Below are 57513 nucleotides of genomic sequence, written 5' to 3' on the forward strand. Positions count from 1 at the left end.
TGATGGGTTATCACACCGCGCCCAGGTGGAGTTTCTGCTGCAGAGTCTGGAGGACAGTGAGCTGGCTCCCAGGACGCTGGATCAACTGATCAAAGCCTGGCGCAAGGGCGATCAACAGGCCCTGGAAGGCCTGGTTGCCGAGGCGTTCGGCACCGACACGACGCCCTTGTACGATAGGGTGTTCGTTCGTCGCAACGACCTGATGCAGGAACGGCTGCTTGCGGAGCTCCGTCGGGGAGAGCGCCTGTTCGTTGTGGTGGGCGCAGGTCATGTTGTTGGAGACGACGGCCTGGTAGCGCGTTTCCGGGCTCTGGGCTATACCGTTCAACGCCTGCAATAGCCTTGCTGGCCGGGCCTCGGTTGAATGCTGCAGGCGAGTGTGGCAAAATCTGCTGCCCTTGATAGAGCCAATGTCATTTTTCATCCAATATTTGCATGAAAATCAAAGTGTTGCAGACACTTCATGAGAGACGTTGTGAGCTTTATTGGGTAACGCGGACGTGGCGGAATTGGTAGACGCGCCAGGTTTAGGTTCTGGTATCGCAAGATGTGAGAGTTCAAGTCTCTCCGTCCGCACCACAATAGTTAAAGGTTTTTGAGGTGCTTGTTCCGCGGGACGGGCACTATAAATCGAACAGACACCGACTCAGGCTTATCCTGATTTTCACGAGGAACACCATGCAGGTTTCAATCGAGACAACCACCGGTCTGGAACGCCGTATGACCGTAGGCATCCCAGCCGAGCAAGTAGATACTGAAGTTAACAAGCGCCTGCAGCAAGCCGCTAAGACTGTCCGCCTCAATGGTTTCCGCAAGGGCAAGGTCCCGATGAAAGTGGTTAAGCAGCGTTTTGGCGCTGGTGTTCGCCAGGAAGTGCTGGGCGAAGTTATCAACCGCTCTTTCTATGAAGCCGTGCAGAAGGAGTCTGTTAAGCCGGCAGGTCAGCCTTCCATCGAGCCGAAAGAGATGGCCGAAGGCAAGGATTTCGAGTTTGTTGCTACTTTCGAGGTCTACCCCGAAGTGACTCTCGCTGACACCAGCGGCTTTGAAATCACCAAGTTGGTTGCCACCGTTGAAGATGCCGATATCGACAAGATGATCGACGTACTGCGCAAGCAGCAGGCAGAGTGGCAGGTGGCTGAGCGCGCTGCAGCCGATGGCGACCAGGTGGATATCGACTTTACCGGCACCAAAGACGGTGAAGAGTTTGCCGGTGGCAAAGGCGAAGGCCACAAACTGGTGCTGGGTTCCGGCAGCATGATTCCGGGCTTTGAAGACGGTATCGTTGGTATGAGCGCCGGTGAAGAGAAGGTTCTGGCCTTGTCCTTCCCTGAGGACTACCACGCCGAAGAGCTCAAGGGTGCAGCTGTAGAGTTCGCCGTTAAGGTGAATTCCGTTTCCGCACAGGAGCTGCCTGAACTGAACGCAGACTTCTTCTCCAAGTATGGCGTTGAAGGCGACGACCTGCAGGCGTTCCGCGACGAAGTTCGCAAGAACATGGAGCGTGAGCTGAAGAATGCTGCCAAGAGCAAGCTCAAGAACCAGGTCATGGACAAGCTTATCGAAGCCAACGAAGTAGAGCTGCCAAAAGCTCTGGTTGAGGGCGAAGTTGAAGCCCTGCGTAACCAGATGATGCAGCAGTTCGGTGGCCCCCAGCCGCAGCTGGACCTGAAGGCTCTGCTGCCCGACGAGATGTTCCGCGAGCAGGCCGAGCGTCGTGTGGCCCTGGGTCTGCTGGTTGGCGAGCTGGTCAAGTCCGCCGAGATCAAAGTGGACGGCGATCGTGTTCGTAGCATGGTGGAAGAAATGGCTGCCGCCTATCAGGATCCTGAAGAAGTGGTGAACTACTACTTCTCCAACCAGCAGCTGCTGAGTGGCGTTGAGTCCGTGGTTCTGGAAGACCAGGTGGTTGATCATATCCTGGCAACCGCTAAAGTTTCGGAAGAGCAAAGCTCCTACGAAGAGGCGGTAAAACCTGCCCAAAACGCTGAGTAAATCTCGGCTGAGTTGATTACAATCTGCTCAAAGATTGCCGCGAAAAACTCATTTCGCGGCAATCTCCCCCCAATTCCACACACATTAGTGGATTATCTTTTCCGCAAGGTTTAAGCTCGAAGCATAGGTAGCAGTGGAGAAATTCCCCTGTGGGTTTCCTGGAGCTTGTAGACTAAGGAACTGATAAATCCCATGGCAACATTCGACTTTACCCCTCCCAATCTCGACATTCGCGGCGCCGGCGGCCTTGTGCCAATGGTTATCGAACAGACCGCCCGCGGTGAACGCTCTTTTGATATTTACTCCCGCCTCCTGAAGGAGCGTGTTATTTTTCTGGTCGGCACTGTTGAAGATCACATGGCCAACCTGGTGGTTGCACAGCTGCTGTTCCTCGAAGCTGAAAACCCTGACAAAGACATCCATCTTTATATTAACTCCCCCGGCGGATCTGTAACTGCGGGTCTCTCTATTTACGACACCATGCAATTCATCAAGCCAGACGTCAGTACCATGTGTATTGGCCAGGCCTGCAGCATGGGCGCGTTTTTGCTCAGCGCCGGCGCCAAGGGCAAGCGCTACTGCCTGCCTAATGCCCGCACGATGATTCACCAACCAAGTGGTGGTGCCCAGGGCCAGGCTTCCGACATTCACATCCATGCCCAGGAAATCCTCAAGATGCGTCAGCGCCTGAACGAGATCATGGCCGGCCACTGCGGCAAGGACGTTGAACAGATCGCCCGCGATACCGAACGTGACAATTTCATGAGTGCTTACGAGTCCAGAGACTACGGCCTGGTGGACGAGGTACTGGAGAAGAGGGGAGGCTGAGAACCGCTCAAATAAGATCAGCACGGCCATGCAGATTTGGCTAAACTGACAGGGCCAGTTGATCGGCGGCAATAGCTGCCGGTTATAAACCTGCAAGGCTTTAAAGCTTTTAGCGATTATCACGGCGGCTAATGCGCCATTCACCATGGACTTTGGTCGCTACGACTTGAAATATGAAGCCATTGACAGCATTGTAAAAGCTGATGTGGTGCTGATAGTTGGTTTTACGGAGAGGTTTAATGACCGATAGCAAAGACACTGGGGAAGACAACGGCAAACTGCTGTATTGTTCATTCTGCGGCAAGAGCCAGCATGAAGTTCGCAAGCTGATAGCCGGCCCCTCGGTCTTTATCTGTGATGAGTGTGTGGATCTCTGCAACGACATCATCCGCGAAGAAATTCAGGAGAGCGCTGCAGAGGGTGCCAGTGAGCGCCTTCCTACACCTGCCGAGATAGCCAAAATCCTTGATGAGTATGTGATTGGGCAGCAACGTGCCAAGAAAGTGCTGGCAGTTGCGGTTTACAACCACTACAAACGTCTGCGTTTTGGCGAGCGTAAAAAGGACAAGGATGAGGTCGAGCTCGGCAAGAGCAACATCCTCATGGTTGGTCCAACCGGTAGTGGTAAGACACTGCTGGCAGAGACCCTTGCACGCTTGCTGAACGTGCCTTTCACCATTGCAGATGCCACCACCCTGACCGAAGCCGGTTACGTGGGTGAGGACGTCGAGAACATCATCCAGAAACTGCTGCAAAAGTGCGATTACGATGTGGAGAAAGCCCAGCAGGGCATCGTCTATATCGATGAAATCGACAAGATTTCCCGCAAATCCGACAACCCATCAATTACCCGGGATGTCAGTGGTGAGGGTGTGCAGCAGGCACTGCTGAAACTCATTGAGGGCACCGTTGCCTCGGTACCTCCTCAGGGTGGACGCAAGCATCCGCAGCAGGAATTCCTGCAAGTGGACACCTCCAACATTCTGTTCATTTGTGGCGGTGCATTTGCCGGGCTGGACAAAGTTATTCGTGATCGCTCCGAGAAAAGTGGCATCGGTTTCAGTGCTCAGGTTAAAAGCAAGCAGGCGGGCAAAGATGTCGGCGAGACCTTTAAAGAGCTCGAGCCTGAAGACCTGGTGAAGTATGGCCTGATTCCCGAGTTTGTCGGGCGTCTGCCGGTTATTGCCACTCTGGAGGAGCTGGACCTTGAGGCGCTGGTGCGCATCCTGACCGAACCGAAGAATGCGCTTACCAAGCAGTATGGCAAGCTGTTCGAGATGGAAGGCGTCGAAGTGGACTTCCGCAAAGATGCGCTGGAAGCCGTCGCCCGCAAGGCAATGGAGCGCAAGACCGGCGCGCGCGGACTGCGCTCCATCATGGAGTCTGTTTTGCTCGACACCATGTATCGCATTCCTTCGGAAGACAGCGTCTCCAAGGTTGTCGTGGACGAGTCTGTCATTAACGGTGAGTCCGAGCCATTACTGGTGTACGAAACCAGCGAGGCCGAGCTGGCTCCGCCCCAGCAAAAAGTGGCTCCGGAAGATTGATCGATCCGCTGGAACACCAGACAGATCGAACAGCATCTGAACAGGAAGGGGCTCATTGAGCCCCTTTTTTTGTGTATTTATCCTGGGGGTCGTTGTATTTCTGCAACATTGCCCCCATTGTGTAAGTGGGCCCTTGCGCGCCCACCTTCTGAGAATTTTGATTTGTGGAATCAGGAAAGGCAGACATGAGCAATTTTGATATCCCCTTGTTGCCGTTGCGCGATGTGGTTGTGTACCCCCACATGGTTATCCCACTGTTCGTCGGCCGTAAGAAATCCATAGAAGCACTCGAAAAGGCCATGGCAGCAGACAAGCAGGTGCTGCTGTTGGCGCAACGTAATGCCTCTGACGACGATCCCACTGAGAGTGATCTCTACGAGATCGGTACTGTCTCTACCATTTTGCAGTTGCTCAAGCTTCCCGACGGTACCGTTAAGGTGCTGGTTGAAGGTGGCGACCGGGCACGTGTGACAGCTGTCGAAGAAGAGGAAGGTTATTTCCGGGCCGAAATCGATGTGCTGGACAGTGCCGAAGTGCCAGCGTCAGAAGCGGAAGCTCTGGTTCGTTCCGCGATGTCGCAGTTCGAACAGTATGTGAATCTGAGCAAGAAAGTGCCCACCGAAGTGATGACGTCGCTCTCCGGCATTGATGAGCCGGGTCGGTTGGCCGATACCATTGCCGCGCACATGAGCCTCGACCTGGAGCAGAAGCAGGCAATTCTGGAGATGATCGATATCCGAGATCGTCTCGAACACCTGTTGGGCCTGATGGCTGCAGAAATCGACCTGTTCCAGGTTGAGAAGCGTATCCGCGGCCGCGTCAAAAAACAGATGGAAAAGAGCCAGCGCGAGTACTACCTGAATGAGCAGATGAAGGCCATTCAGAAAGAGCTGGGCGAAATCACCGAAGAGCCCAACGAGCTGGAAGAGCTCGAGCAGAAAATTGCCGGCGCCAAAATGCCGCAGGAAGCCGAGCGCAAGACACGCGCCGAACTCTCCAAGTTGAAAATGATGTCACCGATGTCGGCCGAAGCCTCCGTTGTGCGTGCCTACATCGACTGGATGGTCAGTGTGCCCTGGTCCAAGCGCAGTAAAGTGCGCCACGATTTGGCTCGCGCAGAATCTGTGCTCGAAGCCGATCATTACGGTCTTGAAGAGGTAAAAGAGCGGATTCTTGAATACCTTGCGGTGCAGAAACGGGTCAAGAAGCTCAAAGGTCCAGTCCTGTGCCTGGTAGGTCCTCCCGGTGTCGGTAAAACATCACTGGGCGAGTCCATTGCCCGTGCCACCAATCGGGAATTTATCCGTATGGCTCTGGGTGGCGTTCGGGACGAAGCGGAGATCCGTGGTCACCGTCGCACCTACATTGGCTCTCTGCCCGGCAAACTGATCCAGAAGATGTCCAAGGTGGGCGTGAAAAACCCGCTTTTCCTGCTGGATGAAATCGACAAAATGGGCATGGATAACCGTGGGGACCCGGCCTCGGCTCTGCTGGAAGTGCTCGACCCGGAGCAGAACAACACCTTTAACGACCACTATCTTGAGGTCGACTACGACCTCTCCGAGGTGATGTTTATCTGTACCTCCAACTCCATGAACATTCCCGGTCCGCTGCTGGATCGTATGGAAGTGATCCGTATCCCGGGTTATACGGAAGACGAGAAGCTTAATATTGCCCTGCGTTACCTGTTACCCAAGCAGATGAAGAACAACGGCCTCAAGAATCAGGAGTTGACCGTTGATCAGGACGCAATCCTGGGCATTATCCGTTACTACACCCGTGAAGCTGGAGTTCGTGGCCTTGACCGCGAAATTGCCAAGCTTTGCCGCAAAATTGTCACCCGGCATGTAAAAGATGCCAGTATCAAGGTGGACAGGGTAACCGCCGACCAGCTTGAAGATTATCTCGGCGTGCGCAAGTTTGATTACGGCGTCGCCGAAGAGGAGAACCAGGTAGGGCAGGTGACTGGCCTGGCCTGGACGCAGGTGGGTGGCGAGCTGCTGACCATTGAGTCCTCTGCTGTCAAAGGCAAGGGGCGAATCATCAAGACCGGCTCCCTGGGTGACGTCATGCAGGAGTCCATCCAGGCCGCGTTGACAGTGGTACGCTCACGGTCCCAGGGGCTGGGTATCGCACCGGACTTTATCGACAACCACGATATTCATATTCACGTTCCTGAAGGTGCCACACCAAAAGATGGGCCCAGTGCCGGTATTGCGATGTGTACTACATTGGTATCGGTGCTGACCAATATTCCGGTACGGGCGGACGTGGCTATGACCGGTGAAATCACCCTGCGTGGCCAGGTGTTGCGAATTGGTGGTCTCAAGGAGAAGCTGCTGGCGGCCCACCGGGGTGGAATTAAAACCGTATTGATCCCCTACGAAAACGAGCGTGACCTGAAGGACATTCCTGACAACATCAAGGCGGATCTGACCATCATACCGGTCAAATGGATTGATGAAGTTCTGGAGGTGGCTCTGCAGCATATGCCGACCCCATACTCCGATGAGGAGTACCGGGCGCTGGAGGCAAAGGCGCAGACCGAAGGCAGTTCCAACCCTCGTATCAGCACCCACTAAACGCCCCGGTTTTCCTGCACCAGTGCCTTGTGCTGGTGCGGAAAACCGGCACGTTGCCTGTAATTTAAACAGTGTGAAATGCCTTCTTTTAATTGCCGCAAACTTGCCTTGACCGCCCCAAACGCAGTTGGTATAAAACGTCTTTCCTTGCAGCGAGCGGGCGTAGAGGCAGCAAAAGAGATTGCCTCCTTTCGAAATATTTCCCTGAAGGAACAACTGAATTCATCCGAATAACAAGGGGTTTTTTGTGAATAAATCTGAACTGATTGAAGCGGTTGCCGCTTCTGCCGACATTCCTAAAGCAGCTGCAGGTCGTGCCGTTGATGCCATGGTTGATGCCATCACCGGTGCCCTGAAGTCTGACGATCAGGTAGTGTTGGTAGGTTTTGGTACCTTTTCTGTGAAAGAGCGCGCCGCTCGTACCGGCCGTAACCCACAGACTGGCCAGCCGATTGAAATTGCAGCAGCCAAGATTCCAAGCTTCAAGCCTGGTAAGGCTCTGAAGGACGCTGTTAACTGATCGGTTACCGATTCAGGTTCAGCGCATAAGCGCCCGCAACAAAAGGGCGCTTCTCCGAAAAAAGGCGTATCTTCACAGATGCGCCTTTTTACTAACACGATAACGCGTATTCAAACCAGCCAAAGGTAATCTATGCTGCAGGCACTCAGGGATAACCTCAAAGGCACCTTTGCGATCCTAATTGTCGGCCTTATGGCCATTCCGTTCGTTTTATTTGGTGTCGATTCTCTTTTCATGCAAGACAGCAGTACCGGTAACGCTGCTGAGGTCAATGACACCCAGATTTCCGAACTGCAACTGCTAAGGGCAGTGCGTTTGCAGAAACAGCAATTACTGGAGCGCTTCGGCGACCAGGCGCCACCGGAATTGCTCAGTGAAGAAGCGCTGCGCGAGCCGGTGCTTAACCGTCTGGTACAGCGGGAGCTGCTGCGACAGGCCGCGGAAAAGGGCGGTTTGACCATTTCCAATGCCGAACTGGACAAGAATATTGTCCAAACCGTCCCTTTTCAGGAGAACGGCAGCTTCAGCCCACAGCGTTTCACCCAGCTGCTTGGAGCCATGGGCTATACCCCGGCCTCATATAAGGCACAGCTGCGCGAAGACGTCATCGTTAGCCAGCTGGGTAGCGGTATTGTCAGCAGCAGCCTGGCAGCCGAAGCCGAGCTGTATCACCTGGCCGCCTTGACCCAACAACAGCGCAGCTTCTATACCATTACCTTGCCGTACGAACCTGCAGCAGAACATACTGAGGTCTCTGCCGGGGAGATCAACGACTATTACAGTGCAAACGGTGGCCGTTTTATGGCCCCCGAGCAGGTTTCTGTTGAGTATATCGAGCTGAGCCTGGATGACCTTGCCGCCAACACCCCGGTGGATCCGGCGGATGTCAAAGCCCAGTACGATGCGGAAGTGGCTAATTTTGAGAAGCAGGTTCAACGCCATGTTGCCCATATCCTGATCGAGCCCAGTGATGAAGCCTCAGACAAGATTGCCGCGGTGCAGAAACGTCTGGACGCCGGTGAGTCGTTCGAACAAGTGGTGAAAGAGCTTTCCGAAGATGCGGGTTCCCGCGACTTTGGTGGTGACCTGGGTATGACCGACGGCACCAGCTTTCCGGAGGCGTTCGAGACCGCCGCTGCCAACCTGGAGGTCGGACAGGTATCCGGTCCGGTCGAAACGGATGCCGGCACGCATTTCATTAAACTGCTGAACGTGCAAAGTAGCGAGCCGCCAACGTTTGAGGAGGCCGAGGAGCGCATTCGCGACACTCTGGCCAGGGCGGCTGCAGAATCGGTTTACGCCGAATTGCTCAATGAGCTGCCTGATGCCACCTACAACGCCGCCAGCCTGGTCGACGCAGCGGGTACACTCGGTGTGGAAGCCAAGGAGTCGGAGCTGTTTGATCGCCGCGGTGGTGAGGGTGTGCTCTCCAACAATCAGGTGCTTGGGGTGGTTTTCAGCGATGAAGTGCTGCAGGAAGGTGTTGCCAGTGATGTCATTGAGGTCGGTGACAGCCACGTTGTGGTGGTGAAACTGAAACAGCATATACCGGCACAGGTTAAGCCTCTGGAAGAGGTACAGACCGAGATTGCCGACCTGCTGACCCGCCAGAAGGTCGAAGTAGCCCATGCCGCTGAAGCTGCAGACCTGATCGCCAAACTGCAGCAGGGTTCCGGCGTACAAGACACTGCCGAAGCCCAGGGGTTGCAGTGGCAGGCTCACCCGGAAGTGGCTCGTAATTCAGTAGAGGCGGATCCCGGGCTGTTGCAGCACGTATTCGAGCTGCCAAAGCCAGCTACCGACTCGGCAGTCACCAGTCAGGTAACACTGGACAATGGCGACACTGTGGTAATCCAGCTGACCGTGGTCAAACCAGGGCAGTTACTGGATTTCACAGCCGAGGAGATGGTCGCCCTGCAGCAGCGGTTCGCGCAGGAGATGGGCAATGTCGATATGGTGTTGTTCCAGAATGCGCTGCAGTCCAGAGCCGATGTAGAGATCTACTGATAGCTACGGTTTGCAATGCCATAAAAAGCCCGGCCAGTGCCGGGCTTTTTTGTTCTCCTTCGTCTGGCGGCAGTCGCAGCCCACGCGCCCGGGCAGCATGGGTCAGGCAAAGCTCGCAGCCAACAGGGTGCGGGTGTACTCTTCTTGTGGTTCGGAGAGCACCTGTGCGGCGCTACCGGCCTCAACAATCTCGCCGTTTTTCATAACCAGGATCTGGTGACTGATGGCGCGCACGACTTTCAGGTCGTGACTGATAAACAGGTAACTGAGCTGCCGTTCACGCTGCAACGATTTCAGCAGATCGATCACCTGTGCCTGCACCGCCTTATCCAGTGCTGAAGTGGGCTCGTCCAGAACCAGTATCTCAGGGTTGAGAATAATGGCTCGGGCAATGGCGATTCGCTGGCGTTGCCCGCCGGAAAACTCGTGAGGGTAGCGATGGCGGTCTGAGGGGTTCATCCCGACCTCCTGCATGACCGATTTCACCGCCTCCACGCGCTCCTGTGGTGACATCTGGCTGTGAACCAGCAGCCCCTCCTGGATAATCTCTTCGACAGTCATGCGAGGTGAGAGGCTGGCAAACGGATCCTGAAAGACGATTTGCAGGCGTGCGCGTAACGGGCGCATAAGCGCGTTACTCATCAGCTGCAGTTGATTCTGGCCGTAGTGAATCTCGCCGTTGCTGTTTATCAGGCGCAGTATGGCCTGTGCCAGCGTGGATTTACCGGAACCGCTCTCACCAACAATCCCCAGGGTCTCGCCGCGCCGCAGCTGCAGGTTTGCGCCTCGCACTGCTTGTAACCAGCGACGGGTTTTGCCCCAAAAGTTCTTCTGCAGGGGAAAGTTCACGCTGAGGTCCCTGGTGTGCAGGATAACCTGGGAGTCAGGCGCAATTTCCACGGCGTGCCCTTTGGCGTCGCTGTTGATCAGCATGCGCGTGTATTCATGAGCGGGTGCCGCAAACAACCCGGCGCAATCGGCGGTTTCCAGCAGCTTTCCGTGGCGCATGACAGCCACGCGTTGGGCCATGTGGCGCACCACGCCGAGATCATGGGTAATCAGCAGCATAGCCAATTGGCGATCGGCCTGAATCTGGCGTAGCAGGTCCAGGATCTCCCGCTGCACGGTAACATCCAGTGCAGTGGTTGGTTCGTCGGCAATAAGCAGTTCCGGCTCGTTGGCCAGCGCCATGGCAATCATTACACGCTGCCGCTGTCCACCGGACAATTCATGGGGATAAGCGCTCAGTCGCGAAGCCGGCTCCTGTATCTGCACCTGCTCTAGTAGTGAGAGCACCAGTGGGCGGGCTGCTGAGCGGGAGATACCCCGGTGCTGCATGATGACTTCGCTGATCTGCTTTTCCACCGTGTGCAGCGGGTTAAGTGCTGTCATCGGTTCCTGGAAAATCATGCCAATGCGGGAACCTCGCAAGCGACGCATCTTCTCCTGGCTGAGGTTAAGCAATGCTTGCCCGTCGAAGTGCACTTCGCCGCTGGGGTGGAACGCCATGGGGTAGGGCAGCAGGCGCATGATAGCGTAGGCGGTGACCGATTTGCCGGAGCCTGATTCGCCCACCAGTGCCAGGGTTTCGCCCCTGTCGATGCTGAATGAGACCTTGTCCACCACCAGGTGAGTACTCTCTCCCTGACGAAACGCCACACTCAAATCGGTGACTTGCAGCAGTGCCTGTTGTTCATTCATGGGGATCAGCCTTGCACAAGTCGTGGGTCGAAAGCGTCGCGTATGCCTTCACCGATAAACACCAGCAGTGTCAGCATCAGTGACAGCACGGTGAAGGCGGTAAGGGCCAGCCAGGGGGCCTGCAGGTTACTCTTGCCCTGAGCAACAAGCTCACCCAGTGATGGTGATCCGGGGGGCATACCGAAGCCGAGAAAATCCAGTGAGGTGAGGGTGGTGATGGCGCCGGTAATGAGGAACGGCGTCAGGGTCATGGTGGCCACCATCGCATTGGGGAGAATGTGTCGCCACATGATGGTGGCGTTGCCAACCCCGAGGGCTTTGGCAGCGCGAACGTATTCGAGGTTACGGCCACGGAGGAATTCGGCCCGAACTACATCCACCAGTGAGGTCCAGCTGAACAGAAGCATAATGCCCAGCAGCCACCAGAAATTGGGGGTCACAATGTTGGCCATTATGATCAGCAGGAACAGCACCGGCAGCCCGCCCCAGATTTCCAGGAAACGCTGCCCCAGAAGGTCGATACGGCCGCCGAAATAACCCTGCACGGCGCCGACAGCGACGCCCATTACACAGCTGCCAGCGGTTAGCACCAACGCAAACAGTATGGAGAGGCGGAATCCGTAGAGAACGCGCGCAAACACATCCCGTGCCTGGTCGTCAGTACCCAGCCAGTTGCGGCTGTCCGGAGGGGAGGGCGCCGGCTGGGACAGATCGGCCACGTGGGTGTCGTAGCTGAAATGAACCATGGGCCATAGCATCCAGCCGCGGCTGTTAATCAGGTCTACCACATAGGGGTCGCTGTAGTCCGCTTCGGTATCGAAGTCACCGCCAAAGGTAGTTTCGGGATAGTGCTGCAATACCGGGAAATAGAAGTCGTCACTGAAATGCACCAACAGTGGCTTGTCATTGGCGATAAACTCGGCGATCAATGACACGCTGAACAATACCACGAACAGTATCAGGCTCCAGCGAGCCCGTCGGTTGCGAAGAAAGGTTTTCCAGCGGCGCTGGTTAACAGGGCTCAGGGTAAAATTGCTCATGCGGTGTTATTTCCCCTGCGCTTCGAAATGGATACGGGGATCCACCAGAACATAGACCACGTCGGACATTAACTTCACCAGCAAGCCGATCAACGTAAATATGTACAAGGTGCCGAAAATAACCGGGTAGTCCCGTGTCTGTACCGCCTGGAAGCCCAGCAGCCCGATGCCATCCAGTGAAAAGATCACCTCAATCAGCAGGGAGCCGGTAAAGAAGATACCCACAAATGCAGCAGGAAAACCGGAGATGATAATCAGCATGGCGTTACGGAAAACGTGGCCATAGAGCACCTGGGATTCGCTCAGGCCTTTAGCCCGCGCTGTCTGCACGTACTGGCGGTTAATCTCGTCGAGAAAGGAGTTCTTGGTCAGCATGGTGAGGGTGGCAAAACCGCCGATGGTGTAGGCCAGCAAGGGGAGCGCCAGGTGCCAGAAATAATCAGCGATCTTGCCTGCCAGACTTAGTTCCTGGAAGTTATCGGACGTGAGTCCGCGCAACGGAAACCAGTCGAAGTAACTGCCGCCGGCAAAGAACACAATCAGGATAATGGCGAACAGGAAGCCCGGGATCGCGTAGCCTGCAATGATGATGCTGCTGCTCCACACATCAAACGCCGAGCCATGGCGCACCGCTTTGCGAATCCCCAGGGGAATGGAGACCAGGTAGATGATGATGGTGCTCCATAAGCCCAATGAAACAGAGACCGGCATCTTGTCCAGGATTAGCTGCCAAACCGATTGGTTGCGGAAAAAGCTCTCGCCAAAATCAAATTGCGCGTAACGGGTTAGCATATCGGTAAAGCGCTCCAGGGGTGGCTTGTCAAAGCCGTAGAGTGCTTCAATTTTGGCGATCACCTCCGGGGGCAGCCCTTGGGCCCCACGGTAGGGTGAGCCTGAGCTGGCAGTTTCGCCGCCGGAGCCTCCCAGTCGCGTGTTGACGCCGGCGGTACCGTGTCCCTCCAGCTGGAAAATCATCTGTTCAACGGGGCCGCCGGGTGCTGACTGCACAATCAGAAAATTGATCACCATGATGCCCAGCAAGGTCGGGATTATCAGCAACAGGCGCCGCAGAATGTATGTGCCCATCTATTAATGATCCTTTGGTCGCGGGGTGGTACTGGACTGCCACCAGGTCATGAGGCCGGTTTCATAACGGTAATCGTAGCTGGGCGAAACCTGCGGCCGGGAAAATTTGTTCCAGTAGGCAATACGGTGGCGGTCGATGTGCCAATGGGGAATCACGTAGTGCATGTGTAGCAGTACCCGGTCGAGGGCATGTGTGGCAGTAACCAGTTCCGCTTCGGAGTGGGCACTGATCACCTTGGCCACCAAGGCGTCCACTACCGGGTTGGCGATGCCCATAAAGTTGCGACTGCCGGCTACGGCGGCAGAGCGGGAGTCCCAGTAATCCCTCTGTTCAAAGCCGGGATTCAGCGACTGCTGGATCACCAGGGTCATGATGTCGTAATCAAAGCTGCGCTGGCGATTGATGTACTGCGATGCATCCACTACGCGTACGTTTGTCTGTATGCCAAGACGCGCCAGGTTTTTCACGAACGGGTTGGTGATACGTTTGAACGAGGGATCGTAGAGCATGAATTCGAAGCGCACCGGTGTGCCCTCCGGCGTATACAGCTGATCTTTCTTTACGTAATAACCGGCGTTATCCAGCAGTTGCTTGGCTTTGCGCAAGTTGCTGCGATTGTTGTCATTGCCGGAAGAGACCGGGGGACTATAGGGTTCGGTGAAGACCTCGGGCGGCAATTGGTCGCGATAGGGCTCCAGCAGGTTCAGCTCCTCCTCTGTTGGCAGGCCGGAGGAGGCGAGGAAGGAGTTGGAAAAATAACTGGCGCTGCGCTTATAGGCACCATAGAAAAGGTTGCGGTTGGTCCACTCAAAATCAAACGCCAACTCCATCGCCATGCGTAATTGGCGATCCTGAAACAGGGGGTTTCTCAGGTTGAGGGCGAACGCTTGCATGCCGGCCGGGTTACTGTGTGGAATCTCCTCACGAATCATGGTGCCGTTGCGCACTGCTGGTATGTCATAGGCTGTTGCCCACAACTTGGAGACACGCTCGTAACGGAAGTCGTATTCGCCTGCCTTGAAGGCCTCCAGTGCCACATCCTCATCCCGATAGTAATCGACGCTGATGCTGCGGAAATTAAACAACCCCTTACGGGTCGGGTTGTCTTCCGCCCAGTAGTTTTCCACGTGCTCGTAGCGTATCGAACGGCCGGGATCGGTGGAGACAATGCGGTAAGGGCCGCTTCCCAGAGGAACTTCGAGGCTAGAGCGGGAAAAATCCCGGCTTTCCCAAAAGTGCTTGGGTAACACCGGCAGCTGCCCGGCAATCATAACCATTTCGCGACTGGAGCCGGGCTTGAAGCGGAAGCGCACCCGCAGCCGATCCACCACTTCCACCTTCTCCACGTCGGAGTAGTAGAAACTGTAAAAGGGATTTCCTTTCTCCATCAACAGATGAAAACTGAAGACCACATCCGCTGCGGTTACCGCCTCGCCATCGTGCCAGCGAGCTTTGGGGTCGATCTGAAAGATAATCCAGGAGCGATCTTCCGGATACTCCATGCTCTTCGCCAGCAAACCGTATTGGGTATAGGGCTCATCGGCGGAGGCGACGGTGAGGCTGTCATAGATAAGACCCAGCTCGTCTGCCGGAGTGCCCTTGGCGATGTACGGATTAAGGCTGTCGTAAGTGCCCATGGCGTAGAGGCGCAATTGCCCCCCTTTAATGGCGTCCGGCGATGTGTAAGCGAAACGGCGGAATCCGGGGCCATACTTTGGCTCGTCATGCATAGCGATGGCATGAGCGCGAATAATCCTGGAGGAGGGGTCAGAGGCAGCGGCACCGATGGTGTACAGCAGGCAGAGGAGCAGTGTCAGAAGTGTTCTGCAGTGTTGGTATCGACCCATATATATTCCATGTCAGGTTGCTCGTGTTGGCAGCCAATATGACTCAAGGTTACGGATTTATATCCCTGATTCCAAGCGGCCAAGGTGTAAAGGGAGCGCATTGGTTGAGCGGGAGCTGAGTTTCGGTAGCGGTTAGCCATCCGGAGACGGAGTAGGGGAGTCCGGCAGCCGGGTCAGCTGCCGCGGTACCACAGTCTTAATAGGCCCGGGTGACATCCACAAACAGGGTCAGGGACTGGCCAGGCTGCAGGTAGGCGTTCTTGTTGACACCGTTCCAGCGCAGAATATCGTTAACAGACAGGTTGAATTTGCCGGCGATACGGGCCAGCGAATCGCCCTTGCGGACCTGGTAAGCCACCTTGCGGATGATGCCGTCATTACGGCTGCTGTTGCTGGCTGTGGTGGCCGCAGCGGAGTTGGTCCAGATCACCAGCTTCTGGTTGCTGCGCAGGGTGTCGCCGGGAGCCATGCCGTTCCACTTCGCCAGTTTACGGACGCTGACGTTGTATTTGCGGGAGATGCTCCAGAGGCTGTCACCCTGACGCACCTGATAGGTCACCTTGCTGGCGCCGCTGGCGCCCGCGCCTTTCTCCTGAGTACGCATCAAGCGCTGGTTGGCACTGTAGGTGTAGGCGTTGGCGGGTTGGCTGGCGGTAGGAATCAGCAGCATCTGTCCGGCGCGAATAAGGTTGCCGCGAATGTTGTTGTGTTCCCGCAGGGTCTCAACGGTGGTGTTGTATTTACCGGCGATCCCCAGCAGGGAGTCACCGGAGCGCACCTTGTAGCGCTCCCAGGAGACCCGTTGGGTGGCGGGCAGGGCACCAAGCTGCTCGCGGAAGCCTTCAGCCTTGTCCACCGGCACCAGCAGGCGATGCGGCCCCTGAGGGTCGGTAGCCCAGCGGTTGAAGCCGGCATTGAGTTTGTAGAGATCGTCCAGGCTGATATCGGCCATGGACGCGGCCTGGGCCAGGTCGATCTGTGAACCTACGTCGACAGCTTCGAAGTAGGCGCTATCTTCAACCGGGGTGAGGCTGATCTGGTACTGTTCCGGATTGTCAAAAATGATGGCCAGAGCGATCAGCTGCGGAACATACATCTCTGTTTCCCGCGGCAGGTCAAGAGACCAGAAATCGGTGGCCAGGCCTTTTTTGTCGTTGCGTCGCTGGGCGCGACGGACATTGCCTTCGCCAGTGTTGTAAGAGGCCAGTGCCAGCAACCAGTCGTCACCCATCCGGCGGTGCAGGTCAGAGAGATAGTTGAGGGCCGCATCGGTTGCTGCCATCGGGTCGCGACGCCCGTCGTACCACCAGTTTTGCTTCAGGCCGTACTGCTTACCGGTACCCGGAATAAACTGCCACATACCGGAGGCACGGCCATGGGAGTAGGCGAAGGGATCGAAGGCGCTTTCCACGATTGGCAGCAGGGCCAGTTCCAGTGGCATGTCACGGGCATCCAGCTGTTCCAGGATGTAGTGCAGGAAGGGTGCTCCGCGTTCTGTCACGCGGGCGATATAGCTGGGATGCTTGCTGTACCATTCCAGGTACTTCTGCACCCGCGGATTATCATCCTTGGGCAATTGATAACCGTCGCGCATACGCTGCCAGAGATCCACAGGTTCCGGGGCGACAACCAGCTCCTCTGGCGGAGCCGCACTCTCTGCTGGCACTTCGGCAATTTCCTGCAGGGCGCTTTCGCTGGCGAGCGCGCTGGAGTTTTCGCCGGGAGGTAATGTGGTGCAGCCGACCAGGGTGAAACCGGAAACAGCAACCGCAAGCAGAGACTTATAGATCATACAGCTATCTTCGTGTCAGTTTGTAATTCTGGGCTTATTCGGTCGAGTGTAGAGTGGACGCTTACCGGGGTCAACGCGCAAGCTCCGGCAGTGAGATCTGGTTAAAAGTTATCCTTCCAGCGTCTCAGGGCACCGAAAATCTCAGCAGCGGTGGCAAGTTTCGTGTGGCAATGCTGTTCCGCTGCCTTCACTACTGCCGGGCTGTCCCAGCGCAGGAATGGGTTGGTCTCAAGTTCCTGCTGCAGCAGGCTGGGCACGGTTGCCTGTTGCTGCTCACGGGCCTCTGCCACTTCCGCCACCCGCGCAATTACCGCCGGGTTATCTCCCTCTACAGCCTCGGCAAACCGATAGTTGGCCTGGGTGTATTCGTGGGCACAATAGATCCGTGTGTCAGACGGCAGTTCCCGCAGTTTTTGCAGTGATGCCTGCATCTGTGACGGGGTTCCCTCGAACATGCGGCCACAGCCACCCACAAACAGGGTATCTCCGACAAAAGCGATGGCCTCCGCGGCACTGAAGTAAGCGATATGATCCAGGGTGTGCCCTGGCACCTCCAGCACATCAAACGTGACGCAGGTGCCGTCGGCAGCGACCGCCAGGGAGAGGGCCTCACCCTCGGCCACAGGATCCGTCACCTGGGGGATATTGGCTGACTCCGGCCCGTAGACCGGTACCTGCCAGTGGCGGCACAGGGCTTCCACGCCACCGATATGGTCGGCGTGGTGATGTGTAACGAGGATGCCGGCCAGTTGCAGGTTATGCTCTGAGAGGGCAGCCTCAACCGGCGCTGCATCGCCGGGATCGACCACGTAGGCCAGGTTTTCGCCCGCCTGGTGAAAAAGCCAGAGGTAATTGTCGGCAAAGGCCGGGACGGGAATAATTCGGATCATAGGTTTGTCATCGAGGTTCGGCATGGAGGTTCGACAGTGATACCGGCATAATACCCAAGCAACGCTTGCAATGCACAATCCGGCAGAGATTCGGCGCCGCAGGAGGGTTGATACCGTGAAGTTACTCGCTCAGCTAAAAAGGCTGGCCCGCCGGGCCAATCTGCGCCACGGCCTGCAGTCTCCAGCAGATACCATGCAGGGGCTTCAGGGGTGGGAAAAGACTCCATTGGCACAAGCACTGTTCTCGCAGCAGCAGGATCAGCTGGGAGAGCATCTGGGTCAGTTGTTTGGTTACCACCTGCTTGAGCTGAGCAACTTCCGGGTGACAGGACTCAGTAAAGAGAGCCTTATCAACCACCGTTTTCGGCTGGCGCCGATAGACGGTTTTGAGGCCGGCGCGCTGGCGCAGTGGGAGGCGCTGCCGCTGGAAAGCGAATCGATTGATGTGGTGATCCTGCATCATGTGCTGGAATTCAGCGGCAATCCTCACCAGGTCCTCAGGGAAGCCAATCGGGTGTTGATCCCGCACGGTCACTTGCTGATCCTGGGTTTTAATCCCTGGAGCCTGCAGGGGCTGTATAAGGTGTTTGCCCAATGGCTGGGTGCCGGTGACCTGTGGCGGCGACGTTCGCTGCGGGCAGGGCGGGTAATCGATTGGCTGCAGTTGCTGGATTGTGAGCCGGTAGAAGTCAATTACGGTTTTTATCGCTTGCCCATCAATCACGAGGGAACCCTGCGGCGCACCGGTTTCCTTGAATCGCTGGGACAGAAGTGCAGGCTGCCGTTTGGCGGCTACTATCTGCTGGTTGCCCGCAAAGAGGTGGGGGCGGCCATCCTGGCCAAGCCCAGCTGGAAAGGTATCAATCCCATGGAGCTGGTGATCGGCAAGCCGGCAGGGCGGGTCAGCGGGCGTCAGACCCCGGGTAAAGGCGGCAAAGTGGTGCCGCTGGTCAGAAAAGATGAGGTTTAATGAAGCAAGTAGAAGTGTTTACCGACGGCGCCTGCAAGGGCAATCCCGGGCCCGGCGGCTGGGGAGCGCTGCTGCGCTATGGCGGTGTCGAGAAGAAGCTGTGCGGCGGTGAGGCAGAAACCACCAATAATCGCATGGAGCTCAAGGGGGCAATTGAAGCACTGCGGGCCCTGAAAGAGCCCTGTTCAGTACGCCTGACCACAGACTCCCAGTACGTTCGCCAGGGCATTACCCAGTGGCTCGCCAACTGGAAACGTAACGGCTGGAAAACCGCGGCCAAAAAACCGGTGAAAAACGATGACCTTTGGCGCGAGTTGGACGAGCAGGTCGGCAGGCATCAGGTGAGCTGGCACTGGGTCAAGGGCCACAGTGGACACCGCGAAAATGAGATAGCCGACGAGCTGGCCAACCAGGGCATTCCCGTCAAACGCTGAACCCGGTTAACACGCTGCCCAATCCTGTACCCCTCGTGGAGCAGGAGGAAAGGGCACAAAGGAAAGAGACATGCGTCAAATTGTACTGGATACGGAAACCACCGGCCTCGAACCGAGCCAGGGGCACCGCATCATTGAAATCGGCTGTGTAGAGCTGGTTAACCGCCGTCTTACCGGGCGCCATTATCACCAGTACATCCAGCCACAACGGGTGGTGGACGAAGGTGCTATTGAAGTCCATGGCATCACCAACGAATTCCTGGCAGACAAACCGGTGTTTGCCCAGATTGCTGCCGAGTTTTTTCAGTTTATCGAGGGCGCGCAGCTGGTGATTCACAACGCTCCCTTTGATATCGGCTTTATCAACCACGAATTTGCCCGACTTAAACCGGCGCTGACACCGGTAGCCGAGATCTGTTCGGTGGTGGACACGCTGGTAATGGCGCGCCAGAAACACCCGGGGCAAAAGAACAACCTGGATGCCCTGTGTAAGCGCTACGGTGTCGATAACTCCCAGCGCGACCTGCACGGTGCGCTGCTGGATGCGGAGATTCTGGCGGACGTTTATCTGTTAATGACCGGTGGCCAGACGTCACTGGGTCTGGGGGCAGACGGAAGTGAATCCAGCAGTGAATCCGGTGTGAGCGGTATAAGGCGGCTGGCTGCGGGTCGGCGGCCGCTGCCAGTGATTACTGCCAGCGCCGATGAGTTGGATGCCCACCAGCAGCGCCTGGCGGCACTGGGTGAGCAATGTCTCTGGAAATGACCCGGCTGCAGGGGACAGGGGGGCTGCCGTCCTGATCCGGGCGCTCGGGTGCTACAGTGCCCGATCAGAGCGTCAGGTTCACCATCAGCAGGCCCACACCACCGAGGACGATGGTGTAGGGCAGTGCCATCATCACCATGCGGCCATATGAGAGTCGGATCAACGGCGCCAGCGCCGAGGTCAGCAGGAACAGAAAGGCAGCCTGACCATTGGGTGTGGCCACGCTTGGCAAGTTGGTACCGGTGTTAATGGCCACCGCCAGGTGATCGAACTGCTGGCGACTGATAGTGCCGGCATCAAAGGCGTCTTTCACTTCATTGATATAGACCGTTGCCACAAACACGTTATCGCTGATCATCGATAACAGGCCATTGGCGATAAAGAACATGGACGGTTGTATTTCCGGGTCCATGGCCAGCACGCTGTTGATAATCGGGGTAAACAGGTGCTGCTCGTGAATCACCGCGACTACCGCGAAAAAAACCACCAGTAGCGCAGTGAAGGGCAGAGCTTCCTCGAAGGCGCGACCAATCTGGTGCTCTTCAATAATGCCGTTGAAGGCAGTCAGCAGCACAATCACCAGCAGACCTACCAGGCCCACAGCCGCCACATGGAACGCCAGGGAAAACACCAGGATCACGGCAACCAGAGCCTGCACCATCAGCTGCACCTTGTCTTTGGCGGTGCGCTTGGCGTCCACACTGGCCGCGTACTCCACCAACACCGTGCGCACAGCTTCCGGCAGTTTGGCGCCGTACCCCATAATGCCGGTCTTCTCCAGCATTATGCAGGTTGTGATGCCGGCAGCCAGTACCGGCATGGTGATCGGGGACATCACGTGGAAAAACTCCACAAAATCCCAGCCCGCTTTCTCGGCAATCAACAGGTTCTGGGGTTCGCCCACCAGTGTGCAGACGCCCCCCAGTGCCGTACCAACGGCACCATGCATGATCAGGCTACGCAGGAAGGCGCGGAAATTGTCCAGGTCGGCGCGGTGCAGCTCCACCACGCTCTGATCGTCGGAATGGTCATGCTCCGGGTGCTGAATCATCTTGCCGGAGGCCACCTTGTGGTACACCGCGTAGAAGCCCACAGCCACGGTAATCAGTACCGCAGTGACGGTCAGCGCATCGAGAAAAGCTGACAGCAGGGCGGCGACCAGAGTGAAAAGCAGGGAGAGGAGGGGTTTGGAACGGATATTCAGGAGGATTTTGGTGAACAGGAACAGCAGCATATCTTTCATGAAGTAGATACCTGCCACCATAAACACCAGCAGCAGTATCACCTCCAGATTGCCCTCCACCTCGTGGTAGATAGCGCCGGTGGAAGTGAGTCCCAGTAGCGCCGCCTGCAGGGCCAGCAAGCCGCCCGGTTGCAGCGGGTAGCACTTGAGGGCCATGGCCAGGGTAAAGATAAACTCGGCGATCAGAATCCAGCCGGTTATGAACGGACCCACGGTGTAATAGAGAACGGGATTTATCAGGAGAAACGCGACAATCGCCTTTTTATACCAGACCGGCGCGTTGCCAAGAAAATTCTTGCCCAGCGCTTGAGATAACGTGGTTGCCATACTGTGTTCCTGTTGGTGCAGTAAATTGGCGCCCGTGGCGCCAGCCAGTAGTGGAATCCAGCCGATTCTACCCCGATAACGAAAAATCGACCTTATGAAGTCCGGTCTGTACTGCAGCTCCGGCAGTCATTACGCGGTGGAGCCCGGAATTTCGCCAGTGCAGACGCTACGGATACGGAGAAATTTTTCAAGCATTTTTGCAGGATCTGACTGTAATTTAATGATTTTTTTGAGATTATACGAATTCACTCCCCCTCATGGGTGGTCCTGCGTCCGGACAGTATAAATAGTGGCCAACTTGCCGAAATTGAGAGGTGGGCGCTTGAGTCTGACTCGGTGGTGAGGGTAAAAATAGAGGATTCGCCGGCCAGTCACGGGCCGGCAGCTTCCAACCAGAGCGAAATTCAATAAGCAGAAGGGCAAAGGCTGTGGTGCAAAGTAGTCAGGTAAATATTGCGTCCCTCAATATGGTGAGCGACGAGCTGGTGGCCACCATTGAAGAGGCTGCAGGCAAGCTGGAGCAATTTGTCACCAATCCGGACGCGGGCCGTGAACCACTGGACGCCTGTGCCGTCGCCATTGACCAGGTGCGGGGTACCCTCAAACTGGTACAGCTGGGCGGCGCCTCAATCCTGGCAGAAGAGGTTCTGCTGGCACTGCAGGGGATCACCGATACCACAAGCCAGTCGTTTGCCGAACTGAAGGATGCCCTGACAGACGCTTTCTTCATCCTGCCCCGTTACCTGGAATACACCCAGCAGTCGCGTCGCAACGTCCCGGTGCTGCTGCTCAGCTATATCAACGAATTGCGGTCACTGCGCAAGGTTCCGGACCTGCCCGAGAGCCACTTCCTCCAGTATGGCAACAGCAATCCCGCCTACAACGCCCGTGCCACATCTTCGGCGATGACCGACAATGAGCTGGCGGCACTGCTCAAGCGCTTGCGGCATATGTATCAGGTAGGCCTCCTAAGCGTACTCCAGAACCGCCAGATCCCCTCCGGCCTCGGCATCATGGAGCGGGCATTGGAGCGGCTGGAATTTGTATCCGGGCCACGCCGCAAAACCCCGCTGTGGTGGACGGCCGGCGCCGCGCTCAATGCCCTGCGTACCAGCAAGATGGAAGTCAGCAAATCCCGCAAGCTGGCATTGATGGCACTGGACCGGGAACTTAAGGCGCTGGTACAGACCGGCATTGGCTCTACCGACCAGGATCCACCGGAAGCACTGGTAGGACAGTTCCTGTTCCTGCTTTCCATTGCCGACTCCCCATCAGAGCGGGCCGAGGCCATATTGCAGGCCTATCAGGTAACCCGCCCTGGTTATACAGATCGCGAATTGCAGCGGGAGAAAGAAGCTCTGCGCGGCCCCAGCCTCAACACCGTCGCTTCGGTGGCTGCGGTACTGCAGGACGAAATCCGGCAGATCAAGGAGATTCTGGAGAATGCCTCCCAGGCCCACGATCGCGGTCTGGCCGAGTACGGTGAGCTTGCCGCTCACCTGGACAAGGTGGCAGATATCCTGGCTGTGGTCGGACTCACTGCTGCCGGCCAATCCCTGCGCCAGGAGATCGCCCGTATCGAGCACTGGCGCGATCAGGGGCAGATGGCCGACAACGCCGACCTGATCGAAATCGCCGATTCCCTGCTCTATGTCGAGAGCAGTGTCTCCTCGCTTGAGAAGTCGAGCGTCTCCGACGAAAAACTGCAGCAGGCCAACAACATCGCCCGCCGCGAAGTCATCGCGTCATCACAATTGGCAGAGGCTGAAAAGCTGGTAATTGAAGAAGCGGAAGCGGGACTGGCGCTGGTCAAGCGGGCCCTCAGCTCCTATGCCGAATCCAGCTTCGACCCGGGCCACATTAAGAACGTAGGCTCCACACTGACAGCAATTCGCGGTGGTTTTACGGTGCTCGGCCTGAGTTACGCCGCTGATATCGTGCGTGCGTCGGTGGAGTTTATCGAAGACCTGCTGAAACAAAGTTCACCTCCGGCAGCGTTACAACAGATGCTGGAAACCTTCGCCGATGCGGTGATTGGCCTGGAGTACTATCTGGATACCCTTGAAGTGGAGAAGGGCGGTGATGCGTCCGTGCTTTCCATCGCCGAAGAGAGCCTGCGTGCGCTGGGCTACAGGGTGAACAATTAACAGAGGCTATGGCTTCACTGCGGATATCATTATTCAAGCCGGGTAAGGAAACAATATGGTCTACGACATCCTGTCGGTCGTGTTGGCGGTACTGGGAGTCATCGTACTGCTGCTGGCACTGAAGGCAATTTTCAGTCGCGGTTGGTTGCTGGGTTGGATAAAGGGGATGGTCAACCTGGTGGTACTGGTACTGGCCGTACTGCTGGGGCTGCTGGCACTGGATCTGTTCAGCTACAAGGAGCTGCTGCAGGAAACCCCGGTGGCCACCATCAGTTTCGAACGCCTGGAAGACCAGCACTACCAGGCCACCCTGGTACTGGCGGACGGGCAGGAGCAGGAGTTCGAGCTCAGGGGTGATCAATGGCAGCTGGACGCCCGTATCTTCAAGTGGAGTCCGTCATTGGCACGCCTTGGATTCCGCCCCGGTTACCGCCTTGATCGCCTGTCCGGTCGCTACTACTCACTGGACAAGGAGCGCCACGGAGAGCGAACGGTTTATGATCTCAACCCCAGCCAGGCGCAGGTGGATACCTGGCGCTGGGTGCGGTCTATGGACGGCAGCGTCGGCTGGCTGGACGCGCTCTATGGCAGTGCCACCTTCGTTCCCATGAGCGATGGCGCATTGTACGAAGTTAATCTGTCACACAGCGGCCTTACCACTCGCGCGCTTAACGAGCGTGCGCGGGAAGCGCTGCAGGTCTGGAAATAATTCCTCCCTTACAACCCGGAGAATAGCTTGGAGTTTATTGCTGAATACGGCCTGTTTCTGGCCAAGTCGGTTACCGTGCTGCTGGTGATCGTATTTATTGTCGGCTTTGCCGTGTCTGCCGGACACCGGCAGAAGGGCGGCGACAGGGGACACCTGGAAGTCACCAAACTCAATGACGAGTATGAGGATTCACAGGATATCCTGCGGGACGCTATCACCGAGCCGCACCAGCGCAAGGCGGACCTGAAAGCGCAGCACAAGAAAGAGAAGCAGGAAGAGAAAGCCCGCAAGAAATCTGCGAGCAAAGCCACTGGGGAAGAACCCCCGGCCAGGCGCGTATTTGTGATCGACTTTGATGGTGATATCAAGGCGTCAGCGGTGGATTCCATGCGCGAGGTAATCACCGGCATCCTCAGCGTTGCCGGCCCTCAGGACGAAGTGGTGGTGCGGCTCGAGAGTGGCGGCGGTATGGTACACAGTTATGGCCTCGCCAGCAGCCAGCTGGATCGTATCAAGCAGCAGGGCATCAGTCTCACCGTCTGTGTCGACAAGGTGGCGGCCAGCGGCGGCTATATGATGGCCTGTGTGGCTGATCGTATCCTGGCCGCGCCCTTTGCCATTATGGGGTCCATTGGTGTTCTGGCACAGATCCCCAACTTCCACCGGCTGCTGAAAAAGCACGACATCGATTTCGAAGAGCTGACCGCCGGCGAATACAAGCGTACCCTCACCATGTTCGGCGAGAACGACGACAAGGACCGCGCCAAGTTTGTCGAGGACCTGGAAGACACCCACAACCTGTTCAAGGAGTTTGTGTCCCAGCATCGTCCTGCCGTGAATATCGAACAGGTGGCCAATGGCGATGTCTGGTACGGCAAACGTGCCCTGGATAACGCACTGGTGGACGAGCTGAAAACCAGTGACCAGTACCTGATTGAAAAGATCGGGGAAGGTGACGTTTTCCATGTGGAGTTCGCCCACAAGAAAACGCTGCAGGAAAAACTGGGGCTCTCTATCTCCGCAGCTGCCGACCGGCTGCTGTTGACCTGGATCAGCCGCCTGAACAACAAACGCTTTTTCTGATGGGTGACACCCGGCTCAAACAAAACAGCGCCCGGTGGCTACCGGGCGTTTTTGTGTGGGGCCTATCAGCCCAGATGCTTATCGCAGGCTTCGTTGATCTCCTGCTCAATGGTCTTGCCCAGGGAACGAACCAGCAGACCCAGCTTGACGTTGATTTCCAGCGCCGAATCCGTAGCCACCAACTCGCCTTTGCTGCCACTGATGTGTTTGTAGTGGATCGTATTGCCGTCCACGCTTTTGCTGCCGCCAATTCGGTTGATCAGCCCGTCGGTGATTTTGTCAGCAATCTCCAGGCAGGCCTGCTGGCCCAGTTGATGTTGGCGGCGCACACGCACTTCTTTCATGATTCAGGAATCCAGTAGCTGGTTGAGAATTACCAATTATCCGCAATGTCAGATAATCAGCCCTAAGAGTACCGGCAAAACGGCCACGGATAAAAGGGTGGATACCACCACGATTCCCGCTACCTCCTCAGGGTTGCGCTGGTACTGGAAGGCAAACAGATAATTGAAGACGGCGGCAGGCATGGCTGCGTAGAGCAGGGCGACCCCCTGTACCAGCGGCTCAACCTCCAGCCAGCGGCACAGCAGCCAGGTAATCCCCAGTGCTATCACCAGCCGCATGGCACTGAGGACCAGCGCCCGTTGCCAGAGTCCCACCTTGAGTGTAGCCAGCGAAGCCCCAAGGGTCAGCAGCATCAGGGGAATGGTGAAATCCGCCAGCAGCCCCAGGGTATTCCCCATCCACAAGGGCACCTGCCAACCAGCCGCTGAAATTCCCAGCCCGGCCGCCATGGCGTAGATCATCGGCTGCGAGCTCAGGTTTCTTAAGATGGTACGGGGCGAGCTGCCCCCGCCCTGGACGATGGCCAGGCCCAGGCTGAGATGAGCGATCATCATCAGCAGCATATAGCCCAGCCCCAGTGTCATACCGGTCTCGCCGAACGCGAACAGGCTTAGTGGCAGCCCCATATTACCGGAGTTGGGAAACAGCAGTGGCGGCATATAGGTGGCGATATCCAGCTTCCACGCGCGCAACAGAAAGGCCCAGAACAACAGCGTCACCAGCAAAATGGAGATGGCAATCAGTGCTGTCTGCGCCATGGCGTCCAGCGGCAGGGGATGGCTGACGAGGCTGTGAAAGATCAGGCAGGGGGCGCCGATGTAGGTCACCAGCCGGCTGATAAAGCCGGCCGGATAGTCATAGCCCAGCCGGCACCAGCCGTAACCCAGAGCGGCACAGATGAAGATGGGGGCAACGATGGCGAACACCTGGGAAATCATGGCCGGCATCTTACTCGCTGGGCCGGGCCAGTTACAGCAGCAATTGGTCGTAGGGGGACACATCAGCAGGACGCAGCCGTGCGTTGACGAAGCTGGCACGTTAAAATGGCCGCGTCTTTTTACACACAACTCCTGTCAGGGAGTCGCCACACGGGCACAGGCTGTCCGAACTGATCAGGTTAACAACAGGATGCCACCGTTGCCCACGCCCCATACCGATGATTTTTATGTAGTGGCTTATGAGCCCGGCGCCGAGAATCCGGCGTTACCCACCTGGGCTAACCGCCACCTCAACCCGGCAGGACTTATTGAGGATTACCCAACGGCACGGATTAGCCGCCAGCCTGTGGCAGATGTTCCGGGGGCCTTTCAGCTTTTGAATGTCCTTACCCCGAAGGAGTGTGAGGCTCTGATCGGGCTGAGCGAAGCGCTGGGTTACCTGCCGGATGCGGCTGTCTCCCTGCCGCGTCGTGTGCGCCACAATGACAACGTGGTATGGGTCACCGATGCCGACACGGACAGGATTATCTGGCAGCGGGTAGCCGGATTTCTGCAACAGGATGCAGAGGATTACGATGGTAACCAGCCTCTGGGAATCAACGCCCGATTTCGCTTCTACCGCTATGGGGAAGGGGACTATTTTGCGTTTCACACCGATGGCGCCTGGCCCGGTAGTCGCGTACAGGCGGAAGAGCTGGTTGCCAACGCCTACCCGGACCGTTACAGCTGTATGACTTTCCTGATTTTCCTCAGCGATGATTTCGATGGCGGGGAGACCCGCTTTCTGGTGGACGGCGGCACCGGCAACCAGCGCAGCCGCTCAGGCAGTGAACGTCGGCAGGTAGACGTTCGCACCCCGGCCGGGGGCGTGCTCTGCTTCCCCCACGGCATGCACCCCTGGCACTGTGTACACAGTTCCGTCCCCATCACCCGCGGCACCAAGTACGTGATCCGCACCGATACGCTGTTTGCGCTTTAAATTTTTGACTGTCAAAAGCGCCCCGTAACACTGACTTAGCAACAGGAATGAATGTGACCGACACTATCCCTGCGGGCTTTGCCCCTATCGACTTCAATATGCCGTTTATGGACCTGATCGGTCCCGTGTACCACCTGCAAGGCGCCGAGATCCTGCATCTGGCCATACGGGTGGAAAAGCGCCACTGCAACTCACTCGGTACCGTGCACGGTGGCCTGCTGGCAACCCTGGCGGATATCGCTTCGGTGAGGGCTCTGGTGCAGAAAGTGGACAATGGCAAGCGGGCGTTTTCCCTGAACCTGAACCTGGATTACATCGGCACCGCCCACGAAGGCGCCTGGCTGGAAGCCCATGTGCAATTGCGCAAGGAGAGCGGCAGCATCGGTTTTACCACCTGCGAAATCCGGGAGGGGGAGCGCCTGGTAATGATCGCCAACGGTACGTTCAAGTTTGTGGTGCCGCGCAACACCTGATTGGGTAAAACTCTGTACGGGGGCATGCGCAGTACCGCTGGTAAGCTGAGCGGCGGGAAAAGAGGGAGGAGCGGCGCCGGTGTGGTATCTCACCGGCGCCTGGGTCTTACTCGTCAGCCAGGTAGCGATCCAGCTCCTGGTGCATACCGAGAATAATCTTCTCGTGATGACTGGCCAGCCAAACCTGGCGGATAGCACCGGTATTGAGGCCTTTCTGCATGCGTTGCAGGTTGCCCAGGTCCTGGCGTGGAATCTGGTAGACCTGTGAGGGGTCTTCAGGGTTTGTGACGTACTCCACTTCCGCGCGCTCCGGCTTCACCGCCGCAGGCAGTGAACGGGTAGAGAAAATCTCAAAGGTACACTGGTTAGGGTCTGCCTTGTCCGGACGCACGCGGTAGATCATGGCGTTGCCGGCCTGGGGCAGGATCATCACGTTGGGGAAAATAAACACTTCACCGCCCCACATGCCCAGTATCTCCGGTGTCGGCATAGGCATGGGACGTTGTTTCGCCGCCGCATCCTCGTACAGCACCCGAATGTACTCAGCACCCAGGCTGGAACCTTCCGGAATCGGCTTGCCCTTAAGCGTGCGTAGCAGGTCAACGTCGTCCTGCAGCACCTGGGCATCCATCCCGTCTACCAGCAACTGCAGGCGCGCAGCCATGGCTTCAACAGGGTCCATCGCCTGTTTGGGCGGGTTGATCTTGCCACGCATGGGGGTATTGCTGCCGGCGTAGAAGCGACCGTGGCCCTTGTCGAACACCTCATATTCCACATTGTGGTGGTTGTAGGCTTCAAACTCCCCATCCTGGTTTTCGCTGAAGATAAACTCGGCGGCCTTTTCTTCCAGCTGTGGATGGGTGGCGGGCACGTGATAGGTTTCAAAGAACGCTTCCTGGGCCACCTTCCAGTTGGAGGCGATCGGAATGGACTTCCACCAGTAGTGGCGCATCTCTTTCAGATTAAGGTCATCAAGCAGGGGCTTGATAGGGGCGATAAATTCTTCAAACGGAATACAGTTCTTGTCGAAGTTGATGAAGACAAAACCGGCATACACAACACAGGGCAGGCTTTTCAGGGCTACGTCGCTGTTGCAGAGCTTGCCACCGTGGAACTCTTCACGGGCCAGCACGTACTTGTTTTCGCCCTCGGTGTCCCATCTCCAGCCGTGGAACGGACAAATAATGTTGCCGTTGGGGAAGGTGCCGGAGCCTTCTGTCAGCGCCGTGGCACGGTGCGGGCAGACGTTGTGGTAAGCCTTAACCGTGTCGGCATCAGTGCGCACAATGAACACCGAGCGATTACCGATCTCATAGGTGTAGTAGTCGTTAACCTCGGGAACAGCGTCAATTCGGGTCGCCACTTGCCAGACTTTCGACCAGAGCTGCTCAAACTCTTTCTGCAGGAAGGCGGCATCGTTATAGCGGCCAACGCGGATACCGTGATCCAGCGTTTTCCAGCTCTCGGGCCAATCCGTGCTGGCGGCGCTGTTCGCTCGCTTCTGTTCTGCTGTGCTCATTCTTTGAACCTCATAGCTATCTTGTTATAGGTATTGTGGTCTGGGCCGGGTGCTATCAACCGGTTTGCGTCCAGCCAATGCAGGCTTAATCATAGCCCAAACAGACAGGTTAGTAGACAGCGCTGTTGGATAACGGCGGGAGTTACCCGTGGAGCTGTCATGGGGGCTGTTGCAAAAAACACCATTCCCACGGTGTCTTGGATCCCAAGAATCGCGCGCCGGGGTGGCTCTCCGCAAGGGTATAACGCCCAAATTAATAAAACTTTGCACGGCAAAGTGTGGCCCTCACGACCTTAGGCCTTGCTCGCGAAAGGAGCCCTGAATACGTTGCCGTAACCACTGATGAGCCGGGTCCAGATGATCTCGACGGTGCCAGCAGAGGTACATGGTCAGGCCTGGCGTGGCGAACGGCAGGGGAGTGCACGCCAGCCCCTGGAGGTTGACCCGCGCCATCAGGCTGGGCAGGGCACAGATCATCGCGCTGCCTTTGAGAAAACCGGGAAGGGCAGAGAAATTGGGAACTGATATCCGCGGTGGGCCGATTTCAGGCGTATCACCCTGCAACAGCAATTGGCTGCCGGATTCGTGATCATCAAACCGCACCTCAATATATTCCGCTGCGGCAAACGCCTCGGGGGTATCAGGGGCATCGCGCACCGTTCCGTCGTAAAAGCAGGCCAGCTGGTCATCAAACAGCCGCAGCTGATAGATATCGGCGCCTTCCGGCGGAAAAGGGGTAATCAATAGCTGGCAACGGGCCTGACGCAGTACCTCGGCACTGGGAATCCCCGACGACATGAAGCGAAAACGGGCGTCTACACCCTCCGCCTGCAGCTGCTTGATCAGCGCCGGAAAGATCAGATCGCGTTGAAAGTCATTGGCCGCGATGGAAAATTCCATCTGTCCAACCAGGGGGTCAAAGGGCCTGGCGTCAGTCAGCGCCTTCAGGCCATCCAGTACTTGCTGTACCGGTGCCCGCAATGCCAGAGCCCGTTCAGTCGGTGTAATGCCGCGTCCGGCGCGGACGAACAGCGGGTCCCCCAATACCAGCCGCAGCTTGTCCAGCAGATGGCTCACGGCAGACTGGGTAACACCCAGGCGCTCCGCAGCCTTGGACACCGAACCCTCATCCAGCACAGTCAGGAAGGCTTTCAGGATACGGCCGTCCAGTGTCGTGAAATCGAAATCTCTCATAATAGTTATGACTAATCATCTGTGTTTTTCATATCTTAGCAGGCGGATACTGCAACGGCATCCCGGGTACGGTACCTGGGAGCCAGCCAGCGGAATCAAAACGATGCGAACTCACACATTGGTCAAAACACAGTTTGGCGAACTCTACCTGCGAAAGCTGTGCAGGCACTTTGCTCATAAGGTCCCTGCTACTGTGACAGGTGCACAGGGGCTCATCGAGTTCCCTTTCGGGCGCTGCAGGATTTACGCCGGAGCTGATCACATGAGCCTGACCGTCGAGCTGCTTGATCGTGAGCAAGCCCCGAATGCCGAAGATGTTGTAGGCTCGCACCTGCAGCGTATGGCCAGCAAAGAAGAGCTGGATGTGCAGTGGGAGAGGGCAGAGCCCTGACCGTCTTGATCCGCGGCAACTCCGGCCCAGGCGTTGCGGCATCATTACATCGACAGATAGGATGAGCCCGGCCCGGCTCGTACCAACATCAGGGGTTTGATTCTATGAGCGTAAAAACCGCAAGCACGTTTCGCAAATACCACCGCATGATTGGTTTTTTTCTCGCGGGGGTCATGATGATTTACGCCAGCAGTGGTGTGCTGCTGATTTTTCGTACCACCGACTTTTTAAAGTTTGAGCACACCCGCGAACTGCAATTGCCGCCAGCCCTCTCTGCTATTGAGCTGGGGCAGCAGCTGCGCCTGAAGAACTTCCGGGTGACAGAAGAGGGTGACGAACGCATTCTTTTTGAACAAGGCCAGTACTCCAGAACCGATGGCATAGCCCGTGTTACCACCAAAAATTATCCAGCCGCTATTCAAAAGCTGGTGGATCTGCACAAAGCAACACCCAACAGCCCGCTGTTTTTTATGAACGTACTGTTCGGTCTGGGCCTGTTGTTTTTGGCCATCTCATCGTTCGTGATGTTTGTGCGTCAGGCGCCAGCGTTTAAATCCGGAATCAAGTATGCCGCCGCGGGGCTGGTGGTGGCTTTGGTTATGGTGATCTGGGCCTGAGAAGGACGGGCTGCTATAGCCCGTTATCTCATTCCCGGTTATACATCCTGAAGATTCACCCAATTAAAGAGGTGTAAATTGATACCCAGGAAATACACCCATCTGGTGTTTGCCCTGATCATGGCGAGCTTCATGTCCTGCATTATGTCCTTCGTCGTCACCCTGATTAACCTGGGGTTGACCGATGGGCTCCTCAGCGTCTGGCTGCATGCATGGAGCCACGCCTTTATTGTTGCCTATCCGGTGACCCTGGTGGTGAGCCCGTTAGCTAAACGCCTGGCGGGTTTGCTGATAGTAAGCGACTAGCCTGGGGGAGGGGGCAGCAGAAAAGGGCAGTGGGTAGTGCTGGCGTGCAGTCAGGTAACCCCGCCACGACCACCACATTGCCTGCCTGCGCCCGTGATTTCTGTGAGCTTAAACAATAGCCGTTTGCTTGCCCACCAGCTGATAGCGCAACTTGTCGTAACCCCAGTTATAGAAAACCGTGTAGGGAAAAATAAACACGAAGAAACCTATCTCCAGCAGGAACGCCTCCAGCAATGTAATCTGCAGCCACCATACCGCCAGCAGCATACACATACTGATGATCCCGGCTTCGAATACCACGCCGTGAACAAGCCGGGTGGTAAAGCTCCAGTGAATCCGCTCAAGCGTATACCAGCGATCCACCAGCGCGTTGTACACCATGTTCCAGAGCATGGATACCAGAGACATCACAAGCGACAGGGCTCCAGCATCTGCCATTGAAACATCCAGTGCCAAAGCAACCACGGGTGCGGAAAGCACCACAGCTAACAATTCATAGCCCACCGCATGCACTATGCGCTCAGCAATGGTAACGGGCCTGGCCGACATGATGTCCTCCATAGTCATTGGCAATGTTGATACCGGATCTGCTGTACATAATGATTGACGAAACCGATACTTAAAACATAGTTACTATCGCTTTTATCAATAGGTCATTTTCTGGACAAATATGCGTTACTCACCGGAATCCCTGATTGCCTTTGTCGAAGCCGCGGAACTGGGGTCATTTTCAGCCGCCGCCCGCAAGCTCAGCAAAAGCCAGTCAACCGTCAGCATCGCCATAGCCAATCTTGAGGCGGATATCGGCTGTCCGCTGTTTGATCGCAACGGGCGCCAGCCGGTGCTCACAGATGCCGGCCGTCAGGTGTTACACCACGTAGAGGCAATACTGGCTGCCAGTGAGCGACTGGATGCACTGGCCATGCGCCTGGAGCAGCAGGTTGAGCCGTTGCTGTCTGTGGTAATGACCGACATCTACAGCGTACTGTTCTACGGTGAAACGGCGGCCCGGTTCGGCGACAAATTTCCAGATACCGAGCTGCGTTGCGGCCCGGGTGAAGATGCCGATGTCATTCACATGATCCAGCAAGGTCAGGCACAGCTGGGTATCCTGGCTGCACAACAGACGTATCCGGCTGATGTGGCAATAGCGCGCTTGCCACAAAACGCAGCGTTCAGGTTATACGTCAGCGGCAGTCATCCATTGGCCAGCATTGCCCAGCCGGACAGCGCCGATCTGGAGAGAGAACGCCAACTGTGCCTGAAAACCTATGCACCGGGTGTACATCGCGCCAGCGGCCAAACCTGGTCAGCACCGGATTACCTGACGCTGCTGGAGTTTGCTGAGCTGGGATTTGGCTGGGCTGAGTTGCCGGCAGCCATGGTGGAGCGTTTTGGCAGAACACTGGTTGAGCTCAGGATCGCGGGTTACCCGCGAGGCGTGGATATCGATGTAGCCTGGTCGAGGCGTAATCCATTGGGGCCGGCTGGGCAGTGGTTGCTGGAGCAGATATTGGCCGGGTAAGCCCGCAGGTATACTCTGCCTGCAAAACACATAGGTTCGCATAATGTATATTATGTTAAATTCTGTATATTTAGTTTAAAGCCTCATCTCCCGGGTCAACTACAACGCACTTCTGATACTTGCCTGCATGAACAACCCGGCTGACACACTGGTTTAGAACCGCCACTTATCCACCTGCTCCAGGTTGCCCACCACAATCTGTTGTGCCTCCGGGCTGGCTGCCACACTGCGGGTATCGATGTTCAGGGCCTGGAGCAAGTACTCCACCAGTGATGCTCGCGTCTCCAGTACCAGCTGGCCGTCAGTCATGCCGTAGTCAGCTTCAATCACCGCCTGCTGGGCTTTGCCAAGGCGACTGTCGGGAACGATACGCACGGGAATAATGGCGTTCCAGTAGTCGTCATGTTCGGCCGTTTTCTCCGACCTGGACAGCAGCTTTACCGTGCCGCGAAAACGGCTGAGGACGAAGTCCCGAAACTCCCCGTTTTGCTCGCACCAGGCCCGCAGGTGCCACCGGTTGGGCGTGTATACCAGCGTGTGGGGGGCAATGATACGGCTGCGAGGTGTGGGATTTTGCAACGAGAGGTATTTGACCTCTATACGACTGCCCTCGCGACAGGCCTGTACCAGCGGGCGCAGCAGTTGCGGCTGCACCTCCCGCAAAGGCACCTGTAGCATTTCGGTACGGGTGAAGCCCAGGTCGAGACCCTGGAAGCGCTCGGCGATGTCCTGATTACGGCTCAGCAGATGCAGGTACTCCTCCGCCTTGCCCGTGGTAACCGCAGGCTTAAAAGCCGCGGTGGGCTTGTAACCCTTGATGCTGCTGTCGTATTCCAGATTGCCAGGGGCAATTTCCCGCAGGTAATTGTTGATGTCTTTGGAGGCCTGCTGGCGGCCGATGCCGAAGCTCTTGCAGAGGTGATTGGTGGTCAAGCGCCCTTCCCACAACGCAACAATCTCGATCAGGCGATAACGCAGCAGCAGATCCCAACGCAACGGCCAACCCTCAGTCATACACTGTACTCACATAAAGTTCTCATCAAATTACCCTTCTTCGCCTGAACGCTGTTTGCTGTCGCCCGTGCCCGCAACAGCTTTCCTATATGTGTAGCCAAATACGTCATGTAATTTAGCGCATTTGACTGGAGCTTCTCAATATTAGCGGTATAGCAACAATTTACGTCCCCTTTTCACCTGCCTGATAACGCTACATATTCAAATTTCAGGCATCTGGACGTGACGTCACCAGCTACATATCCTGATATCAAGTCAGCAAGGAGAGTGGCATGACACCAGACATTATCAACGGCTGTTTTGAATTACTGGGTGCAGTATTTACCTGGATGAACGCCTGGCGGCTCTACCAGGATCGCCGACTGCAAGGGGTTTACTGGCCCACCTGCTTTTTCTTCACCTTTTGGGGCCTGTGGAATCTCTACTACTACCCTACCCTTGACCAGTGGTTCAGCTTTTACGCCGGGGTGCTGATGGTGTCAGGCAACGTAGCCTGGGTGGTACTGCTGGCCCGCTACTACCTGTGGCCCACAAGACAAGTTATCGGGAGGCCGATCAATGGTTAGTCAATTCTTCAGAACCATCACCCGTACCAAGTGGATTGAGCGCTGGAGCCTGCACCGCAACACCGTGCGCGAGAACGTTGTTGAGCACAGCTGGGAAGCAGCCACCATTGCTCATCTGTTAGGCGTGATCAACAACAGCGTGTTCCGGGGAGACCTGAACCCTGAGCGACTGGCGACACTGGCGCTCTACCACGACTGTTCCGAATCCATCACCGGCGACCTGCCTACGCCAATCAAGTACTCCTCGCCGGCACTGCAGGAGGCCTATCAGTTGATTGAGGCAGATGCCGAACAGCAGCTTTTGGATATGTTGCCGCAAAGCATGCGTGCACAGATGAGCAGCTGCATCAGTCACGCCGGGCTGAGCTTTACGGAAAAGAAATACCTCAAAGCGGCGGACAGCCTGTCGGCGTTCGTGAAAGCCCGCAGGGAGCTGGACAATGGCAATCAGGATTACGCTGATACCTTCGCCAATATCCGGCAGCGCCTGCAACAGTACCAGATTCCAGAGGTGGAATATTTTATGACGCAGTTTCTGGGGGAGGACGCTATTAACCCGCTGGGGACCAAAGCCCTCCAGGCCAGTCAATAGAATCCGTTTGGTCTGGTCTATTGGAATGCGCCCGGAGGCCGCAAGGCCTGCGCATCACTAAAAATCTTATAAGCACTTTGTGAGACCACTATGATCGATACTAATTTGTCTGCCCTGCACAAACAGAGCCTACGTAACCGCAAGCACCAATCCACCGCCCACCAGTGTGGCTGTTTCTTTTGTCTGTCGATCTTTGACGCATCACGGGTTACGCAATTCTGGGACGACGAGACCACAGCCGTCTGCCCGCTTTGCGGTATCGACAGTGTGATTTATGACAGCCAGGTTGAAAGCCTGACACCAGGCCTGCTGCAGGCCCTGAAACGGTACGCGTGGAACGATCTTATCGATGCTGACACAACCGATGTCCGGGTTGTTTATCAATCCGTAGATGTGAGCTGAGTCTTACGCAACGACGGTTCGCACCTTGCAGGTTTGCTCCTCGAAGGTTCACCTCTCAAAGGACTACGGAGAGATACAGATCATGAATTCACGAGATACTTTTCACGTGAACTGTAACAGCACATGCCTGACGGGCAGGATTATCCATAGAGATGCTGCTGACATTCGCATTGAAATGACTGCCCCCTACCCCGGTTTGAGAGCCGCTCGCCATATCCCCTGGTTCGCCAGGCACTGCAACAACATGTTAACGGAATAAGGGGATCGAACCGCTGAAGTGCTGTTGCTCCGGATCTACCAGGAGCAACAGGCTACCCTTTCGCCATAACCTGCGACCTGCGTGCAGTTACTGCTTATGCGATTCGTCCATCGCACCCCGAAGCCGCTTGCCCCAATCATCAAACAGTGACTTGAGGTCATCCAGCGCAGTGAGGTCAGTGCGCTCATGATAGGCCTCCCCCACCTGTTGTGGTCCTTCCAGAATGGCCACCAGTTTATTGGTGATGGAATCGCGCAGGGTCACCTGCATGGTGAGCTCGCCGGTACCCTTGGTGACCACCTCATCTTCCGGCAAGGCGTAGGGAGTCAGGCTGATGATGTAGACGGTGACCTCGAGCGCTTTGGCTTCGGGGGCCGATACGATCTTGTAGCCACCGTTACCGGCGATGTGTTCATCGGCAGCTGCGCGAAACGCCTTTTGCATGGCCTTCACACCTTCAGGCTTGATCTCCCAACGGGTTGGATTGCGATCGGCGCCTTCGACCCAGGCCGGGGGAACCATTTTGGCACTGGCGATGTTCAGGTCATCCAGGAATATGGTGTCATAGTTGGCGAGGCTCATCTCGGGATTGCGATAGATGACTTCGAGGGTCTGGGAAAAAGCCTGCGCAGCGGGAACCAGGAGTGCCAACAGGAAAAAATATCGGGTGAGGCGACGCTGTACCATGTTTTGAATTCCTCCATTATCCAACAGCTTGGTTTGTCCTTAACTGATGGTAGAAGAAACCATCTCGCTGTCAAAGTAAAGCGGTTATGACACGCACGCGCCCGGCGGCGCTGCAGCGCCGATACCACTGTAGAGTCCGCTTTCATCCCTGCTATGATGGCATTCATCAAACCAGCTCCACCTGCTGCAACCACCGGAGTTACAACCAGATGTCCACCATGGCAACCACCGTCGAGCCCCTGAGCCACAGTATCCTCGCCATCACTTACTTCGGGGATATTGTGTTTGCGGTCAGTGGCGCTCTCACCGCCTCCCGCTACCGTATGGACGTACTGGGGTTTGTACTGATCGGGGTGATTACCGGAATTGGTGGTGGCACCACCCGTGACCTGTTGTTGGGACGCACGGTATGGTGGACGCAAAATCCGTTTGAGCTGGTGCTTTGTGTGGTTGCAGCACTGGCAACCTTTATCTTTATCAAGCATGACATCAGCCACCGCCGGGGCATGATCTGGGCCGATGCCCTGGGTCTGTCAGCTTTCGGGGTTGTGGGTTGTCACATCGCCCTGGAATTTGGCTCGCCGTTTGGCATTGCGGTGTTTATGGGCATGATCACCGCTACCGGGGGTGGCCTGATCCGTGATGTGCTGACCAACACCCAACCGATGATCCTCTGTGGCCAACCCTACGCCACCGCCGCCCTGCTCGGCTCTTTCAGTTACGCAACGCTCAAGTATTTCGGTGCGCCAGCAGTGATTTCGGAAATCATTGCCTGCCTGGCCGCTTTTGCCCTCCGGGCTGCGGCCATTGTGTTTGACCTGCGTATGGGGCCACCGGGAGAGTTCCTCAAGGTCGGGAAACGTCCTGAGAAGTAGCGTCGTCACCCCACTCCCCTGCCGAGGGCGCCCTGCCCTCGCCCTGTGCCGACAAAAACAGGTACAACACGAAGACAATGAATATTCCCCCGGCGATGTAGCCCATGGCCAGCTGATAGGAGAAGCGATCCGGGAAGAAACCACCACCCTGCGGGTCGGCCACTGTCGAGACCGTCAGCAATCCGGCCACCACCTGGGCGCCAATGCCGGATGCAGTGCCCCGCACCACAGTCATCATTCCGATCGCTTCACTGGTGCGATCCATCGGTGCGACCCGGGCGATGATGATCGGCAGCATGGCGTAGAGAAAAGCGCTGGAGATGCCCATGGTCACCATCAGCAGCAGGATAAACGGGATGGAGGTGTGGTTAATTGCTGCCGCTACCCAGCTGGCACTCAATAACAGGGTGCCGAAGGCCATGCTGATGCGGATGCCGTAACGGATCGCAAACCAGCCCGCCACCGGGCCGCCCACCAAGGCCATCAGGGTCTGCGGTTGCAAAATCAGCCCCGACATGGATGCCGACAGCCCCAACCCCTCTCCTGTTGCCACAGGCTGCTGCAACAGGATCGACCAGATCTGCTGAAACTGATTCCAGGTAAGCCCCAGCAGTGCCGCACACAGCACCACCAATAGCAGTTCGCGGTTTTTCAGCAGGCGGATATGCATCAACGGTTTGCTGGCCCGCAGCTCACTCCAGACCCAGCCTGTACCAACAATCAAACCACCGGCGACCAGCCCCAGGGTGCCGGCATTATCCCAGCCCCAGTCGCCGGACTTTTTCAGGCCCAGCATGATCATGACTACAGCGGGTACAAACAAAATGCCGCCCAGGTAGTTGGTACCGGATTCGAGTTTTGAGCGTGCGCCCGTTGGAACGCCAACAGCAACGGCAAACCAGGCGAAAATACCGATGGCCGCGTTTACATAGAAGATCCAATGCCAGGTAAAGGTGTCCACCAGCAAACCACCCACCAGAAGCCCAAGGCCCGCTGACACAGTGAGGATGGCGCTGAGGATCCCCAGATAGATGGGCAAGACTTTCGAATCCACCTGCTCCCGCAGGATGCCGGCACAGAGTGGAAAGATACCACCGGCGGCGCCCTGCACGATTCGCCCGATAATAACGCCGGAGAGCGTGGGCCAGAGACTGGCAATCAATGATCCGGTCACACTGATGGCAAGCACCAGCAACAACACCCGTTTGCGACCGTACATATCGCCAATGCGACCGAAGATAGCAGCAGAGACAGCCCCTGAAAGCAGGAAGGCGGTAATCGTCCAGCCAACCGCCGAGGGGCTGCCGAAATCCTGAATCATAAAGCGCAGGGCTGCGAAGGCCATGGAGATTTCGAAGGTGGAGAGAATTTCGGCGGCCACCAAGGCGGCCACGAGCTTGTACTGAAAGTTTTTGAACGTAAGCATACGCGGGCTGCCGCCTTTAACTGAATTTATTCTTGTAATGAAGCGCAATGCCATTGAGGGTTACAAGAATCACGCTCTGCCCCAATCGTAAAGCAGGATACGTAAAATACCAGTCAAATTTGATAAGTAGTTCTGTTCTCTCTACAGCGACAACAAAAGCGTACAGGGTAGGACTTTATGGGGAGAAAAAACGCCGGCTGCTGGCAGCCGGCGAAATGGAGCATCGATCAGAAGAAGGACTTGGAGATACCGAACTTGAAGATGCGGCCCATGGTGAAGCCAGCGTAAGGCAGGTTATCACCGGACTGTTTCCAGACGGGTGGATCTTCGTCAAAGGCATTATCAATGTTGAAGCGCAAGGTCAGGGAGTCATCCACCTCGTAGGCGACGAAAAGGTTGGTCACCAGGAAGTCATCTACCTTGGTCTGTCCTTGTGCCGCAGTCGAAGTGTCGAAGCCATTGGTGTAGTTGAAGGTCGCACGGGCCTGCCAGGCACCATACAACCAACCTACATTCGCGGACAGCGCCAGATCGGACACGCCCTCATCCAGGTTATCTACCCAGCCATCGCCGTTGTTGATCTCGAACTTGCTCTGGTAGTTACCAGACAGACCGTAATGCATCAGACCTATACGGGTGTCGTGCTCATAGCTAACAGCGAGGTCGAATCCTTGCAGTACAGCCTGGTCAGTATTGGTGGTACGGCGGTCAACAATAATACCCAGCTGGTTGACGTCGATATTCTGGTACTGATCGGCGTTATCCACGATTGCCAGGAAGCTATCAACTTCCGCCTGAGTGGGGTTGAAAATGAACTTGTCCGGCTCCGCAAGCACAGCAGACTCCAGCTGAGGGTTAGGAGCACCGAGGATTTGCTCAAACTTAATGTCGTAATAAGTGACACCAAATTTCAGGCCGTCGATAGGTTCTGCTTCGAATCCGAACGCCCAGGTCTCCGCGGTTTGTGGCAATAGAGTACCGGCACTGGCACCGGTGATCTGCAGCACGTTAGTTCGGCCCGGATCACGAACTCCCAGCGGATCAGGCACGGTAGACGCGGTACCGAAAGTTAGGTTACGGATGGTCGCCTGTGACAGGCCATCAACCGCAGTCGGTGCGTTGAAGGACTCACCCCAGTGCCCAAAGAAGGACAGACGATCTATCGGCCGGAAGGTGAAACCGACATTGGGGTTAGTTGTGTTGCCAAAATCACTGTAGTCATCGTTACGCACGGAGAAGGAGACATCCAGGGATTCAAGTACCGGCACCTGCACTTCGGCGAAGAAGGCCTTGATGTCACGACTGTTGTGACTCGCGTCTATGTTACCGAGGCCACCAATAACCGTTTCTCCCTGCTTCTTGCGTGCCGTATCCTGAGTATACTCTGCGCCGATTGCCATGCGCATTTCACCAGCAGGCAGCTCCATGACCGCACCGTCGGCGATGGCGCGTGCCATAAACATCTCCTGGATGGTCTTGGCGCCGTACTCCCAGTTGGTGATGTCTTTGATCACAGCGGGGTCGGCAGCAGCAATATTCAGAGGATCAAGCTGATTAGCGTTGTAGTACTGATCCAGCTTCTCACGGTTGCTGCCGGGGGCAACGATGGAGGTTTCAGAGCGACCGTAGTGAAAGGTCTGGCGTAACTGCCAGCCGCTATCCATGTCGATAATAAACTCCGGTGAGAAACCCCACGTAGAGAACTCGATCTCCTGGTCCCGGTGTTTGTACGCCGGACTGGCGCCATAGGAGAAGCCTACCGCAGCGACATCGTACAAGTCACCGGGGTTGCCGGGGATCTGTGCGGTAGCGGGACTCACGCCGCTGATGGTATCGCCCAGTGGGTAACTCTCATAAGTGGTGGTACGCTCGCTGTAGTAGCTCTGCATATTGAACGAGACATTATCGTTCAGGTCCTGGCTGATACTCAGCCAGAGGTTCTCTCGCTCCTGTGCGGGAGCCAGAGAGCTGGCATCCTTCGCCGCACAGGGATCGCCCACGGGGGTAACACCCGCGCCCGGCGCAGCGGGATTGGAGGTCCAGGTAGTCGGCGTGCCACCATAGTTGAAATAGGTAGTGATAGCACCCACCGGCACAATACATTCAGTATCGTCTGGCTCAATGCCGGAAGCGGTCCACTGGCCACGACGGGCCCAGTCTCTGTCGCGGTTAAGGATGCTGTCACGCTCGACATGGCTTACCGAGACCAGAGCCGAACCGCCGTCCCAGCTGGTGCCGCCACTGACTGCCAGATCGTAGGACTCATAGGCGTCACCAGTGCCGTAGCTGACATCGATCTTGGCGCCTTCCATTTCTTTTTTGGTGATGAAGTTCATTACACCACCTACGGCATCGGCACCGTAGAGGGAGGAGCCACCATCGGTAATGATTTCCACTCTCTCAATCACCGCACCAGGAATGATATCGGGATCGATAGAAGCCTGGTCCAGACCAATGGGCGTGATGCGATGGCCATCAACCAGGATCAGTGTGGTGGAGCCGGAGGCGGAGTTAAAGCCTGGCAGGTTGCGCAGGTTTGGACGGTTAATACCAGTCTGAGCGGCACCTCGCGGGTCCAGCTCGGCTCGGGTGTTAAAGAAGTTGGTGACCTGCGGTACGGTGGCCAACAGCTCATTGGTGGTGGTGGCACCGGTTGCGGCGATCGCTTCGGAATCGATACCAATGGGCACAGAGCCAGTCGGTTCGATACCACGAATCAGCGTACCGGTGACGGTCACCTCTTCAATAGTCTTCGGGGGCGCAGAGCTTTCGTTCTGCTGAGCAATAACAGACGTGGACATCAAAGCCAGAGTGGTGGCACTGATCGCGACCGACAGTGCACGTCTCCGCAGAGGAACCACAAGATTACCGTGCATATGCATGATTGCCTTCCTCACATAGTTATAATTATGTAGCTTCCTTTTATGTGTTATGCGCGTTGTGGCCATAGCCAAACGCTTCTTACTTAACTGCCGCCCCGGCGTGCAACCGCATCGGCAATTAAATCTCTCTGCGGAGCCCGGTGGTTCCACCGTGGCCCGTTAATATTTTAATAGTCGCTTATCGGTAATCTTGCGAGCTGCCAATACTACCAATGCCGCCTCAGCTGATAGGCAGCCCGTCGTTCACGGATAATCTGTTCGCGCAGCACGTTACTTACGTGCGCCGTATCTGCTGGCAAATACTTGCGCAACTCGCCGAGCGCAACCTTTTTCACATTCGGTATCGGTTGTGAATCACAGGCAGTCCAGCGTCCCTGGACTACGCCGCTGGAAAAACCAGCCGTATCCAACCAGTTCGGCACCCCGGGATCCTGTGACGCCACCACTACCCGCAGCACGTCATCGCTATCGGCTTTTGCCTGAGTTTCATTGAGGCTGCTCTGGTTGTTGTACCAATCCAGTGTCTGGTAGATCTCGTTAACCAAGATCACAGAGCGATAACGACAGCTGGCAGGCTGTTTAGCTTCAATGATCAGGGCCTCATCATCCTGGAGGTCGTAGACACCTTCGTAGTAAAACTGACCGTCCAGACCACCAATGGCAGCCACATCCAATACCCTGAGCTTGTTGACATAGCCTTGCTGCCGCAGCTTTGAGGCCTGATCGACAAACATGGTTGCCATAAACTCGGTCATTTTGGGCAAACGCCGCAAGCGCGCTTCCAGTTCGCTCGCAGACGGCCTCAGTCGACGCACAGGTATATCGACCCGTTCAATAGCTATCGCCGGATCAACTTGCTGAGACCAGTCGGAACTGACCTGACGTAACATCAGGCGATAGGTTTTCGGATGTAGCTTCCACCAGTCACCCTTGTAGCCCTTCGGTCTTTCAGGGCTCAGGAGTACATCAAAGCGGCCCTCCTGATCAGCCGGCAGGCTATCGAGATAGAGATAGTTACGGGTTTGCCCCGGATGATTCCCGTCACTGCCCGGATCAGCGGGAGAAGGTCCCACCTGACCAATAACCGACATGTTCAGGGATCCTTTGTGCCCACGCAGGCGGTAGATGCCCCCTGGCGAGATGTCCGCGGCTTTGTAAATCGTGTCAGCGTTAGGCTGACCAACGTTGAGAATTTCTCCAATAGAGGGCAGGAACTGCGGGTGATCGCCGTCAGCTCCGAGAGTGGCGAGCGCGGACATGGTAAGTGACTGCAGCAGCAGTCGGGCTACTTCCTGCTGTGCCTGGGGATCGTTACGCTGGTCCTCTGGCAACTTTGCCAACGTCGCAGCTGGCAGCGCTGCCAACTGCTGCACCAAAGCATCCCAGCCCGGAATAACTTCAGTCTCTGCGGCACCGCCTTTGGCGAAACATGATGAAGAGATCAGATACCCCACCGCAATCAGGATGGCTAGCCGCTTCAGCCTGGAGGATTTCCCGCTATGACTGATGCTCACCGTCCCACCACACGCGGTCTGCCTGAAAAGCCGCAAGCCCGCGCCACAAAACAGAGCAACCCACTGACTGCGCTGTCAATCAACAAATAAAAAAAAGGGCGTGATAGGCAGGCTGCTGCTAGCAGACGCCGGAGTGGAGGACAGAATGCGCTTGAATGGGCTGTAAACACCGCCCGGGAGTGAACAGACACAACCAACATAGGAAAAGCCCGATTATCGTGATTATTATGGCTAATTCTTTCTTCTATCAAGGGCGGCGACGCGCTTTATAAACCAAGCCCCAAGCGCTAGCTGCCCAGATCAAGATTCGCACGTCAGACTCGACTTAACAAAGTCTCTTTTGCATCGAAATTTGGACTTGGCAACGCAAGTACTACACAAGGGACCAGTGAAAGCCCTGAGGGGAATACAGGCCATCTGGGAGAAATGCACGCCATTGGCCGCCCTGACACCAGATACTAAATTGGTATGACCAGACTGTAAAGAGGCTTTGATCGATGTGCCAAGACTGGTTGAGCGCACCTATTTCCGCCTGGACCGAAAGTGACAAGGCAAAGTAATTGGTCTGGGTTTTTGGTTCACCGGCCAAAAGCCAACCTCACACCCTGCCTAAAAGTCCACATATATGGACATTGTCGATCATAATGCCTCTGGCAAAAAACAGCAGCCCCCTACTCCGACTTTTGTTTTCCTCCACCAGGCCGCAAAGAGAAATACGCACACCAGCCCACCGAGCGCCGGGCTGCCAACCAGCTGTCATGAAAGCTCAATACTCCTGAAGCATTCGACGTATAGGGTCGTCTTACACGCAGGCGCTATGGCGTGCGTCAACTACGCATATTCAACTTTTTTCACCAGTCAGGACGTTTACATTTTCAATAAGGAGTAACACCGCATGAAAGGGATATCCCTGCTTACCGCCGCCGTTATGATGGCATCGGCCACCTTCGCCGTCGCCGACAAGCCCGGCAAATCCGCCTCTGTCATTCCCGATTACCAAAAGCAAAACCCCTACTTCATCGAAGGCGTACAGGACGTACTGAAAAAACATCATGGTTCCCGTCAGGCCAAGAACGTAATTCTGTTTGTCGGTGATGGCATGGGCGTATCCACCATTACCGCTGCACGGATTCTGGAAGGCCAGCTTAAAGGCCAGCAGGGCGAAGAGAATAACCTCGCCATGGATCTCTTCCCCTACACCGGTATGGCCAAGACTTATAACGTCGATGCCCAGACCCCGGACTCCGCCGGCACCATGACCGCCATGATGTCCGGTGTAAAAACCGACGTTGGCGTCATCGGCGTTGACGAAGATATCGTGCGCGGCGACTGTAGCACCGTTGCCGGTAACGAGCTGGTAACCGCACTGGAACTGGCCGAAATCGCCGGCATGTCCACCGGTATTGTCTCCACCGCCCGTATCACTCACGCCACCCCTGCCGCAACCTACGCCAAGTCTGCTGATCGGGATTGGGAAGACAATTCCGATATGCCTCCGGCGGCACAGCAGGCTGGTTGTGAGGATATTGCCTCCCAGCTGGTGAATTTCGAAAGCAACCTGAAAGCTCGCTTCCCGCAAGCGAAGAAAATCGATGGTCTTGAAGTGGCCATGGGTGGTGGCCGTCGTCACTTCCTGCCCAAGGATGCGGCCTACAACAGTCCCGATGCCGTCAGTTCCGTGGAAGGTGATCGCACCGACGGTCGTGACCTGACTGCCGAGTGGAAAGCCATGTACCCCAAAGGGGCGTACGTCTATGACCGTAGTGGCTTTGACGCGGTGAACACCAACCGCACCGAAAAGCTGTTTGGCCTGTTCAATGAGTCTCACATGCAGTACGAGGCTGATCGCGGCAACGATATCGCCGGTGAGCCCTCTATCGCCGAAATGACTACTAAGGCCATCAATATTCTGGATAACAACCACAAGGGTTATTTCCTGATGGTGGAATCCGGTCGTATCGACCATGGTCACCACGCCGGTAGCGCCTTTAACGCCCTGACCGACACGGTGGCACTCTCTGACGCTGTGAAAGCCGCTATCGATGCCTCTGACATGCGAGAGACACTGATCATTGTGACCGCCGACCACAGCCACGTATTTACCATTGCCGGTTATCCCAAACGTGGTAACCCCATTCTCGGCAAGGTGGTATCTGTCGGTTCCGATGAGCCCGAGCTGGCCAGTGATGGCCTGCCCTACACCACCCTTGGTTACACCAATGGTCCGGGGTTCCGCGACCTGGGTGATGTAACCGATGCAGACGTTGCCTACAACCAGCCGGCGGTTGGCGGTCGCGTTGACCTCACCTACGTGAATACAGAGTCCTCCGGTTACCACCAGGAAACCCTGGTACCCCTGGGCTCGGAAACTCACGCGGGTGAGGACGTGGCGGTCTACGGTGCCGGTCCCGGGGCGCAAATGGTCAGCGGTACCAACGAGCAGAGCGTGGTCTTCCACGTGATGAACGTCAGTGCCGGTCTGGAAAACGCAGCCAGCGACGCCATGAAGAAACGCAAGTAACTGTGACCGGGCGAGCATTCCCGCTCGCCCCGATCTGCTGCGGGCAGGCGCTATCGTCGGCGCCCTGCCCCGCAGCTCTTCAGACTGGAAGTATCCGTATGTTGAATAGCATGATCAAAAAGTATCGAGTCCCGGCGCTGCTGCTCGGTGGTCTGCTGCCGGCAGCTGCTGGTGCAAACACCGAGTCCAGGGCCGCAGCCTGTGAGACCACTACCGTAGTGCACGCCTATTACCAGATCTCGCGCCAGCGCCAGGGTGAGACCGCAACCCAATCCACCATCGAAGTGATCCGCAACCACCATCAGGTCGCCTATCGCAATCCTGACCTCAAGGTTACCGATCTCTGGGAGCAGACCCCCAAACAGAGACTGCATCTGGTGCGTTATTTTGACGCCTATGAACGAGGCATCGAGTATCAGCCCAATGAAATTGAAGGCAGCCACGACTGGGGCGCCAAGTACTTCCTGATATCAGAGCAGCAGCGACAGTCTATGGGCGAAAACGACTCAGCCACCAACTGCGCGGAAGCCAAAACGCTGGTAAGTCGCTCTGATGATGGCAACCTGACCCTGCGTTGGTCCAGCCACTACCAGTTGCCGGAAAGCATCAGTCTGGAGACCCCGGCCGAAACGACCGAGTGGAAATTACTGAAGGTTGAAGCAGACAGTGCCGTGGTGGAAAGCAGCTTGCAGCAACTGGGGCACTACCAGACCACCGACTACACCGATATTGGTGACAGTGAATCGGACCCATTCCTGCGCAAGATGATCAACCTGGGGTTTGTGGAGCATGGCCATCACGGTGTTTATGATGCTGATGGTCATGACCTCGGTGGGGAGCACAACCATTAACCGACTACGGTCACGCCTGTCGCTCCCCTGGCGTTATCCCTTTCTCTCCCCTACCGTCACCCCTTTACCTCCCCTACCGTCATCCCTTTCTCTCCCCTACCGTCACCCCTTTACCTCCCCTACCGTCATCCCTTTCTCTCCCCTACCGTCATCCCCGCGCAGGCGGGGATCCAGAGATCAGGTAAGACAGGATTCCCGCTTGCGCTGGAATGACCGTGCGGGGGTGCTCTACCACTTCACTCACATATCCCTCAGGCATCAGGGGTACAGAAAACCCCAAACTTGTTGCCATCCAGGTCGCGGAAGTAGGCAGCATAGAGCATACCGTCCATACGTGGACCGGGAGCGCCCTCACAGCTACCGCCCAGTTCCAGCGCTTTGTTATAGACCGCGGTTACCTCTTCCGGGTTCTTACCCGCCAGCGCCACCATGGTGCCATTACCAACCGTGGCTGGCTCCCCGTTGAACGGTTTGTTAATGGCCAGCTTGGCACCATCGCCCAGCGCATAGAACAGAGTACGATCACTTTTGAATCCCAACTGCCCGTTCCAGAGTTTTACAAATTCGTTGTAGAAGGCTTCGGCGCGGGCCAGGTCGTTGGTGCCAAGGTTGATATGGGAAATCATCTCTCAGTTCCTTTTTTGTTGTGGTCTTAAAACAGTGATACGGAAAATCGGCATACACGGTGCCAGTTGAATAGCCGGATCAAACGGCTTCGTCCAACACCGCCTGTATACTTTTTGCCAGCCAGTTCACCATGTGCGGATCCACCTTGCGCTGCTGATCCATGTTCAACTGTACATTGTATAGCGCGAATCCGGCACAGAGTGCCATGATCTCCCGGGCGCGGCTCTCCCGGTTGTCTGAACCCAGCCACTCCAGCATAGGCTCGACCGCGTACTCCTTGAGTATCCGGATGGCGATCTCCCTCGCCTCTTCGTTGCCGGTGGCCAGTATGGTCATGGCGTGGGGGCAGTTAACCTGGTTGGGATCCGCAAGCAGGTTGGCAACATGTTCACCAAATTTGTCCCGCGATACCGGTGGACGGGGCGGCCCCATGGCATCAATCAGTGCCGCCTCAAACAGGCCTGCCTTGGTGCCAAAATGACGAAACAGGATGGTGGGCGAGAGCCCCACCAGATCGGCGATTTTGCGAATGCCCGCCTCGGAATAACCGACTGTAGAAAAAATCTGCTGGGCGGCGGTAATAATCTTCTGCTTGGCCGGGGACATCTCCACCGCGCGTTCGGATGCCGCTCCTGCACCTTCTGCGGCGACTTTGCGCAGGTTCTTGCGGTTACCATCGTCAGAGACATCCAACACCTGGCAGCGCCGCTGGCTGAAGCGCCACTCCCCGCCTACCCGCTCAAACTCATCACTGTAGATGCCGGTCTCGGCTACCCGCCACTGCATGGAAAGGCCAGGTTGTATCAGGGTGTAACGGGACCGGCAGATGGCCGTGTCCTTTGCCTGATCGACTTCAACAATGGGGTTGTGTATCAGCCGCTCACCGGTTGAGGCCTGCTCCTGCCAGGCGGCCTGCAGCTGCTGCGGCCCGAGAAACTCCCCGTCCGCCTCCAGCTGCACACGGGCGTGAGCAAACAGCCCGGCCGCCAGTTCGGTTTCGCCACAATTCAAAAGCTCGGCGCAACGATACACCAGGTTAACGATACTTGAGGAATCCATAGTTTCAGCCGTATATCTGTTCCGATTTCTGCCAGCGCAACATGGTAAGCAGGCCCGGCCCTCAGGGCCAGCGCCAACCCAGTCTTCACGCTACTTAACGCGAGCCAGCCCTCACAGGGGTGGACATCTGCGCTAACGTTATCATACGATCACACTCGTGATCCACTGATAACACCTGTTATTCAGCAATAACAATCTACTGTATAAACCTGAGTTAACCCAATGAAAAATAAGGTCGTATTAATTACCGGCGCAGCGTCAGGCCTGGGCCTGGCAACTGCTACCAGGCTGGCCGTCGCAGGCGCTGATCTCTCCCTGGTGGACGTAAACGAGGCAGGTCTGGCGCAAGCCGCTGAACAATTGCGCAGCCACGGCGTGCGCGTGCTGACCCGCTGCTGCGACCTTTCTGTAGCTGACAACTGCCAGCAGTCCATAGCGGCAACCCTGGCCGAGTTCGGGCGCCTCGACGGTCTCTGTAATGTGGCGGCGGTTATGCTCCCCAGCCGCACCACCGAGATGCAAGCCGGCGCCTTTGAAAAGACCCTGGCGGTCAATCTGGCTGCGCCTTTCTATCTTATTCAGGCTGCCCTGCCCCACCTGATTGAGAGCGCGGGCGCGATCGTCAACGTAGCCTCCGCCGTGGGTATTACTGCACAGGCCTATAACGCCGCCTACTGTGCCACCAAAGCAGGCCTGATCCAGATGACCAAGTCGTTGGCAATGGAATACATGCACGACAAGGTGCGCATTAACGCCGTAGCCCCCGGCGGCATGATGACACCACTGGCGCGCAACATGATGAACGTAACTGACCCGGACCCCACGCTGCTGGGGCGGGCCTCTCCATTACGGGGTCTGGTGGAGATGGATGAAGTAGCAGACATGGTGGCCTTTTTGGCCTCGGACCAGGCCCAGGGTTACCACGGTGCCTGTATTGTGATCGATAAAGGTATGTGTGCCGGCTGAGCCCACAACCGTTTTTTTGCAGAGAGGGAAAAATCATGAGATGCGAACCCCATCCGTTCAGTGGCGCCATCTACCAGGAAGAGGAAGGCAACCTGGTACGGGTTACCGATGAGAAGCGTGGCAAGTCCGGCCTCTTCACCTGGGACGGCAAGTGGATAGAAGGCGATATGAGTTACGCCGATCCCCATATGCTCTACCTGGTGGGCGCGCCCAACCTGCCACCGGAAAAAGATATTTTCTGGACCGTACTGCCTCCCCACGAGAGCAGCCCCAAATCCGCATTTACCGGCAATATGGGTCGCGGTACCGCCCAGCGTCCCAAAATTGTTGCGCCCTATGTGGGCGACCCGGGCAAGGAAACTGATGAGGGAATGCGCTCCTCGGCTTACATTCCCCAGGAGTTCCTGCTGGAAAACGATCGCAGGCCAGAGCTGATTCCGGAGGTATACAAACTCAAGTCGCCCATGCCCGGTGGCCCGGTAAAAATCCCCACGGATCGCTTTTACAAAAAGGAGTATCACGATCTGGAGGTGGAGCACATCTGGAAGAAGGTCTGGCAGATGGCCTGCCGCGAAGACGACATTCCCGAGATCGGCGACTACTACCTCTACGATATCGCTCACCTGCAATTTATCGTCGTGCGCACTGGTGACAACGAGTTCAAGGCCTACCCCAACAGCTGCCTGCACCGCGGCCGCAAGCTGCGCGAGCACAGCGGCAAGGGCGCCCGTGAATTCCGCTGTGCCTACCACGGCTGGAGCTGGAAGATTGATGGCTCACTAAAAGAGCTGCCTGCAGAATGGGACTTCCCTGGTGTGCGTGAGGATGTGTGCCAGCTGCCCGAAGCCAAAGTTGCCACCTGGGCAGGTTTCGTTTTTATTAACCCGGATCCGGATGCCATCTCTCTCGAAGAGCACATGGGGCCGGAGATGATTCAGCACTACGAGAAGATCCAGCTGCAACATCGCTACAAGCACGCCGATGTGGTGAAGGTGGTGCGCTGCAACTGGAAACTGGCCATGGAAGCCTTCCTTGAGGCCTACCACACCATCGCCACCCACCCGCAGCTGCTGTTGGCTGGCGGAGACCTGTCCGATAACCGCCACGACGTATTCGGCAATTGGGGCCGCCTGGGCCACATCAACGTCAGCGGTTCCAGCCCCCATCGGGGCATTGTGATCGACGAGCAGACCGCTCTCGCCACCTACCGTGGCGTCGCCGACTTCAACCGCGAATACCTGCGTGGCCATATCGGCGACGACGTGGAAAAGTTCTCCGATGCTGAATTGAACGAACAGACCTTCAGCAACCTGTTCCCCAACTTCAGTCCCTGGGGCGGCTGGGGCCGCATCGTCTACCGTTTCCGTCCACACGGTGATAACCCTGACGAGTGCCTGATGCAGGCCATGCTGCTGGGCCCATGGCCGAAGGACCAGCCCAAGCCCCCCACTACCCCTACCCGCTTCCTGGAAGCGGACCAACTGTGGGTGGAAGCGGAAGAGCTTGGCACCCTGGCCAAGATCTTCGACCAGGATTGCGGTAATGTGCCGCAGGTCCATGCGGGCCTGAAGACCAAGCAGCCGGCCTATGTGTGGTACTCCCAATACCAGGAGTCCATCATTCGCAATTTCCATCGCAACTATGAGAAAGCGCTGGGTCTGGAGCCTTCCCAAACGGATATCTGACACCGTTAACCGGGAGGGCTTCTGATAACGTCGTGCTGCGGTACACTGATAGCCAACCGCAGCACCAAACAACCACCAGTGGCAAATAACGATTATGAAAACCTTGCAACAACTGTGTGCCGATACCCTGCAACGCCCGGCCGATCGTCCAGCCGTCGAATTTGAAGGCCAGTGGTACAGCTGGGGCCAGCTCAGTGAAGTGGGGCAGCAATTGCTGGCGCTGCTGCAGGAACAAGGGGTGGCCGACGACGCGCCGGTAACCTTTGTGCCCCGCAATCGCCCCTCTGCCCTCGCAGCCCTGATGGCATTGATGTCCCGGGGCCGCAATATACACATGCTGTATGCGTTCCAGTCCGCCGCCAGCCTTGCGCGCCAGATTGGAGAACAAAAGCCTGCTGTGGTGATCGCCGCCGGGCGCGATTTTGCGCCGGAAGTCATTGAGACACTGCAGCAGCTTGGCGCTGCGGGTATATCCCTCGATGAAATACAGGCCAAATCGGTTCAGGGCTGCGAGCGCAGTACCATCAGCTGCGACAGCAAACTGGACCAGCCCTACATCCAGATTCTTACCAGTGGCACCACCGGCACACCAAAGCAGTTCCCCATCACCTACGACATGATCGCGAACTACTTTATCGGCGAGAAACTGTTGTCCGGTGAACCGTTTGATTTCAGCCAGGATACTCCCACCCTGCTGGCATTCCCCATCGGCAACATCACCGGTATCTACACCACCGTGCCGGCGCTGGTAAAAGGCATGCCCATTATTTTGCTGGATCGCTTTGACCTGCAAAAGTGGCATGAGTATGTCGTGCGCTTCCGCCCTGCAGCCAGTGGTATGGCGCCGGCGGGCCTACAAATGTTGCTGGATGCCAATATCCCGGCGGAGGATCTCGCCTCCATCAAAACCATGGGCGTCGGTGCTGCCCCACTGGATCCCACCGTGCAGCGCGCATTTGAGGAACGCTACGATATCCCCATCCTGCTCTCCTACGGCGCCACCGAATTTGGTGGCCCGGTGACCGCCATGACCGGTGCCCTCTACGAAGAGTTTGGCAAAAGCAAATTCAGCAGTGTCGGGCGCGTACTGCCCGGTGGATTCAAAATACGTGTCATTGACGCGGACTCCGGCCAGGAGTTGCCGGCCGGTGAAGAGGGCCTGCTGGAAGTGGTCTCGCCGCGCATGGGTGAACACTGGATTCGCACATCGGATATCGGCCTGATCGATGCAGACGGCTTCCTCTACATCTGTGGCCGCGCTGACGGTGCCATTATGCGTGGCGGCTTCAAGGTACTGCCGGAAACCATCGAGAAAGCACTGCTGGAACATCCGGACATCAGCGCCGCCAGCGTTGTGGGCGTGGCAGACCATCGCCTCACCGAAGTTCCGGCGGCGGCCATACAGGTGACCCCCGGGCACCCGAAACCTTCCATCGAAGAACTGGAGAAGCACATCCGCGACCGGCTGCTGGCTACCCACGTGCCAGTACACTGGCGCTTTGTGGAGTCGCTGCCCAAAACACCGTCTTTCAAGGTGCACCGGCCCGCGGTCAAAGAGCTGTTCAGCCAGTAGCAGCCAGTTTGCAAACCCATAACAACAAGCGGGCCGTTCCGGTACGGTGCCGCCGGCAACATATTGCCCGGAGAGTGAGAGATGAGCGCCGACAACTGTTTTCTTGATGACCTGACCCCCACCGCCAACCGGGTGGAAGCGGCACTGGTGGTAGACGACCCGGACACTTTCCGGTGGGACGAAAACTGCGATGTACTGGTGGTCGGGGTGGGCATGGCCGGTGCCGCAGCAACCCTGCGCAGCGCCGAAGATCCGTCGCTGCAGGTGATCGCCATTGATCGCGCCATGGGCGGTGGCGCCAGTCGCATCAGCGGTGGCGTTGTCTATATGGGCGGCGGCACCAAGGCTCAACGGGAATGCGGCATTGAAGACACGCCGGAGCAGATGGCCAACTACCTCGCCTTTGAAACCGGTGACCTGGTACGCCCCGACACCCTGCTGCGGTTTGCCCACGCCAGCACCAGTTTCCAACCCTGGCTGGAGAGTCACGGTGCGCGTTTCGGCGGGCCGGTTACCGATGACAAGACGTCCTACCCCAACGACGCGTCGCTCTACTTTTCCGGTAATGAGACCACGCCTGCAGGACGTGACCTGGCGCCGCCCGCGCAGCGCGGGCACCGGGCAAAACCACCCAAAGGCGGCGAGCCTACCAAATTAAGTGGCCACTACCTGCTGCCGCCACTGCTGGACTCCATCGACCGGCAGCCCAATGTTCAATTCTTTCGCCAGACCCGGGCCACACGCATGATCGTGGATAACCAGGGTGAGATTATCGGGCTGGAGGTAAAGCGCATCCCTTCGGGGCTGGCAGCAAAACTGCACAGTTTCTACTACAACTTCGGCGCCAACCTGATCGCCGGGGTATTGCAGATCGCCGGCAAACTCCACGCGGCGGCTGTGAACATTGAGAACACCAAAGCCCGGACCCTGCGTATCCGCGTGCGTAAAGGCTTGGTGCTCTCCGCCGGCGGTTTCACCTACAACCGCACCATGATGAGCAAAACTGCGCCGGAGTTTTTGCAATCCGTTCCCCTAGGTACCATTGCCGACGACGGCTCCGGCATCAAGCTGGGTATGACAGCCAGGGGCAAGGCCGATCACCTGCACCAGGTATCAGCCTGGAAATTTCTCTACCCGCCAGCCTCCTGGACCAGATCCTGCTCCGTGGGTCCGGATGGCGAGCGCCTGATCAGTGAAGAGTTCTACGGCGCCCGTACCGGCGAGGCGGTATTCCGCAAGGCCGGCGGCAAGGGCTGGCTGATTCTCGACGAACCCCTGCAGGCGGTGGTGCGTGACGAGATCGCTTCCATGAAGAAAATGCTGTTCCAGAAGGTCCAGTTCAAGGCCATTCTCAATGACTATACCGTCAGTGCGCCCACATTGGAGGAGCTGGCTGGCAAAATTGGCGTTCCCGTCGAAGCCATGGTGAATACACTCCGGAACTACAACCGCGACATCGACGCCGGCACCCCGGACCCCTTCTGCAAGAGCGAGAAGTTGCGCCACAAGATCGAGAACGGCCCCTTCTACGCCACCGACATCGGCGCGGCACTGAAGCTCTCCCCCATTCCCGCCCTGACCATGGGTGGTCTGGTGTGTGACGAAGATAGCGGCCAGGTGCTGGACATCAATGGCCAACCGGTTAAAGGCCTGTTTGCCGCCGGGCGCACAGCCGTGGGCATCTGTTCCAACTATTATGTGAGTGGCCTGTCGCTGGCAGACTGCATCTGGTCCGGCTGGCGGGCGGCTGAAACACTGAAAGGCAACGGTGGTGCTCGTGCGCTGGCCCCGCAAGTGGCGGAGCAAGCCTCCCGAAGCCAACAAGAAGCCTGAGCCAACAAAACGCCTGAACGAACAAGAAACCTGACCCGGCGACCGTGCGCTGGCAAACGGATTAACATTGAGAGAGATTCAGACCATGCTTACCCCTAGTGACATGACCAACAAGTGTGCCATCGTCACCGGTGCCGCCTCCGGCCTTGGCCGCGCAACTGCCCTGCTGCTGGCTGCAGCCGGAGCCAATATCTGCCTCGTGGACGTCAACGCCGAGGGGCTGGAAACCGTGGCCGGAGAAGTACGGGCACTGGGTCCGCAGGCCCTGGTACAGGCAGTCAATCTGGCAGACTCCAGCCAGTGTGCGACCATAGTGGCAAATGCGGTGGAAACCTTTGGCCGCCTGGATGCGCTCTGCAATGTGGCAGCGGTGTTTATGCCCTCCCACACCACCGACATGAGCGATGAGCAGTGGGACACCACCCTGGCAGTGAACCTGAGTGCACCCTTTAAACTGATGCGTGCGGCCATACCCCATCTGCTGCAACACAATGGCGCCGTGGTAAATGTCAGCTCCTGTGCCGCCCATATGGGGCAGGCCTACCTGGCCGCTTACTCGGCGACCAAAGCGGCACTCAATCACATGACCAAATCGCTGGCCATGGAGTATATGCACCAGCCCATCCGTTTTAACGCAGTGGCACCGGGTGGCATGCTGACACCGTTAACCGGTGCACTGCGCAACCTGCCCAATCCTGACCCGAGCCTGCTGGGCCGTATCGCGCCGTTACGCGGCGTTAATGAGATAGACGATGTTGCGCGTATGGTGGCGTTCCTTGCCAGCGATGCGGCACAGGGTTATCACGGCTCCATTATCAATATTGATAACGGCATAACCGCTGGTTAGGGGCTGACTTGGCTGATGGCAAACTTTGTCTTTGTACATGGTGGCGGCCAGGGAGGCTGGGTGTGGCAGGATTTGGTGGATGCCCTTGGGCGGGCACTGCCGCACACAGCGGTTAATACCCTGGCACTGGATATTCCCGGCTGTGGTAGCAAGCGCGGTCAGGACACCAGCGCAATGGGTTTTGAGGACCTGCTCGACGAGTTACTGGCAGAGATTACAGCCAGCGGGCTGCGCGACTGTGTGCTGGTCGGACACTCCCAGGCCGGAACCGTGTTGCCTTACCTGTACCAACGTCAGCCCGGCCTGTTTCGCCACTTGGTCTATGTCAGCTGTTCGCTGCCGCTTCCCGGCCAGACCGTTGGCCAGATGATGGGCAGCGGAACCCACGGCGAACACGCTGACCAGGTGGGCTGGGCTGCCGGGCTGCGCACCGACAAGCCCATTGCCCGCAACCGCTACCTGTTCTGCAACGATATGAGCGAAGAACAGTACCAGCGTTATCGTCAGCAACTGGGTCGGGACCAGTGGCCCGTCAGCAGCTACACCAAAGACGATTGGCCTCTGCTACAGGATCAGCCTCCGGCAACCTACGCTGCCTGCACGCTGGATAACATTTTGCCGTTGGCATGGCAGCACCGATTTGCGCAACGCTTCGGCGCCAGCCGTATTATCGAACTGGAAGCCGGCCATCAGGTAATGACTACCCAGCCCGCGGCACTGGCCCGGGCCCTTATAACAACAATGAACGGAGAACTTGTATGAGCAGCCTTAACGACCAGGCCCTGCAAACCCTGCTGGACAAAGACGCGATCCACGATCTGGCCATGCTCTATTCCCGCGGCGTCGATCGCAAGGATGCCGAACTCCTGCGCGACCTTTATACCGAAGATGGCACCGACACCCACGGTGACACCTACGATGGTGATGCCAAGGGCTATGTAGACTTTCTGGAGCAGGCGTTCAATCACCTGCCTTACAGCGGTCACCACATCTGCAACCACCTGGTATCCGTTGACGGCGATAAAGGCGAAGGCGAAGTCTATGCCCTCGCTTATCACATCTTTCCCGACGGCAAGGGCGGTCAGATTGAAGACTTTATGTGCGTGCGCTACCTGGATCACTACCGCAGGTGCGACGATGGCCGCTGGCGTTTCAGCAAGCGAGTGGTGACCTATGACATGCGCAAGCAGGGCCCGGTACAGGCCAGCCTGCAGGCGGAGAATGAGGTGTCGCTGGGGATGCTGACCAGTCGCCTGTTTGCCCGTGGCGCGCGGGGCTGATTCCCTCGTAGCCCCTACTCCGCAGAGCCGGCCTCAGTGGCCGGCCATCTCTTGCATCAAGCCTTCCATATCCTCACGAAAGCGCTCAACGATCTCGCGCCACTGACGCTGGAATTCGGCCAGGGACCCGTTATCCACCTGAGCGAGGTATTGCTCCACCGCAGTAAGGGTGTGGCTGCTGTGGGCAATGGAAAGCAATGAGTCAGACTCCAGGTGACGACGGCTGTCTTCCAGGTTCGTCGCCGTAGATTG

At 56.9% G+C, this 57513-nt stretch carries 52 protein-coding genes and 1 tRNA gene (2 of these 53 only partly in view); 33 read left to right on the forward strand and 20 right to left on the reverse strand.

Translation table 11 applies throughout. The features are described from left to right. From GSF27_RS03035 to GSF27_RS03070, 8 genes are all read left to right on the forward strand, one after another. Nucleotides 1-340, forward strand: the 3' portion of a protein-coding gene (locus GSF27_RS03035) for a TraB/GumN family protein (RefSeq protein ID WP_160965577.1). It extends 668 nt beyond the left edge of the window; only the last 340 of its 1008 coding nucleotides appear in the window; the start codon falls outside the window, past its left edge; it ends in the stop codon at nucleotides 338-340. A gap of 154 nt (nucleotides 341-494) precedes the next feature. Continuing rightward, nucleotides 495-579 (forward strand) — tRNA-Leu (locus GSF27_RS03040). Nucleotides 580-678: 99 nt separating this feature from the next. Continuing rightward, a complete protein-coding gene (gene tig, locus GSF27_RS03045) occupies nucleotides 679-1995 on the forward strand; it encodes a trigger factor (RefSeq protein WP_160965579.1) in 1317 nt (438 codons plus the stop codon). Nucleotides 1996-2187: 192 nt separating this feature from the next. After that, entirely contained in the window at nucleotides 2188-2823 is a 636-nt protein-coding gene (clpP, locus tag GSF27_RS03050; RefSeq protein WP_160965581.1) for an ATP-dependent Clp endopeptidase proteolytic subunit ClpP, read from the forward strand. A gap of 239 nt (nucleotides 2824-3062) precedes the next feature. Continuing rightward, the gene (clpX, locus tag GSF27_RS03055; RefSeq protein ID WP_160965583.1) at nucleotides 3063-4370 is read left to right on the forward strand and encodes an ATP-dependent Clp protease ATP-binding subunit ClpX; all 1308 of its coding nucleotides are present in this window, start codon (nucleotides 3063-3065) and stop codon (nucleotides 4368-4370) included. A 185-nt stretch (nucleotides 4371-4555) separates the two neighbouring features. Next, entirely contained in the window at nucleotides 4556-6952 is a 2397-nt protein-coding gene (lon, locus tag GSF27_RS03060; protein WP_160965585.1) for an endopeptidase La, read from the forward strand. 247 nt (nucleotides 6953-7199) lie between these two features. Then, the gene (locus GSF27_RS03065; RefSeq protein ID WP_160965587.1) at nucleotides 7200-7472 is read left to right on the forward strand and encodes an HU family DNA-binding protein; all 273 of its coding nucleotides are present in this window, start codon (nucleotides 7200-7202) and stop codon (nucleotides 7470-7472) included. Nucleotides 7473-7604: 132 nt separating this feature from the next. Next, on the forward strand, nucleotides 7605-9479 hold the full coding sequence (locus tag GSF27_RS03070; RefSeq protein WP_160965589.1) for a SurA N-terminal domain-containing protein: 1875 nt from the start codon (nucleotides 7605-7607) through the stop codon (nucleotides 9477-9479). Between the two features lie 102 nt (nucleotides 9480-9581). On the opposite strand, the gene GSF27_RS03075 is transcribed toward GSF27_RS03070, so the two are convergent. From GSF27_RS03075 to gloB, 6 genes are all read right to left on the reverse strand, one after another. Further along, entirely contained in the window at nucleotides 9582-11180 is a 1599-nt protein-coding gene (locus GSF27_RS03075) for an ABC transporter ATP-binding protein (RefSeq protein ID WP_160965591.1), read from the reverse strand. A gap of 5 nt (nucleotides 11181-11185) precedes the next feature. Then, complete coding sequence (locus tag GSF27_RS03080) at nucleotides 11186-12220, reverse strand: ABC transporter permease (protein WP_160965593.1); 1035 nt, start codon at nucleotides 12218-12220, stop codon at nucleotides 11186-11188. Nucleotides 12221-12226: 6 nt separating this feature from the next. Beyond that, on the reverse strand, nucleotides 12227-13306 hold the full coding sequence (locus tag GSF27_RS03085; protein ID WP_160965595.1) for a microcin C ABC transporter permease YejB: 1080 nt from the start codon (nucleotides 13304-13306) through the stop codon (nucleotides 12227-12229). 3 nt (nucleotides 13307-13309) lie between these two features. Then, complete coding sequence (locus GSF27_RS03090) at nucleotides 13310-15154, reverse strand: extracellular solute-binding protein (protein ID WP_160965597.1); 1845 nt, start codon at nucleotides 15152-15154, stop codon at nucleotides 13310-13312. A 196-nt stretch (nucleotides 15155-15350) separates the two neighbouring features. After that, a complete protein-coding gene (locus GSF27_RS03095; RefSeq protein ID WP_160965599.1) occupies nucleotides 15351-16946 on the reverse strand; it encodes a LysM peptidoglycan-binding domain-containing protein in 1596 nt (531 codons plus the stop codon). 101 nt (nucleotides 16947-17047) lie between these two features. Continuing rightward, nucleotides 17048-17836 (reverse strand): hydroxyacylglutathione hydrolase, encoded by a 789-nt coding sequence (gene gloB, locus GSF27_RS03100; protein ID WP_202410245.1) that lies wholly within the window; start codon nucleotides 17834-17836, stop codon nucleotides 17048-17050. 115 nt (nucleotides 17837-17951) lie between these two features. Between gloB and GSF27_RS03105 the strand changes: the two genes are divergently transcribed. From GSF27_RS03105 to dnaQ, 3 genes are all read left to right on the forward strand, one after another. After that, nucleotides 17952-18806, forward strand: a complete 855-nt coding sequence (locus tag GSF27_RS03105; RefSeq protein ID WP_160965601.1) for a class I SAM-dependent methyltransferase — start codon at nucleotides 17952-17954, stop codon at nucleotides 18804-18806. Further along, nucleotides 18806-19240, forward strand: a complete 435-nt coding sequence (rnhA, locus tag GSF27_RS03110; RefSeq protein ID WP_160965603.1) for a ribonuclease HI — start codon at nucleotides 18806-18808, stop codon at nucleotides 19238-19240. The genes GSF27_RS03105 and rnhA overlap by 1 nt, the downstream gene beginning before the upstream one ends. 70 nt (nucleotides 19241-19310) lie before the next feature. Continuing rightward, on the forward strand, nucleotides 19311-20006 hold the full coding sequence (gene dnaQ / locus GSF27_RS03115; protein ID WP_160965605.1) for a DNA polymerase III subunit epsilon: 696 nt from the start codon (nucleotides 19311-19313) through the stop codon (nucleotides 20004-20006). 64 nt (nucleotides 20007-20070) lie between these two features. On the opposite strand, the gene nhaB is transcribed toward dnaQ, so the two are convergent. Beyond that, complete coding sequence (nhaB, locus tag GSF27_RS03120; RefSeq protein WP_160965607.1) at nucleotides 20071-21576, reverse strand: sodium/proton antiporter NhaB; 1506 nt, start codon at nucleotides 21574-21576, stop codon at nucleotides 20071-20073. A 428-nt stretch (nucleotides 21577-22004) separates the two neighbouring features. On the opposite strand from nhaB, the gene GSF27_RS03125 reads away from it, so the two are divergent. The 3 genes from GSF27_RS03125 to sohB are packed head-to-tail and all read left to right on the forward strand — an operon-like array spanning nucleotide 22005 to nucleotide 25515. Continuing rightward, nucleotides 22005-23723, forward strand: coding sequence for a pilus assembly protein (locus GSF27_RS03125; RefSeq protein WP_370462552.1), 1719 nt, complete (start codon nucleotides 22005-22007; stop codon nucleotides 23721-23723). Between the two features lie 55 nt (nucleotides 23724-23778). Beyond that, nucleotides 23779-24432: a cation/multidrug efflux pump gene (locus tag GSF27_RS03130; protein ID WP_160965609.1), complete on the forward strand. Its 654-nt coding sequence runs from the start codon at nucleotides 23779-23781 to the stop codon at nucleotides 24430-24432. A gap of 27 nt (nucleotides 24433-24459) precedes the next feature. Next, complete coding sequence (gene sohB / locus GSF27_RS03135) at nucleotides 24460-25515, forward strand: protease SohB (RefSeq protein ID WP_160965611.1); 1056 nt, start codon at nucleotides 24460-24462, stop codon at nucleotides 25513-25515. 65 nt (nucleotides 25516-25580) lie between these two features. Here sohB and GSF27_RS03140 read toward each other — a convergent pair whose 3' ends face one another. Both GSF27_RS03140 and GSF27_RS03145 read right to left on the reverse strand, forming a co-directional pair. After that, nucleotides 25581-25859 (reverse strand): polyhydroxyalkanoic acid system family protein, encoded by a 279-nt coding sequence (locus GSF27_RS03140; protein WP_160965613.1) that lies wholly within the window; start codon nucleotides 25857-25859, stop codon nucleotides 25581-25583. 48 nt (nucleotides 25860-25907) lie between these two features. Beyond that, nucleotides 25908-26798, reverse strand: coding sequence for an AEC family transporter (locus GSF27_RS03145; protein WP_160965615.1), 891 nt, complete (start codon nucleotides 26796-26798; stop codon nucleotides 25908-25910). A gap of 190 nt (nucleotides 26799-26988) precedes the next feature. On the opposite strand from GSF27_RS03145, the gene GSF27_RS03150 reads away from it, so the two are divergent. Together GSF27_RS03150 and GSF27_RS03155 are read left to right on the forward strand one after the other, a co-directional pair. Next, nucleotides 26989-27777, forward strand: a complete 789-nt coding sequence (locus GSF27_RS03150; RefSeq protein ID WP_160965617.1) for a 2OG-Fe(II) oxygenase — start codon at nucleotides 26989-26991, stop codon at nucleotides 27775-27777. A gap of 53 nt (nucleotides 27778-27830) precedes the next feature. Continuing rightward, nucleotides 27831-28250 carry a PaaI family thioesterase gene (locus GSF27_RS03155; RefSeq protein WP_160965619.1) on the forward strand — a complete coding sequence of 140 codons (420 nt, stop codon included), beginning with the start codon at nucleotides 27831-27833 and terminating at the stop codon, nucleotides 28248-28250. Between the two features lie 106 nt (nucleotides 28251-28356). Here GSF27_RS03155 and GSF27_RS03160 read toward each other — a convergent pair whose 3' ends face one another. Together GSF27_RS03160 and GSF27_RS03165 are read right to left on the reverse strand one after the other, a co-directional pair. Continuing rightward, nucleotides 28357-29769 carry an SRPBCC family protein gene (locus GSF27_RS03160; RefSeq protein ID WP_160965621.1) on the reverse strand — a complete coding sequence of 471 codons (1413 nt, stop codon included), beginning with the start codon at nucleotides 29767-29769 and terminating at the stop codon, nucleotides 28357-28359. A gap of 285 nt (nucleotides 29770-30054) precedes the next feature. Beyond that, nucleotides 30055-30963, reverse strand: a complete 909-nt coding sequence (locus GSF27_RS03165; protein ID WP_160965623.1) for a LysR family transcriptional regulator — start codon at nucleotides 30961-30963, stop codon at nucleotides 30055-30057. Between the two features lie 103 nt (nucleotides 30964-31066). Here GSF27_RS03165 and GSF27_RS03170 point away from each other — a divergent pair, with 103 nt between their 5' ends. The 3 genes from GSF27_RS03170 to GSF27_RS03180 all read left to right on the forward strand — a co-directional run bounded on the left by GSF27_RS03170 (nucleotide 31067) and on the right by GSF27_RS03180 (nucleotide 32277). Continuing rightward, complete coding sequence (locus tag GSF27_RS03170) at nucleotides 31067-31354, forward strand: DUF2218 domain-containing protein (protein ID WP_160965625.1); 288 nt, start codon at nucleotides 31067-31069, stop codon at nucleotides 31352-31354. A 104-nt stretch (nucleotides 31355-31458) separates the two neighbouring features. Beyond that, nucleotides 31459-31971, forward strand: coding sequence for a PepSY domain-containing protein (locus GSF27_RS03175; protein WP_160965627.1), 513 nt, complete (start codon nucleotides 31459-31461; stop codon nucleotides 31969-31971). A 78-nt stretch (nucleotides 31972-32049) separates the two neighbouring features. Next, nucleotides 32050-32277 carry a DUF2798 domain-containing protein gene (locus GSF27_RS03180; protein ID WP_237457339.1) on the forward strand — a complete coding sequence of 76 codons (228 nt, stop codon included), beginning with the start codon at nucleotides 32050-32052 and terminating at the stop codon, nucleotides 32275-32277. A 108-nt stretch (nucleotides 32278-32385) separates the two neighbouring features. On the opposite strand, the gene GSF27_RS03185 is transcribed toward GSF27_RS03180, so the two are convergent. Continuing rightward, a complete protein-coding gene (locus GSF27_RS03185) occupies nucleotides 32386-32844 on the reverse strand; it encodes a PACE efflux transporter (protein ID WP_202410246.1) in 459 nt (152 codons plus the stop codon). Between the two features lie 103 nt (nucleotides 32845-32947). Between GSF27_RS03185 and GSF27_RS03190 the strand changes: the two genes are divergently transcribed. Next, complete coding sequence (locus tag GSF27_RS03190) at nucleotides 32948-33802, forward strand: LysR family transcriptional regulator (protein WP_160965629.1); 855 nt, start codon at nucleotides 32948-32950, stop codon at nucleotides 33800-33802. 153 nt (nucleotides 33803-33955) lie between these two features. Here the strand turns inward: GSF27_RS03190 and GSF27_RS03195 are convergent, their stop codons facing one another. After that, nucleotides 33956-34816, reverse strand: a complete 861-nt coding sequence (locus GSF27_RS03195) for a YafY family protein (protein ID WP_160965631.1) — start codon at nucleotides 34814-34816, stop codon at nucleotides 33956-33958. 272 nt (nucleotides 34817-35088) lie between these two features. Here GSF27_RS03195 and GSF27_RS03200 point away from each other — a divergent pair, with 272 nt between their 5' ends. The 3 genes from GSF27_RS03200 to GSF27_RS17715 all read left to right on the forward strand — a co-directional run bounded on the left by GSF27_RS03200 (nucleotide 35089) and on the right by GSF27_RS17715 (nucleotide 36376). After that, complete coding sequence (locus GSF27_RS03200; RefSeq protein WP_160965633.1) at nucleotides 35089-35382, forward strand: hypothetical protein; 294 nt, start codon at nucleotides 35089-35091, stop codon at nucleotides 35380-35382. Continuing rightward, on the forward strand, nucleotides 35375-35974 hold the full coding sequence (gene yfbR, locus GSF27_RS03205) for a 5'-deoxynucleotidase (RefSeq protein WP_160965635.1): 600 nt from the start codon (nucleotides 35375-35377) through the stop codon (nucleotides 35972-35974). The genes GSF27_RS03200 and yfbR overlap by 8 nt, the downstream gene beginning before the upstream one ends. A 90-nt stretch (nucleotides 35975-36064) precedes the next feature. Further along, the gene (locus GSF27_RS17715) at nucleotides 36065-36376 is read left to right on the forward strand and encodes a hypothetical protein (RefSeq protein WP_202410247.1); all 312 of its coding nucleotides are present in this window, start codon (nucleotides 36065-36067) and stop codon (nucleotides 36374-36376) included. Nucleotides 36377-36722: 346 nt separating this feature from the next. On the opposite strand, the gene GSF27_RS03215 is transcribed toward GSF27_RS17715, so the two are convergent. Beyond that, nucleotides 36723-37322: a DUF3313 family protein gene (locus GSF27_RS03215; RefSeq protein ID WP_160965637.1), complete on the reverse strand. Its 600-nt coding sequence runs from the start codon at nucleotides 37320-37322 to the stop codon at nucleotides 36723-36725. Between the two features lie 209 nt (nucleotides 37323-37531). On the opposite strand from GSF27_RS03215, the gene GSF27_RS03220 reads away from it, so the two are divergent. Beyond that, complete coding sequence (locus tag GSF27_RS03220; protein WP_202410248.1) at nucleotides 37532-38197, forward strand: trimeric intracellular cation channel family protein; 666 nt, start codon at nucleotides 37532-37534, stop codon at nucleotides 38195-38197. On the opposite strand, the gene GSF27_RS03225 is transcribed toward GSF27_RS03220, so the two are convergent. The 3 genes from GSF27_RS03225 to GSF27_RS03235 form a co-directional block, all read right to left on the reverse strand. Further along, complete coding sequence (locus GSF27_RS03225) at nucleotides 38169-39623, reverse strand: MFS transporter (RefSeq protein ID WP_160965639.1); 1455 nt, start codon at nucleotides 39621-39623, stop codon at nucleotides 38169-38171. The two genes, GSF27_RS03220 and GSF27_RS03225, sit on opposite strands and share 29 nt — an antisense overlap. A gap of 227 nt (nucleotides 39624-39850) precedes the next feature. Next, nucleotides 39851-42505: a TonB-dependent receptor domain-containing protein gene (locus GSF27_RS03230; RefSeq protein ID WP_160965641.1), complete on the reverse strand. Its 2655-nt coding sequence runs from the start codon at nucleotides 42503-42505 to the stop codon at nucleotides 39851-39853. 206 nt (nucleotides 42506-42711) lie between these two features. After that, a complete protein-coding gene (locus GSF27_RS03235) occupies nucleotides 42712-43959 on the reverse strand; it encodes a hypothetical protein (protein WP_160965643.1) in 1248 nt (415 codons plus the stop codon). A 955-nt stretch (nucleotides 43960-44914) separates the two neighbouring features. Here GSF27_RS03235 and GSF27_RS03240 point away from each other — a divergent pair. Both GSF27_RS03240 and GSF27_RS03245 read left to right on the forward strand, forming a co-directional pair. After that, nucleotides 44915-46540, forward strand: a complete 1626-nt coding sequence (locus GSF27_RS03240) for an alkaline phosphatase (protein ID WP_160965645.1) — start codon at nucleotides 44915-44917, stop codon at nucleotides 46538-46540. Nucleotides 46541-46638: 98 nt separating this feature from the next. Then, complete coding sequence (locus tag GSF27_RS03245; RefSeq protein WP_160965647.1) at nucleotides 46639-47391, forward strand: hypothetical protein; 753 nt, start codon at nucleotides 46639-46641, stop codon at nucleotides 47389-47391. Between the two features lie 251 nt (nucleotides 47392-47642). Here the strand turns inward: GSF27_RS03245 and GSF27_RS03250 are convergent, their stop codons facing one another. Together GSF27_RS03250 and GSF27_RS03255 are read right to left on the reverse strand one after the other, a co-directional pair. Further along, nucleotides 47643-48017 carry a VOC family protein gene (locus GSF27_RS03250; protein ID WP_160965649.1) on the reverse strand — a complete coding sequence of 125 codons (375 nt, stop codon included), beginning with the start codon at nucleotides 48015-48017 and terminating at the stop codon, nucleotides 47643-47645. Between the two features lie 79 nt (nucleotides 48018-48096). Further along, nucleotides 48097-49077 carry a nuclear transport factor 2 family protein gene (locus GSF27_RS03255; RefSeq protein WP_160965651.1) on the reverse strand — a complete coding sequence of 327 codons (981 nt, stop codon included), beginning with the start codon at nucleotides 49075-49077 and terminating at the stop codon, nucleotides 48097-48099. A gap of 222 nt (nucleotides 49078-49299) precedes the next feature. On the opposite strand from GSF27_RS03255, the gene GSF27_RS03260 reads away from it, so the two are divergent. The 7 genes from GSF27_RS03260 to GSF27_RS03290 all read left to right on the forward strand — a co-directional run bounded on the left by GSF27_RS03260 (nucleotide 49300) and on the right by GSF27_RS03290 (nucleotide 57261). Continuing rightward, on the forward strand, nucleotides 49300-50043 hold the full coding sequence (locus tag GSF27_RS03260; protein ID WP_160965653.1) for an SDR family NAD(P)-dependent oxidoreductase: 744 nt from the start codon (nucleotides 49300-49302) through the stop codon (nucleotides 50041-50043). A gap of 35 nt (nucleotides 50044-50078) precedes the next feature. Continuing rightward, nucleotides 50079-51728, forward strand: a complete 1650-nt coding sequence (locus tag GSF27_RS03265; RefSeq protein WP_160965655.1) for an SRPBCC family protein — start codon at nucleotides 50079-50081, stop codon at nucleotides 51726-51728. Nucleotides 51729-51822: 94 nt separating this feature from the next. After that, entirely contained in the window at nucleotides 51823-53301 is a 1479-nt protein-coding gene (locus GSF27_RS03270; RefSeq protein ID WP_160965657.1) for a class I adenylate-forming enzyme family protein, read from the forward strand. An 81-nt stretch (nucleotides 53302-53382) separates the two neighbouring features. Further along, entirely contained in the window at nucleotides 53383-55134 is a 1752-nt protein-coding gene (locus GSF27_RS03275) for an FAD-binding protein (RefSeq protein WP_160965659.1), read from the forward strand. An 85-nt stretch (nucleotides 55135-55219) separates the two neighbouring features. Then, entirely contained in the window at nucleotides 55220-55981 is a 762-nt protein-coding gene (locus GSF27_RS03280) for an SDR family NAD(P)-dependent oxidoreductase (protein WP_160965661.1), read from the forward strand. Between the two features lie 15 nt (nucleotides 55982-55996). Next, nucleotides 55997-56743, forward strand: a complete 747-nt coding sequence (locus tag GSF27_RS03285) for an alpha/beta fold hydrolase (RefSeq protein ID WP_160965663.1) — start codon at nucleotides 55997-55999, stop codon at nucleotides 56741-56743. Continuing rightward, nucleotides 56740-57261, forward strand: coding sequence for a nuclear transport factor 2 family protein (locus tag GSF27_RS03290; RefSeq protein ID WP_160965665.1), 522 nt, complete (start codon nucleotides 56740-56742; stop codon nucleotides 57259-57261). Before GSF27_RS03285 ends, GSF27_RS03290 begins: the two co-directional genes overlap by 4 nt. A 33-nt stretch (nucleotides 57262-57294) precedes the next feature. Here the strand turns inward: GSF27_RS03290 and GSF27_RS03295 are convergent, their stop codons facing one another. Beyond that, a protein-coding gene (locus GSF27_RS03295; protein ID WP_160965667.1) for a hypothetical protein crosses the window boundary here: on the reverse strand, nucleotides 57295-57513 show its 3' end. The gene runs 648 nt beyond the window's last position; 219 of the gene's 867 nt are visible here — the last part of the coding sequence; its start codon lies off the right edge, out of view; it ends in the stop codon at nucleotides 57295-57297.

The sequence above is a fragment of the Pseudomaricurvus sp. HS19 genome, from assembly GCF_009857815.1.
In the GTDB taxonomy this organism is placed as follows: Bacteria; Pseudomonadota; Gammaproteobacteria; order Pseudomonadales; family Cellvibrionaceae; genus Pseudomaricurvus.

What these genes read in the sequence shown, in the direction of transcription:
- GSF27_RS03215 (WP_160965637.1), bottom strand. Translation starts at nt 37,322, where the DNA reads ATGGTACAGCGTCGCCTCACCCGATATTTTTTCCTGTTGGCACTCCTG.
- clpP (WP_160965581.1), top strand. Translation starts at nt 2,188, where the DNA reads ATGGCAACATTCGACTTTACCCCTCCCAATCTCGACATTCGCGGCGCC.
- GSF27_RS03250 (WP_160965649.1), bottom strand. Translation starts at nt 48,017, where the DNA reads ATGATTTCCCATATCAACCTTGGCACCAACGACCTGGCCCGCGCCGAA.
- GSF27_RS03240 (WP_160965645.1), top strand. Translation starts at nt 44,915, where the DNA reads ATGAAAGGGATATCCCTGCTTACCGCCGCCGTTATGATGGCATCGGCC.
- GSF27_RS03185 (WP_202410246.1), bottom strand. Translation starts at nt 32,844, where the DNA reads ATGACTATGGAGGACATCATGTCGGCCAGGCCCGTTACCATTGCTGAG.
- clpX (WP_160965583.1), top strand. Translation starts at nt 3,063, where the DNA reads ATGACCGATAGCAAAGACACTGGGGAAGACAACGGCAAACTGCTGTAT.
- GSF27_RS03160 (WP_160965621.1), bottom strand. Translation starts at nt 29,769, where the DNA reads ATGAGCACAGCAGAACAGAAGCGAGCGAACAGCGCCGCCAGCACGGAT.
- yfbR (WP_160965635.1), top strand. Translation starts at nt 35,375, where the DNA reads ATGGTTAGTCAATTCTTCAGAACCATCACCCGTACCAAGTGGATTGAG.
- GSF27_RS03085 (WP_160965595.1), bottom strand. Translation starts at nt 13,306, where the DNA reads ATGGGCACATACATTCTGCGGCGCCTGTTGCTGATAATCCCGACCTTG.
- rnhA (WP_160965603.1), top strand. Translation starts at nt 18,806, where the DNA reads ATGAAGCAAGTAGAAGTGTTTACCGACGGCGCCTGCAAGGGCAATCCC.
- GSF27_RS03150 (WP_160965617.1), top strand. Translation starts at nt 26,989, where the DNA reads ATGCCACCGTTGCCCACGCCCCATACCGATGATTTTTATGTAGTGGCT.
- GSF27_RS03200 (WP_160965633.1), top strand. Translation starts at nt 35,089, where the DNA reads ATGACACCAGACATTATCAACGGCTGTTTTGAATTACTGGGTGCAGTA.
- GSF27_RS03095 (WP_160965599.1), bottom strand. Translation starts at nt 16,946, where the DNA reads ATGATCTATAAGTCTCTGCTTGCGGTTGCTGTTTCCGGTTTCACCCTG.
- GSF27_RS03080 (WP_160965593.1), bottom strand. Translation starts at nt 12,220, where the DNA reads ATGAGCAATTTTACCCTGAGCCCTGTTAACCAGCGCCGCTGGAAAACC.
- GSF27_RS03140 (WP_160965613.1), bottom strand. Translation starts at nt 25,859, where the DNA reads ATGAAAGAAGTGCGTGTGCGCCGCCAACATCAACTGGGCCAGCAGGCC.
- GSF27_RS03130 (WP_160965609.1), top strand. Translation starts at nt 23,779, where the DNA reads ATGGTCTACGACATCCTGTCGGTCGTGTTGGCGGTACTGGGAGTCATC.
- GSF27_RS03270 (WP_160965657.1), top strand. Translation starts at nt 51,823, where the DNA reads ATGAAAACCTTGCAACAACTGTGTGCCGATACCCTGCAACGCCCGGCC.
- tig (WP_160965579.1), top strand. Translation starts at nt 679, where the DNA reads ATGCAGGTTTCAATCGAGACAACCACCGGTCTGGAACGCCGTATGACC.
- GSF27_RS03285 (WP_160965663.1), top strand. Translation starts at nt 55,997, where the DNA reads ATGGCAAACTTTGTCTTTGTACATGGTGGCGGCCAGGGAGGCTGGGTG.
- GSF27_RS03165 (WP_160965623.1), bottom strand. Translation starts at nt 30,963, where the DNA reads ATGAGAGATTTCGATTTCACGACACTGGACGGCCGTATCCTGAAAGCC.
- gloB (WP_202410245.1), bottom strand. Translation starts at nt 17,836, where the DNA reads ATGATCCGAATTATTCCCGTCCCGGCCTTTGCCGACAATTACCTCTGG.
- GSF27_RS03190 (WP_160965629.1), top strand. Translation starts at nt 32,948, where the DNA reads ATGCGTTACTCACCGGAATCCCTGATTGCCTTTGTCGAAGCCGCGGAA.
- GSF27_RS03230 (WP_160965641.1), bottom strand. Translation starts at nt 42,505, where the DNA reads ATGCATATGCACGGTAATCTTGTGGTTCCTCTGCGGAGACGTGCACTG.
- GSF27_RS03170 (WP_160965625.1), top strand. Translation starts at nt 31,067, where the DNA reads ATGCGAACTCACACATTGGTCAAAACACAGTTTGGCGAACTCTACCTG.
- GSF27_RS03220 (WP_202410248.1), top strand. Translation starts at nt 37,532, where the DNA reads ATGTCCACCATGGCAACCACCGTCGAGCCCCTGAGCCACAGTATCCTC.
- GSF27_RS03245 (WP_160965647.1), top strand. Translation starts at nt 46,639, where the DNA reads ATGTTGAATAGCATGATCAAAAAGTATCGAGTCCCGGCGCTGCTGCTC.
- GSF27_RS03075 (WP_160965591.1), bottom strand. Translation starts at nt 11,180, where the DNA reads ATGAATGAACAACAGGCACTGCTGCAAGTCACCGATTTGAGTGTGGCG.
- GSF27_RS03265 (WP_160965655.1), top strand. Translation starts at nt 50,079, where the DNA reads ATGAGATGCGAACCCCATCCGTTCAGTGGCGCCATCTACCAGGAAGAG.
- GSF27_RS03255 (WP_160965651.1), bottom strand. Translation starts at nt 49,077, where the DNA reads ATGGATTCCTCAAGTATCGTTAACCTGGTGTATCGTTGCGCCGAGCTT.
- dnaQ (WP_160965605.1), top strand. Translation starts at nt 19,311, where the DNA reads ATGCGTCAAATTGTACTGGATACGGAAACCACCGGCCTCGAACCGAGC.
- GSF27_RS03090 (WP_160965597.1), bottom strand. Translation starts at nt 15,154, where the DNA reads ATGGGTCGATACCAACACTGCAGAACACTTCTGACACTGCTCCTCTGC.
- GSF27_RS03275 (WP_160965659.1), top strand. Translation starts at nt 53,383, where the DNA reads ATGAGCGCCGACAACTGTTTTCTTGATGACCTGACCCCCACCGCCAAC.
- GSF27_RS03195 (WP_160965631.1), bottom strand. Translation starts at nt 34,816, where the DNA reads ATGACTGAGGGTTGGCCGTTGCGTTGGGATCTGCTGCTGCGTTATCGC.
- lon (WP_160965585.1), top strand. Translation starts at nt 4,556, where the DNA reads ATGAGCAATTTTGATATCCCCTTGTTGCCGTTGCGCGATGTGGTTGTG.
- GSF27_RS03280 (WP_160965661.1), top strand. Translation starts at nt 55,220, where the DNA reads ATGCTTACCCCTAGTGACATGACCAACAAGTGTGCCATCGTCACCGGT.
- GSF27_RS03260 (WP_160965653.1), top strand. Translation starts at nt 49,300, where the DNA reads ATGAAAAATAAGGTCGTATTAATTACCGGCGCAGCGTCAGGCCTGGGC.
- GSF27_RS03070 (WP_160965589.1), top strand. Translation starts at nt 7,605, where the DNA reads ATGCTGCAGGCACTCAGGGATAACCTCAAAGGCACCTTTGCGATCCTA.
- GSF27_RS03145 (WP_160965615.1), bottom strand. Translation starts at nt 26,798, where the DNA reads ATGATTTCCCAGGTGTTCGCCATCGTTGCCCCCATCTTCATCTGTGCC.
- GSF27_RS17715 (WP_202410247.1), top strand. Translation starts at nt 36,065, where the DNA reads ATGATCGATACTAATTTGTCTGCCCTGCACAAACAGAGCCTACGTAAC.
- GSF27_RS03225 (WP_160965639.1), bottom strand. Translation starts at nt 39,623, where the DNA reads ATGCTTACGTTCAAAAACTTTCAGTACAAGCTCGTGGCCGCCTTGGTG.
- GSF27_RS03175 (WP_160965627.1), top strand. Translation starts at nt 31,459, where the DNA reads ATGAGCGTAAAAACCGCAAGCACGTTTCGCAAATACCACCGCATGATT.
- nhaB (WP_160965607.1), bottom strand. Translation starts at nt 21,576, where the DNA reads ATGGCAACCACGTTATCTCAAGCGCTGGGCAAGAATTTTCTTGGCAAC.
- GSF27_RS03290 (WP_160965665.1), top strand. Translation starts at nt 56,740, where the DNA reads ATGAGCAGCCTTAACGACCAGGCCCTGCAAACCCTGCTGGACAAAGAC.